Raw genomic sequence first — 57,671 nt, 5'->3', positions numbered from 1 at the left:
CAAAAAATAACTGATTGGAATTCAATTTTTCATCATGTGGCACACCCACACGGCCAATCATTGCGCCGGCGCGAGCAACCTTAACAGCTGTATCCATAGACAATTCACTACCAACACATTCTAAAACTGCGTCAGCACCTGCTCCATTTGTTAAAGCGCGGATTTGCTTAACACCTTCATCACCGCGAACAGCCACATTATCAGTTGCCCCAAATTCACGAGCCAAAGCTTCTCTATCTTTGTAGCGACTAGTCGCAATAATTTTCTTAGCACCTAAAAACTTAGCGCTTAAAATAGCACACAAGCCAACAGCTCCATCACCTAAAACTACAACTGTATCACCCTTTTTTACTCTAGCCATTTTAGCTGCATGAAAGCCCGTTGGCATTACATCAGCTAAAGTTTGAAAACTAGCAAGCTCTTCATCAGTATAATCTTCTGGCTTGCCTGGAATCTTCACGAGTCCCCAATTAGCATTGTTGTATTCAAAATATTCAGCTTGGAAATGATTATTAAATGGGACTGGGTTATTTTGACATTCACCTTCAAAACCTGCAAGGCAAGCTGGACAATGCCCACAACCATGAACAAAAGGCGCAATTACAAAATCTCCTGGCTTAACATTTTTTACTGCTGGGCCCACTTTTTCAACTATTCCAATTGCTTCATGGCCAGTAACTTTCCCCGGCTCTTCTTGATCAATTCCTCTAAAAAACCACAAGTCACTTCCGCAAACACTAGCTCTAACTGTTCTAATAATCGTGCTATTCTCAAAATTTAATTCAGGCATTGCCTTTTCGACAACTTCCATTTGTCCTTTTTCTTTAAAAATTGCTGCTTTCATCAATAAACCTCCTAATTTGCAAAATCTCAAAGTTCTTGTTATTATCGTAATACCTAAACCTAACTTTAGGTCAAGTAAAAATATTTTTGGAGGTTAATGAATGTATTCAATTGGACAAATAGCTAAAATGTTTGATCTGCCAATTTCCACTTTACGATACTATGACAAAGAGGGCCTCTTCCCTGATATGCAAAGAAAAGGCAATCAACGTATTTTTACTGATCGTGAACTTGAATGTTTACGGGTAATTGCTTGTTTAAAAAAATCGGGTCTTGAAATCAAAGATATTAAGCAATACTTCGTTTGGTGCCGTGAAGGAAGTTCAACTTATAAATTTCGACAAGACATGTTCAATAAGCAGCGCCAAGAAATTGAGAATGAAATTAAACAGCTTCAAGCAACTAAAGCCATGCTAGATTTTAAATGCTGGTATTATGATCAACTTCTTAACCAAAATGTCAAAGATGAAGCCGAATTGCAAAGTAAGATTGACCTAGGAGAAATGCCAACAACAGTTAAAAAAGCTTATGAATTAAGTCATTAATTAAAAATATTCTGTTATTATTTTAGACTTTTGTATAAAGCTAATACCATAATTTAGTAACTTTAGCAGCTGAACACCTCTCAGACTGCTATATAGTTAGGGCTCCACATAAGGAGCCTTTTTATATACAAAAAAGCCTTCAGCTTAAACTTAAGCTAAAGCCTTTACATAACCAAAATTATTTTAAGCGTAAGTAATCTGCTGGTACCCATTGACTTTGAGTTCCCAAGCGGTACATTAAGCGCCCCTTGATTACTTTTTTGGCAAAGATCTTCCAACTGCTGTTAGTTGGAATGTATTGACCTGTGTAATGACCATTGCCATCAAGTAAAGCTATCTTCCAGTTTGGGTTATTGTTAATAATTGGAGCATAGCCTACCGCTGTCATTAGAATTTCAATATCTACAATTGGATGTTCACCAACTAGAACATAGTCTGCTGGTACCCACTGCTTGTCGGTACCTAAACGGTAGTAAAGTTTGCCATTAATCATCTTTTTAGCGAAGACTTTCCAGTTACTATTGGTTGAAATGAATAAACCGCTGTAGTGACCATTGCCATCAAGTAAAGCTATCTTCCAGTTAGGATTGTGGTTGATGATTGGAACATATACTACACCTGAGTAACTTTGCTCAGAATTATCAATTGAACCACCTGCTGTTGAGCTGCTTTGATTTGGCTTCGTTGTTTCAACTGGCTTACTTGAACTTAGTGTACTACTTTCACCTGGCTTCATTGTTTCAGCTGGCTTACTTGGACTTGGCTTCGTTGGCTCAACTGGCTTACTTGCACTCGTTATGCTGCCTTCACTTGGCTTCGTTGGCTCAGCTGGCTTACTTGAACTTGTCGTACTGCCTTCACTTGGCTTCGTTGTTTCTTCTGGCTTACTTGGACTTGTCGTACTGCTTTGACTTGGCTTCGTTGGCTCAGCTGGCTTACTTGGACTTGTCGTACTACCTTCACTTGGTTTCGTTGTTTCAACCGGCTTATTACCAGCTACAACAGTATTTGAAGCAGCAATTGTCGTTTGCGTACCATCATTAAAAGTAACTGCAGCTTGACCGTCATCACCTACAACAACGCTCTTAATATCTTTATCAGGATTTGCAGCTAAAATTGCTTGGACTACCTTAGCTTTTTCACTATCAGTTAGTTTGGTTACATCCCCAACAGTAATCGGACTAATTTGATTTAGACTTTGGCTATTATCACTAGCCTTCTTAACCGTCACCACATCCCCAGCAGGCAAACTTGTTTGCGTACCATCTTCATAAGTAACAACAGTTTGCCCATTATCTGCAACTTCAATGCTTTTAATGTGACTATTTCCATTGGTTGCTAAAATGTTTGCCTTAACGCTAGCTTTTTCCGCATCAGTCAAGGCACTTACATTTACAACTGCTACCTTATCAAAGGCATTAAGACTAGTTTCATTCTCTTTTTTAGCATCAACAGTAGCTGTTCCTGTAAAAGTTAACGAACTAGTTTGATTGTCATCTTTAACGTATAAGTATGGATCGTTGATACTTGCTCCTGGTGTTTGCAAAGTTAAGAAGTAAATTCCATTTGGCAATTCACCTAAGTCAGTTTTAACACTTGTAAGTACAACAGACTTAACAAGTGTTGATCCATCCTTAACTAATAAGGTATTGCCCTTAACTTTGGCAAGCTCACTTTCATCAAGTTGTAAATATACATGTGACTTAAGGTTGGCCTTGGCAAGAGTAGCGTTAGTCACAGCCATTGCACGAGTAGCTAACAAGTTATCCCCTTGTCCCAACGTATCAAGAAGCTCCTTAAACTTAGCTTGATTTGTCAAAAATGAATCAGGCAATACTTGATAGAGCATGGCGATAGCTGGCAATTTTTCAGCATTAGCAACAGCATCACTATCTAATGGTAAGTTAACTAGGTTAAGATATGGCACAATATTTAAATGATATTGCCGAATGTAAAAGCGTAACCAATCATTACCCATTTGATCATGCTTAAGTCCCTGTTTTACTAAGTCATTATAAAAAGCATTAAACTTTTTAAAAGCATTTGATCCTTCAAGATTGTAAGCTAAGTTAAGCCACCAGTATAATCGTGTATGGTAGTACAGATCATTAAACTTGAGTTTTTTGTTAAATTCACTAATTACTTGATTAGTTTCTCTCCATTCGTTACCTGCATAAATCCAAGTCCCACCATTTTGTTTAAACATTTCTGGATAATAGGTCATTTGGAAAAGTGTAGCGTAGATGTTATTAAAACTTTCTGGGGTATACATATCGCTGGCATGTAAATCATAACCGTGTCCAATTTCATGATATACTAACCAATTTGGATTCAAAAATGCACTGACACTTTTACCATTTTGAGCAGTAACATTTTGAGCATTATAATATCCAACTCCCACACCATTAGCATCTGGCACAATCAAATACCGCGCCTTAGTATGGTCAGTCAAGCTCTTATTAGTATATGAATCAGCTAAGTTGTTGTAAAATGGGAAGATTTTATCATCATACATTGAAATAACAGTATCAAGATTTAGCTTGGCGACGCGATTAATATCTGTTTGTGGCAAAACAATTTGGAAGTTGTTGCCACTTACTAATGCAAAACTAGTCTTTTCATTATCCCAATTTTTAACAAATTCTGCTTGATTTTGCCCACGAGTATAAACTGGTAAATTCTTAGCACTACCACTGACAATTTGCCATTCAATCTCTGGCTGGATAGCTAAATCTGTTCCAGTTCGGGTCTTTTCAGTCCACAAAAATGGGATTTGATCACCCTTAGCAGTAATTTCCATCCAGTTGTTATTAATATACTTAACCTGATAATTCCAGTTGGTGTTACCGATCATCTTAATTGAACAAGGTAACTTATAATTTGGATTAACTTGTCTTACGCGAATAGTAGCACCATTACTTAAAATGCAACCTAGAGCTTGAACATCTTGATTAGTCCCCATTACACGACCAGTATCAACTGTATCTGTTTGCTTAGGTAAAATATAACCTGTATAAGTATGTGACTCATTAACAGCTAAGGTATCGCTATTAACAACATTCGTAAATTTAGCTTGAATTGCGCTAAGCTTACTTTGCAAGTTAGCCTTAATATCGCTAGCTAAACTAGTATCACCCTCAAGTCCATTTTTAACATTATCAATTTGTGCTTGTGTTAAACCAAAAGCCAAATTTCCCTGCTTATCAGTTAGATTTCGAATTTGATTTTCATAGTACAACTGATCCGTAATATTACTTACTTGACCATTATTGTAAGTAAAAGTAAAGGTCTTAGTTGAAACATTTGCCTTAGCTAGATTAGTTAATGCCAATCTAGTGGGTTCAGCATGATAAATAACAATTTGATCACCATTTTGTAAATTGAAGGTGGTATTTACCTTATAGTTTTTACTCCCAATAAATTCTTGATTAAATACATTTTGATTATTACGCTTAACTGTAACTTGAGCATAAAGCTTATTGTTAAAATATGAATGTGGCATACCTTGGGCTGAGATAGTTAATTGCCCGGAATTACTTATCTTTACATCCGCAAACTTAATATCGCCTAATCCCTTAAAAGTCCAATCATAAGCAACTTTTGTTTCAATCGCAGCATATGATGTAGTTTTGGGCATTTGATTAACTACACCCAAACTTAAAATAGTAGCTGCTGCTAATGAAGTATATAAATTTTTCTTTTTCATGATATTCCTCTAAAATAATTACCAAGCTGTCTCTTCGATTGTACCACTTAATACATATAGGTAATAGCTGATAAAAATTAAAAAACAACTAGTCGCTACTAGTTGTTTTTTGTAATTTTTTGACTTATTTTTTTAACCAATTTTTCAGCAATTGCCTCTTTACTCATCTTTGGCCAAGGCTCCACTTCTTGTCCTTTTTGTAAAAGATAAACTTGGTTATTGTCACTGCCAAAGACACCTTTACTTACATCATTAGCAATGATGATATCTGCATGCTTGCGCTCAAGTTTACTTGCTGCATTTTCAAGTAAATTCTCAGTTTCTGCTGCAAAACCAACAACAAGCTGATGCTGTTTCTTTAGTCCCATTGTTTGCAAAATATCTGGAGTTTCAGTAAAAGTAAGCGTCAAAGTGGTTTGATTGGGCTGTTTCTTAATTTTTTGGTCAAAACTTGATTGCAATTTAAAATCGGCTGGTGCTGCTGCCATAACTAAGCAATCACTCCCATCAAATAATTGGTCAACTTGCTTAAGCATATCTTCAGTTGAAATAACATGATGCAGATTGATTAGCTTATTTTCAGGTACTGCAGTAGTAATATTGCCTACAACTAAATCTACATTTGCCCCTGCTTTGGCAAAAGCTGTTGCAATTGCAATTCCCATCTTGCCACTAGAACTATTACCCAGATATCGCACAGGATCGACTGCTTCGCGAGTTCCACCAGCAGTGACAATTACGCGTTTGCCACTTAAAGTTTGTTTACCTTCTAGCTGCTCTAAGATAAAGTCGCTAATCTCAGCTGGTTCTGGCATTCTACCTTTACCGGCATAGCCTTCTGCCAGCATCCCTACAGCTGGTTCTAAAACTTTAACCCCATCTTTTCTTAACATGGTCAAATTTCTTTGCACTGCAGGATTTGACCACATATGATTATTCATTGCGGGTACAACTATTTTAGAACAAGCAGTTGCAAGTATTGCCGTACTTGCTGCATCATCTGCTATGCCTAGCGCCATTTTTGCCAAAAAGTTAGCCGTTGCTGGAACAACGACAGCTAAGTCGGTCCAATCTGCTAATTCAATATGCGCAACTTTTGCTTCATTTTCACTATTCCATAAGTCATCAAGTACTGGCGCCTTAGTCAAGACTGCCAAAGTCTGCTTCGTCACAAACTTTTCGGCATTCTTTGTCATGACCACTCGCACTTGATGGCCTGATCTTTGTAAATTTCTGACTACAGTGATTGCCTTATAACTTGCAATCCCGCCTGTAAGATAAACTGCTATTCTAGCCATTTATTTTCCCATTTAATTTCTAAATTCCAATTATCATGATTAACAATTAAAGAATCGATGTAGCCTTTTAATTTTGGCCGGACTTCAATTGATCGACGATATTCTTCTGAATTTATAATTTCAGCCTTAGTTTTACCGCCTTTACCAACAAAGTAATCCCAGTGCATATCACCTAAAAAACGGGCAATCTTATGCTTTTCCTCATCACTTAATTCCATATTATCTAAATAACGTAAGTGGTAGCGATTATTTTTCTCAAATAAGTCCCACAGGTATTGCCGATAATTATTCAAATGACCATGCTTTTCAGCTGGTGCAAGATAATCATCCATGTTAAAGCTATGACGATGGTATGTTAATTTATCATTACTTAAACTAATCTCACCATAACCCTGATCTGTTGAACTAAAACATGAAGTAACGACTTCATAGGCTGTACAATCAGCTTCTTTAACAATACTTTGAGCATGAATATGCCCTGAAAAAACAGCCTGAACATTATACTTATTAAATAAACGCTTAACTTGACTTGCATTATCCAAGACAAAATTGTGATAAATCACCGCATTATGACGATACAAATTATGGTGCATAAAAAAGAGCACATGCTGATGATTTGACTCAGCTTCAATAATTTCACCTTCAATAAAAGCCAATTCTTCATCATCAATTTGTCCATGAGTATTCGGATGAGTTAAAGAATATTCCATCGGATAAATATTAGAATCCGCTAAAATCAGACGATATTTGGGGCTTAAATTTACACTATATGCCAGTGAACTTCCATCTTCTCTAGCGGCATAACGATAACTGCTATCATAGAAAATCTCTTTAAAATCCTGCGGACTAACTTGATCAGTTCGGTATTGGACATCTTCTTTAAATTTTCTCGCCCAGCCATCGTAAATATCATGATTACCTGGTAAAACAAGCAACTTAATCCCTTGACGCTTCAATGGAGCAAAAATTTCCGCAAATCTTTGTAAGGATAATCTTTCACCATTAAAGGTAATATCACCAGTTACAACCACAACATCAGGATGTTTTTCCAAGACTTTTCTCGTAAAAGCAAGTAAAGCCTTTTGTTGATAGTGTAAGTCCTTACCAACACTAGTATCTTGCATCTTTTTAAATGCCCAGCCCTTGTCATGCAGTTCATTTGCAATTAAGTGGGTATCACTAAGCACCCAAATTTTAGGATTCTCTTTTTCGGTTAGAACATTCTTTAACATTTCCCGTCACTTTTTTCATTCAGAAATCATCGTTTGTTTGCCCAGAATTGGTAAAAATCAACTCTTAGGTTACCATTGAATAATTTACGCTTCTTGGTAGCCTTTTGTCCAAAGAATTTTTCAAATTCTGGATCACTTGTTAAATAATATTGACTAAAATCGTGATAACTTCCCAAAACTTCGCCCATTTCTTGATATAACTTATGAGCTCCTTCACGATCTTTTAATCTTTTACCATAAGGTGGGTTTGAAATAATAATACCGTTTTCAAGGTCAGTCTTAAAGTCCTTCACCGCAACTTGTTTAAATTTAATATCTTGTAAGACTCCCGCATTATGAGCATTTAGCTTAGCATATTCAAGCACACTTTGATCAATGTCACTAGCCCAGATATCACTTTCAAGGGGTTTGATTTGGGCCTGAGCATCTTCAACTCCTGCTTGATGCAAGTTTTTGTCAAACCAGTCAAAGCCATCAAAGCTGAATTCACGCTTTAAACCAGGTGCCACATTTTTTGCAATTAAAGCTGCTTCAATTGGTAAAGTCCCAGAACCGCACATTGGATCAATCAAAGGGTGCGTCCCATTAAATGGCGTTAATTCGAGCAGTCCCGCTGCAAAGGTTTCTTTTAAAGGTGCTCCCCCATGCTCTACTCTATAGCCACGTTTAAATAAGCTAGCTCCAGTAGTATCAAGTGATAAGCGGGCAACATCTTTATAAATATGAATATCTAATGGGAAGGTATTTCCACTTTCAGGTAAAAAGCCGCGACGATGATACTCGTTAACCATCTTATCAACGATTGCCTTTTTGACGATTGATTGGACATCAGGTTCAGAGTGTAACTTACTTCTAACTGCTCGTCCTTGAACTGGGAAACATGCATCAACTGGTAATAACATTGCCCAATCGAAAGCATAAACTTCATCATAAAGTTGTTCAAAGCTATATGCCTTAAACTCCTTTAATAAAATTTTGATTCGGTCGGCACTTCTAAGCCACAAGTTAGTTTTGACAATATCAGCTTGACTGCCTTCAAAAAATACTCGACCATTTTCATTTCTAGTTTTGTAGCCTAAGTTTTTTAATTCTTTGCTGACAACACTTTCAAAGCCAGCACCCATTGTTGCATAAAGAGTATATTTTTCTGTCATAGTTTTCTTTCTTTTAAATTAATTATTGCCATAAAAAAAGTTGAGCCCCTAAAGACTCAACTAGCTTTGCAAATTTCTATAAGCCACGTTCTGTTCCAGCAGCAGTTAGCCAAGCTACTGCCTTTAGCAATCATCTATCTTCAAAAAATGATCTCGCCTTTAGTTCAATTCCTTAGACGAAGACGCCCCTACCAAGTTTGGGTTGCCCGCTCGCAGGGTTTACCTCGTTCCACCAAATCGGTTTCCCGACTTGCTACGTCACTGTGGCACTTTCCAGGATATTAACACATAGCCAAAAGGCCTTAGTGCTTTTTCCGCCATAATAATGCTGATGCATTATCCTCCAGCTTATTGGGCTGAATACGATCACTACGAGCATCGCAGCTCGTGCGGGCGTGGACTTTCCTCAGCTAACAATAGTTAACCGCGATTGCTCAAAATTTGCATCGAATACAATTATAACAAAAGCTTATTGATTTTGCATACCATAAACGCGTTGTTCAAGGTTATAAACTTTTCTTTCCAGACTAGATACCCGTTGAATTAGTTCCATATTGGTACTAATTTCGTTAGTTTGAACTGGATTATTGAATGAATGAGTCGGATTATAAGTTTTTACATCATCGTCAAATTGGTTGAAATTATTAGCTGGAATTGTTGGAGCCGGCTCACTATTAGTGGCGGTAGCTCTTACACTATCAGTGCGTTGGCTTTCTAGCAATTCTCTTTGCAATTTACCAATTTTTCCATATAAATCTTCAATAATACTGTTATAAGTTTCGTAATCAGAGATTATTTGATCAAGAAAATGATCAACTTCATCGGTGTCATATCCTTTCATCTTATGAGCAAATTGCTTTTTTAAGATGTCTTGGGATGATAACTTAATATCTTTTAAATCTGCCATCTATGACAACTCCTTTGTCTTTTTTATTTTATCAAAAAATTCGCTCAGAGAAAAATTAATCTGCTAAAGCTTAGCTTCTTTTTAAGATTTCTATTCTAGTTTTGATAGCGACGATTTTCTTCATATTCATTAGCTGCATCTTGTAAGCTATAAAAATCAATCAAATCTAAATCATAATCTTTTTGTTCTTGATACTTTAAAATTAATTCATAATCATACTTTGGCTTTCCTGGCTTTTCTGGATCATAAATCATTAATGCACTATCGGTATGTTCAATCATAAAGTTTTGATAATTGCGCAATTGAACTGGGCTTTGATAAGGGCGATTTGAAGTTGCACCATAAAAGTCGACTTGCTCTTGCAAGTTATAAAGCCTTGCCTGGTTTTCTTCGTTCCAGCGCTTTGAAAATTCCTGATAAGGCGCCATCAGCGATGTATGGATGGGATAATCTTTTTGTAATTCTATTGCTTCTTCTAGTGCCCACTGCTCGACGCCTAAATTAGGACCGCTAATTACCCAATCCAATTCACCATCTTCAAGTAACTGTTTTAATTTACGATTTAAACAATACTTAATAACTGTAATTTTCGGATCTTTTGGACTGAAAACACCTAATTCATAGGAACGATAGCCAGTAATCCAAAGTCTTTTCATTGTTTTCTACCTCACTTAGCATTAACTATACTACTTTATGGTCCTTTTTTGCTATAATCATTAGCAGGGAGTGAAGAAAAGTTGGTAAAATATCCTTCTGGCTCCAAGGCTGCTATTTCTGGAGAAGTTTATATTCCTAAGAAAAAGAGCCACCGAGCAAAAAAAGCAGTCAATTTCTCTGATCGTGGAATGACTTTAGAAGAGCAAATCAATGAATCCAATGCTTACTATCTTGAGCAAGGTCTTTGTGTTGTTCACAAAAAGCCAACTCCAATTCAGATTGTTAAAGTTGATTACCCTAAACGTTCAAGAGCCGTAATTCGTGAAGCTTATTTTAGACAAGCTTCCACTACTGACTACAATGGCGTATATCAGGGTTATTATTTGGACTTTGAAGCTAAAGAGACAAAGAATAAGCGCTCTTTTCCTTTGAAGAACTTTCATGATCACCAGATTATCCATCTTTCTCGCTGTTTAAAACAGGATGGCATCTGCTTTACAATCATTCGTTTTTCTAGCTTGAACCGGTACTTTGTGACCCCAGCTAGCTTTGTAATTAAGTGTTATCAAAATCCAGATAAAAGTAGCATCACTTTAAAGGAAATTGAAGCAATTTCATATGAGATTAAATCTGGCTTTCGTCCTACCCTCCCTTATTTGGAAGCCATTGATAAATTTATTGCAGATAGGAGCAAAAGCTAAATGGCAGAATATAATTCTAGTTCAGCAAAAGATAATTCTACAAGGCCTACCCGCACTAGTATGAGACGCGGAAAAAAGCCGGCAAAGAAAAAGACTTGGGTTCAAGTCTTTAAATGGATATCGATTGCTGTGTTACTAATCTTGGTCTCTGGCGTCGGGCTTTTCGCTTATTATGCCAAAGATGCACCTAGCATCAGTCAAAGTCAACTTCAAAGCGGAGGAACAAGTAGTTTATATACTAATGACGGCAAATTCTTACTTTCATTAGGATCTGAAAAAAGAACTTATGTCAAAAGTAATGAAATTCCGCAACAATTAAAGGATGCTGTTATTTCAGTTGAAGATAAGCGCTTTTATTCTGAAAACTTGGGAATTGACCCAATCAGAATTGTCGGCTCAATCCTTTCAAACGCTAAAGCTAGTGGAATTGCAGCTGGTGGTTCAAGTATCACCCAACAATTAGTTAAGTTAACAGTCTTTTCAACTGCAGCTTCACAAAGAACCCTTAAGCGTAAAGCTCAAGAGGCTTGGCTAGCAATTAAGGTTGAACATGACTACACTAAGGAACAAATTTTAGAGTTCTATATTAATAAGGTATATATGAATTATGGTAACTATGGTATGGGGACTGCAGCTAGTTACTATTATGGTAAATCACTTAAAGATCTTGACTTAGCTCAAATCGCCTTAATTGCAGGGATGCCAAACGCCCCCGTTGCATATGATCCATATACCTACCCTAAGGCTGCTAAATACCGCCGAGATATTGTCCTCCAAGCAATGTATGCTAACGGTAAAATTACTAAAAGCCAAATGATTGCAGCCAAAAACGAATCTATCACCAACGGACTTAAGACTCACCAATCAAGTAGTGAATCTAACTTACGAAAGATTGATGACCCATATATTAAAGAAGCAATTAGTGAAGTTAAGCAAAAAGGCTATGATCCATATAATGATAATTTAAAAATCACTGTTAATATTGATCAAGATGCCCAAAACAAGCTTTACGAATTGGCTAATAACAGTAGTTCAATTCCATTTTCTTCAAGTAAAATGCAAGTTGGTGCAACTGTTGTTGATCCAACTAATGGTCACGTAGTTGCAATCATTGGTGGCCGTAATTTACCTTCAGTTCAATTAGGATTAGACCGTGCTGTTCAAACCGGTCGTTCTACTGGTTCTACAATTAAGCCGGTACTTGATTATGCGCCAGCAATTGAATATCTTAACTGGTCAACTGCTCACTACCTTGAAGATACCAAATATGTTTACCCAGGAACTAATATCCAACTTTATGACTGGGATAATAGTTATTTAGGTAAAATGACCATGCGCTATGCCTTAGAGCAATCGAGAAATGTTCCAGCTGTTAAGACTTTAGCTAAAGTTGGCCTTAAGAAAGCTGCCCTCTTTGCTAGAAAAGCCGGTATTAATGTTGACTCTAATTCCGGCCTTTCAGTTGCAATTGGTGCAAATGCTTCCTCACTGCAAATGGCTGGTGCATTTGGTGCATTTTCAACTGGTGGGATTTATCATAAGCCTCAATTTGTTTCAAAAATCGAAACTGCAGATGGTGTAATTCACTCATATGATTCTACTGGAACTCGCATTATGAAAAAATCAACAGCTTACATGATTACCGACATGTTAAAGGGAGTTTTAACTAGTGGTTCTGGTACCATGGCTAAGACAGGACTTCATGAAGCCGGTAAAACTGGGACTGTTAAATATTCAGACGAAGAATTAGTTAAGTATCCTAGTTATGCTTCAACACCAAAGGATTCATGGTTTGTGGGATATACTAAGAAGTATTCTATTGGTGTTTGGACTGGATATGACAACTTGAGTGATGGAACAATAAGTGGTCAAGGACAATATGCTGCTCAATTACTTTACAAGTATATGATGAAGTATTTGATGCAAGACAAGACAAATAGCAACTGGAAAAAGCCAAGTACTGTTGTTAAGCGAAGAATTGTTAAAAACAGTGATCCACTAGAAGTTGCTTCACCTGGTCAATCAAACTATACTACTGAATTATTTGTCAAAGGTCACGCCCCTTCTAGTCCATATTCTGATTCTGACTATGACAGTGATGATGAAAAAGTAACTAGTTCAAAAACTTATTCAGCATCTAGTTCAAGCGATGAAGAAGATGGTGATGGCTCAACTAACCAATCTAGCTCAAGTCAATCAAGCAGTAACAATAACGGTGGAAATGGTGATGATAGTAGTACTAGTCAAAACAATACTAATACTACCGATAACCAAAATAACAACAATACCGGCAACAATAATACAAATAACACTAATAATAACAATAACCATTAACTCTTAAGCAGATAGTTTTCATTAACTATCTGCTTTTTAGAAAGGGAAATTTGATGTTTATCAAAATAAGTAAAGATTTAAATTCCAAATTATATCAAGACTGTCTAAATCTAAGAAAAGAAGTCTTTATTAAAGAACAAGGTGTTCCACCTGAACTCGAAGTTGAAAGTCAAACTGATGAACAGGCCCTTTACTTTGGTGGCTATCTTGATAATCAACTAGTAAGTTGCGCCCGCGTCAAACTTGAAGACGACAAGACCTGGCATATTCAGCGTGTTGCCACTAAAAAGAATTTTAGAGGCCGTGGTTTAGCAAAAGAGTTATTTAATAAAATTGACGCTGAAGCTAAAAAGCGTTGCATTACTACCCTAACTTTAGATGCCCAAGATCAAGCTCAAGGCTTTTACTTAAAACTAGGCTATAAGGTAGTTGGTCAAGGTTTTATGGATGCTGGTATTCCCCACCACAGAATGTACAAAGAAATATAGCTTTACATAATTTTATTTATGGATATAAAAAAAGGAGCACAACGTCAAAAGTTGTACTCCTTTTATTTTACTTATCAAATTCACTTACTGGTGCAAAACTACGGCGATGAATTGGAGTTGCTCCGAATTCTTTAAGGGCTGCCAAATGCTTAGCAGTTCCATAACCAGCATTATGTTCAAAATCATATTGCGGATAAATCTTCGCATAATCATTCATCAATTCATCCCTAAAGACTTTGGCCACAATTGAAGCCGCTGCAATTGAATTAGACTTACTATCTCCCTTAATAAGTTCAATTTGCTTAATATCAATTGGCACTTTCATTGCGTCGACTAAAAGTAAATCTGGCTTTACCGCCAGATTTTTAACGGCTTGTGCCATTGCTACCCGGTCTGCTTCATAAATATTAATCTCATCAATTAAGGCGGGACTACCGACACCAATTCCGACTGCAACTGCCTGATCTAAAATTTTTGGATATAGTTCTAGACGTTTTTGTGGACTTAACTTCTTTGAGTCATTAACATCAATCAAATCAAAACTATCATCTAAAACAACTGCTGCTGTAACTACGGGCCCTGCAAGTGGTCCTCGACCAACTTCATCAACTCCAGCGACAATACTGCCGTTTGCCCAAGCTTTTTTTTCATAGCTAAAGCGAGCCATAAATTCAGCCTTTTTTTGCGCTAGCTTGGCTTGTTTACGCTGATAACTTGCCAGTAATGCCTGAACACCTTTACGTTCATCTTTTGCTAATTCTGCTAGCTGCTCAGCTGTCACACCAGCTGCTAGCATTTCCTTTATTTCTTTGATACTCATGCGTCAACTTTTTCTAAATTAATCTTACCTAATCTACCTTTACGTAATTGATTTAATAAAAACATACTCATGCGATCATAATCATCCCGCATCCCATATTTTTTAGTCATTTCAAGCAATAATTCAGGTAGTGGCAAGTTGACTACGTCAGCTTCTGGTAAACGACTAAACTCCACTAAGTTCTTGAGATAATTTTGCCGTAAATAATCCATCACAAACAAAGCTACATCATCAGCATGAAAAACACTTTCTTTAATAGCACCAAGAGCAGCTAAGCGATAGCCAACTTTCTGATCTTCAAACTTCGGCCAAAGAATTCCGGGAGTATCCAGAATTTGGACATTTTGGCTCGTCTTAAGCCAAGTCTGTCCCTTAGTAACACCAGGACGGTCCCCTACAATTGCAACATTACGACCAACTAGACGGTTAATAATCGTTGACTTACCACAATTTGGAATCCCCACCAGCGAAATTCTAATTGTCGGATTACTTGCACCTTTTGCTTCTAGTTTTTTCGTTTTTTCCCTAGCAGCCTCTTTAATTAAATTAAACAACTTATCCATATTAGTTTTATGTTGCGCATCTAAGCTAATCACAAACTTGCCTTCGCTAGCCAAATATTCGCTCCACTTTTTCACTTCTTGTGGATCAGCTAAATCACTTTTATTCAAGATAATAATATGTGGCTTACTACCAACCAAGTCACTAATCAAAGGGTTTCTGGAAGAAACTGGGATTCTAGCATCAACAACTTCAACAATCACATCAAGCAAGTTAAGTTTATCCTCTAATTGATTGCGGGCCTTATTCATGTGGCCAGGATACCATTGAATTGCCATATAAAAATCCTTTCTACTTCTGTATAATGCTTTATTAATTATAGCATGAATTCAATGTAAGCAAAAAAGGCACTCGAAAGCGCCTTTTTAATCTGCTTTTGTTCCTAAAAATAAAATTTCTGCTAATAGGGTCTCACGATAAACTTTCAAAAATGCTTCACGATACTCTTGCTCACTTTGGGCAATTTGACCTAAATAATTGCGCTCTAATCTAAAAGCATAGCGATAAACTTCATCACGAAATTCACGTTCATGTGGCTTTAAATCAGGCCTCCGCACAGTTTTACTTAATTCTTTTGAGTAGTCCTTAATTGAAACCTCATTTAACTGCGACTTCATATCGTAAAGTAATTGCCGTCTAAGTGGTTCTGGCAAGTATATCTTATCTAATTCCTGCATGGCATAATCAACCATATCTTTACGCATCTTCTGCATTTCCTTAACTTGAGCATCATCAGAGACTTCCTTGGTCAAAAGGAAGCGAAAAATGATTGTCGGTACAATCATACTAAGAATAATCAAAGTTGAACTTGCCAGCAAAGCAAAATGAATATCAGATGATTTAAGTGATTCTTCCGTTAAGGTATATGCTAAAGCAAACGTTACTGCCCCGTGAATTCCACCTAAACTAAAGGCCCAGGCCCGTTTTTGATCTTTTCTAAATTCAGTAATAAAGGTATAAAGATAACGAACTAAAACATTAATTACATACAAAAGACTACCGGTAAAAATTGCCAAAATGGTCTGTGAATTGAATATATCTTCTTTTAACAAGCGGACAATTACTAAACCAAGAATTACAAAAACAGCCCCGTTAAGTAATTCAGTAATGACAATACTAAATTGTGAACCAACAAAAACCACTTGAGGATTTGTAAGTTTATTTCGTTGATGTTCCGCATTATGAATCAGCCCTGCAGTTACCACTGTAATTACCCCTGAAATATGCATTTCTTCTGCTAAAAAATAAAGGATAAATGGGGTAAACAGATAAGTTAGTAAAACTGGTGTATTCAAGCTATAGCTACTAGTACTCAAGCTATATGACTTCATCACCTTTTGGCGCACAATACCTAATAAAAATGAACTTAATAAGCCAAAGGCAAGTCCCCCAACTACTGCCCAAATTAAATTACCAATCCCAGCAATAATTTGTAAATCGCGGTGAACATACCAAGTAGTCATGACTGATAACAAAATAATGCCTGAAGCATCATTAAATAAAGATTCATTACGCAAATAATAAGCAACTTTTCTTGGAACGTGAAGTGAATGCGTTACGCTTTCACTTGCTGTTGCATCGGTTGGAGTGGCAATAGCAGCTAAAATAAAGCAAAAAGCTAAATCCATTCCAGTTAAATAATTAAGTGTAAAACCCGAAACCAAAGTTATCAGCAAAATCATGAAGACTGTTAAACCAACTATCGATTTCCAAAAACGTTTAACATAGTATAGCTGAGTACTTTCACCTTCAAAGAATAAAAGTGGTGCAACAATCAATTCCATAAAAACTTCCGACTGAAAGTCTTCAACTAAGTGATTTAAAAATGGGATTACGCCTAAAACAATCCCTAAAATTAAAGCAATATAGTTAACAGAAACCTTCTGTAAATATAATTTTTGTACAACCATCGCTACAGCGGTCGTAAATAAGAGCACCAATGTTGAAATAAATATAGCCAATTAACATCACTTCCCTTTTTACAATTTACAAAAAAATGCCAAGTCTAACAAAACCTGGCATCTACTTACATATTATCTTTATATAATTCGTATGCTTTATCAAAGATAGTCATACTTGGTAAATAACTTGCGTTAAGTTCCAAATAGTCTGACAGCTTCTCATAATCTTGTTCTTGCTTAGGGAATTGCTGATCATGCTGTGCATTATTAGCAAATTCCGCAATTTCATCATGAGAATCTGGATTTCTTTGGGTCATCAAAAAACGATAAAAACTTTCTCGATATGCCATTATCTTACTCCGAATAAAACATTACTGCATATGCCCCGTGTCCAGCGTGGGTAATAATAATTGGACTAGTTTCTTGAATTAAAATCTCTAAGTTAGGATTTACTTCTTTAAATCGCTTGGCCAATGCTTCCATATCATCAGGAGTATCAACATAAGAAATACCAACCTTTTTGACATTTGGCATCTGGCTAAGCTGTTCAACTAAATCATCATCAAACTTCTTAGTGAAGCGCTTGCCACGCCCCTTACCCTTAATTGCTAAATCATCTGGCTTCATTTGTAGATGAATTCTAATATTAAGTAAAGTTGCTACTCGACCAGCTAATGGACCCAAGCGCCCACCCTTAATGATGTTATCTAAGTTTGGAACCATCATTTCAAGGTGCATTTTATTTTTGACTTCTTCTAGATGAGCTAAAATTTTTGATAATTCTAACCCTTTTTCACTATCTTCAGCAGCAGCTAATACTTCATAGCCCATAGCCCGATCAGTAAAACCAGAATCAATAATCGTAATTGGTAAATCTGGCAACATTTCTGCGGCCTGTCTTGCAGCATCAACAGTTCCACTTAAGGCTTTAGCCATGAAGATACCCAAGATTTCACTTCCGTCACTTGCAAGCTCTTTGAGTTTTTCAACAAACAAGCCAACTGGTGGTTGACTAGTCTTTGGTAACTCACTAGCTTCATCCATTTTTTGAATAAAATTCTTACGCGTAATGTCTTTACCATCAACATAAGTCTTATCATCAATCGTAATTGAAAGTGGAATTACAGTTATTTGATGACGCTCAATTTCTTCTGGACTTAGTTGGACAGATGAGTCAGTAATAATTTTAATCTTTGACAAAACTTATGCCTTCCATTCTTTTTTGCTTATTGTATTTTCTTAAAATTTACTATATCGTAAGAAATACAGACAAGCTTTTGTTTACAATTAAGTATATCAAAAAAACATTAAATAGTAATCAATGATAGAGGTCAAAATATGAAATTCAAGCAAATCTGGCAAAAACCTAAACACCCTGGTAAGGTTATCCCCTTGCTAGACAATATTTTTTCAGCTATAACCCATGGCGTTGGTTTCGGTCTAGCAGTAACAGCCTTAGTCTTATTAATTATTAAAGCTGCGCATTCTGGTAGTGCGCTAAAGGTCACTGCTTTTACCATTTATGGGGCAAGTTTAGTTTTACTCTATCTCTTTTCAACTTTGTACCATTCCCTTATCTACACTAAAGCAAGAAAGGTCTTCCAAATTTTTGATCATTCATCAATTTTCCTTTCGATTGCTGGCTCTTACACACCATATTCTTTAGTTGCAATTGGCGGAATTAAGGGTTGGCTCTTATTTGGATTTATTTGGTTAATTACTATTTTGGGAATCTTATACTATATCCTCGCTAAGAAAAAGAACAATATTTTTGAAGTCCTGCTTTACATCGGGATGGGATGGCTTGTAATCTTTACAGCACCACAGCTATACGCCACTCTTGGTAAAACTAGCTTTTGGCTTTTAGTCAGTGGAGGCATTAGTTATACCGTTGGGGCCTTCTTCTTCTCAATGCGTGGTGTACCTTTAATTCATACTGTTTGGCACCTCTTTGTTTTAGCGGGTTCAACTTTAATGTTCTTTTCCGTATATATAGGGATTTAAGATAAGAAAAATTCTTTGATACTTTCGACGTCGTTAGCAAGTTCACCGCTAACGACTTTTTCTTTAATAGTAGCTAAATTTTCACCCAATGCTGGACCAGGCTTTAAGCCCCACTTGATTAAGTCGCCACCATTAATTGCCAATTCACTATCCTTTTTAATTGGTAAAGCGGTATATTGGTCAACTAAAGCTTCTGAATTAACTGGTTGACCCAAAATTCGGCTAACATCACAAGCTGATACTACTACTTCAAGCCCTGCTTGGTAGAGTTCAAAACTTGTTGGTGTGTGATCACTTAAAAGATCGAAGAAATAAATAATTTCTTCAACTCGCTTAGCCATCGCATTAGAATTCTTCCAATCACGCATAAAACGCGCAATTTCTTCATTTGGTAATTTCAATAAAATAATAATCACTGCCCAAGCACTCGCCTCAGTTGAAGGGGCAAATGTTAAACTTGGAAAAACGGATAACTGTTCTTTTTTACCTCTAAAATCAGGCACTTCCTCACTTAACTCGGTATTAAGGAAGACTTGAAAAGCCTGACGCGCATTTTGTCCAAGACACATCTTAATAAATTCATCACGAATTCGTTCAACACTAATCTTGCTCAATAATTCATGATGATCTTTAATTGCAGCTTCAGTCTTGGCTTCAATTGTAAATTTCAATTGACTCATAAAACGTACAGCACGCATCATTCGAAGTGCATCTTCATGGAAACGCTGCTCAGGATCACCAACTGCCTTAATTAACTTCTGATTTAAATCAGTGAGTCCGTCAAATAAATCGCGAATTTCACCATCTTGGTCCATTGCTAGGGCATTAATCGTAAAGTCACGGCGTTTTAAATCTTCTGCTAAATTTTGAACAAATTCGACTTTATCAGGTCTGCGATAATCTTGATATCCTGATTCGGTTCTAAAAGTGGTAATCTCGTAGCTACTATCACCATATAAAACGGTAACGGTACCATGCTGAATACCAGTATCAATTGTATGAGTAAATAACTCTTTAACTTCTTCAGGATATGCACTGGTTGCAATGTCAACATCGTGAATATGTCGCTCTAAAAGCAGGTCACGAACACTACCGCCGACAAAATATGCTTCATAACCAGCAGTTGTCAAGGTCTTTAGTACTGGTAAAGCCTGGATAAAAATCTCCGGTAAGTTGTTTATTCTCATTGTTTACGTCATCATTTCTTTTTCTTTATAAATCTAATATTCTTTTGTTAAAATGAGGTTATGTCAATAAAGGAGTTGCCTTCAATGAAAAAAATCTCATCTCATTTCTTAATAGAATTAATAATGATTGCTATCGGTTGTGCAATCTATGGTTTAAGCATCGACATGATTAGCATCCCTAATCAGTTAACCGATGGTGGATTAAGCGGAATTACCCTGCTTATCTATCATTGGTGGAAAATAAATCCAGGTTTAAGTACCTTGATTCTTAATATTCCACTAATCCTAATTGGCTTTCGTTATTTAGGTAGACGCCTAATGATTGAAACTATTTGGGGAACGATTTGTTTATCATTCTTCTTAAGTTTTTGGCGCCTCATACCTATTATAAATCAATTTAGCTTAGAACACGACCTCTTATTATCGGCAATCTTAGCTGGACTACTTTCCGGATTAGGATTAGGGCTTGTTTTTCGTTTTAACGGTACGACTGGAGGTTCTGATATTATTGCCAGAATTGGTCAGCAAGAACTTGGCATCAGCTCAGGTCGAATCTTCTTTGCTCTAGATTTTATTGTATTGACAATTTCCTTATCCTATATTGATATCCGTCACATGCTTTATACATTAATTGCCTGCTACATCCTATCAATTGTCATGGATAAGGTTCAACAAGGTGGTACACGTGCCAAGTCACTCTTTATTATTTCAGATAAATATGAAGAAATTGCTAAGTTAATTGATATTAATATTGACCGTGGCTTCACTTATATTAACGCTGAAGGTGGCTATAATCGCTCCAAAAAGCATATTCTTTATTGCATTGCTTCAGCTAATGAAGTGCCAGCAATAAAGCGGCTCGTTTTAAATGAAGACCCTCAAGCATTTATGCAAATCTATGATGTTAATGAAGCTTTAGGTGATGGTATTAGCTTCAATCGTAAAAAACGTAATTGGTTAAAGAGTTTAAGGTAAAAAGAAAATGCACTAGTTAAGCTAGTGCATTTTTTATATACCAACCCCATTTGCATAAACAATTCACAATCGTTGTTATAACAATGTGGAACTGTATTTTTACATATCAGACAAAATATAAGTCGTTTTGTATTCGCTATCATTTGCTATTTATTAGCAAATATAATTGTTTATTCAAAACTTATGTTTTATAATCCGTGGAACTACTGGTGTTACTCTACTTAAAGCTATTTCCACAATGGTCATTAGCATACAAAAAAGGATTGAATCCAAATAGATTCAATCCTCTTTTTGCTTTGTTAAAGAAGTTAGTCTCTTCTAGTTTTTACAAGTTACTTTCTTTTCTTCTTACGGCTTGCTGCACCAAGTGCAGTACCCATACCGATTGCGGTTAAACCGAGTAATGCAGCAGCTTCATTATCTGAACCAGTTTGAGGAAGCTTTCTAGCATTCTTACCAGCTAAGTTTGAAGCTCTAAGAGTTGCTCTCTTAGAAGCCTTAATACCACGAACTGAAGTTACTTTACCTCTAGATTTGCCAGAAGTCTTCTGAGTTTCATTGGTATTTTGACTTGGCTTATTATTTGGTTTGCCGTTTTCAGGTGTAGTCTTACCGCCTTCATGAGTCTTAGGTGTGTTATCACCCTCGTGACCATGATTGCCACCTGGGGTCTTGCCACCATGATCATTACCACCTTCATCAGGAACATAATTCCACTTGTAGGTTACAGTAAGTTCGACATCTGAAGTCTTATCATCAACTGCTTGCTTGTCAATTTCTGCCTTAGCAAGTTGCTTGTGGTTATTTGGATCAGTTGTGTCAGTTACCGTTGCAGTGTAGCCTGGCTTGTTGATGTCATATGCATCCCAAGCCTTGACGTTAGGATCCTTATATTGCCAATCACCATAATGATCAACTTGGTTAGTTACCTTGTTAATGAAGACATCACGAACAAATTCAACTTTTTGTTCTACCTTCTTGATAACTTTACCCTTTTCATCCTTGAAGATAATTGTCCGAGTCTTGGTCATTTCTCTAACGATTTGACCATCCTTGTTATTAGGATCCTTGGCACCATCTGGAAGCTTGTCAGTTGGCTTGTAGTCATCAATTTCAGCATGGAAGCCGATTACGATGTTTTGGTCCTTAGATGAATCATTATCGAAGAGTGTTGGTACTTCAGTATGACCATCATAAATCCAGCCAAGCTTAGTCAAACGACCAATAATAGCTTCAATGTAAGATTGAGCTTGAGCCTTGTCAACCATGCCATTAGATACACCGTAGATGATAGTTTGAAGAGCTTGTCCATCAACAGGAATTACAATTGGTGCACCAGTCTTATCATCAACAGCGATAACTCTAATTTGTTGTTGACCAGCCTTGTAAGTAATCTTAACAGTTACATCAGATTGAGGCTTTTCAACTTGAGCTACTACTTGACTATCAGTGCCATCAACTACACTTGCGTAACCCTTAACTTGAGGAACATCAACCTTTGACCAAGTATCAGTACCATCAGCAGTCCAGTCGCTGAAGCTTTGAACAGTCTTAGTTACAGGGTCGTAAGTTACGGTCCGCTTGTAAGTTACTGTTTGATCACTTGGAGCGTCAATCTTAGCACCGTCTGGAGCATCAACAACAAAGTGTCTAGTTACAGTCTTAGTCAAGTCATCCTTGGTTAAGTCGCTACCGTCTTGTTTCTTGATGCCTTCAGGTACTTTATCAGTAGTTACCTTCTTGTGCTTGAGCAAGACATTGACGCTTACAACTGAACCATCGTCACTAAACTTGATAGTTACTTGCTTTTGACTTGGGTCAACGTATTCATAACCATCAGGTAACTTAGTATCAACAGTCTTTTGTTCATCACTATGTCCAGATACTTCTTGAGCAGTACCAATTTCCTTATTACCGTCATCAGTATCGATGTAGTGGATTTGAGCCTTAGCAATATCTGCTTGGTAAGTTACAACTACCTTTTGACCATCAGCTGGGTTACCGTCTTTATCCTTAGCACTAGCTTCAGGAACCATGTTGTCAGATGCAGGTTCGTTGTTGATCAAAGTCTTATAACCTTGAAGTTTTACATTTTGTGATTCGAACTTGTCACCATCATCAAATGTCCAAGCACTGTAAGTTACTGCGTCAGCATCACCTTTAGCGAGCTTAGCACGGTCAACAGTTACAGATCTATGAGCATGAACAGTTTGGGTGATAGTTACCGGATCAGTTTGACCTGGAAGGTGAACTTCAATCTCACGGTGAACATCTGCAGTAAGTGGTTGCTTAATTGCTGAAGCAAGGTCACTTGGAATATCAGGACAAGTATCACCAGTGAAGTGATCGATATGGTGCTTGAAGTTGATAGTGTAGTGGTTGCCATCTTGAGTTACATCTACGTAGTCATAACCCTTCTTTTCGAAGTAAGCCGTGATTGCAGTAACATCACTAAGTGCACCCTTTTCACCTTGTTCCTTGCCAGTTACACCTGGGAAGGTCAAAGTGGTTTGCAATTCAGCTGGGATATCCAAATCCTTATTAGCATCATTGTCATGAGCTGAAATAGTAATGGTTGTGCCGTTTTCTACGTAGTAGATGTCAAGGTCGCTTACTCGGCTATCAGCAGTTACTTTATCAACTTCTTGTGCAGAAGTCATTGGAGTGTAGCCTGCTAATTGACCAGCTTCAACAGCCTTGAAGTCAACACTCTTACCATCTTCGTTTTCAGTAACGTTGCCACTAGTATCAGCAATGGTCCAATCACTAAATGTAATCTTCCCAGTTGCGTAATCCTTAGTTGCAGTTCTGTCATAAGTTACTGATTGAACTACTTCGAAGGTTTGACCAGGTTGTAAGAATGAACCTAAGACTGATGGATCTTCAAGATGTGCTGGAATGTGAATACGTACGTGACGTTCGACAGTTCTTTCGAAGTCGCTCTTATCTAAGTCACCAGTGTTGTCCTTATCAAGGTTATCAACTCTGTGCGTTAAGTGAATGATAATTGGGCTTTGAATGTCGTACTTAGTACCATCTAATTCGTAATTGCCTTCGCCATCAATTGAAATGGTTGATTCAGTCTTATCAGGATCAACTAATACATAACCATTTGGAATCTTGTAACTGTAGACAATGTTAGCACCATCTTGCTTACCAATGATTGTGTCAAAGGCAACATCCTTATTGTCCTTGTCGTCGTGGTAAATAACCTTCACTGTAGCAGGTTGAGCAACGTAGTTGATAGTAATTTCATCGCCGTTGTCATCTGGTCCTGGAGTTACTTCAGTTACTTGATCAGTAGTTGGAGTGTATCCAGCAACCTTAATAGCATCAGCACTAATTGGCTTCCAAGTTGGACCATATTGAGTTGTGGTCTTGCCGTCTTGGCTTTCAGTTGGAGTTTGAGTGTTCAAAGTCCAATCAGTGTAGCCGACTACTTGATGAGTTACCTTATCAACAATTGCGTCACGGCTCCAAACAACGTGTTGGATTACAACTTCAGTGCCAGCAGGCTTATTAAGAGTAATCTTTCTTACGATGTCATGCTTCAAATCAGCTTCAGTTAACTTAGAACCATCTGACTTAGTAGTGCCATCTGGAATCTTAGTGCTTGGTACATTTTCAGTATCGTGAACAACTAAGACTTTGACGTGACGACCATCAGCGTAAACAGTTGCTGAACTTGGAATAGTTGAACCTTCAGCTAACTTCCAGCCATCAGGAACAGTTACACCTGAGATAGTTACATCATGACCAACTTGACCTTCAAATGACTTAGATGAACCAACGACATTGCCGTCTTTATCAACGAAGTCAATTTGAGTTGAGCCATCTTGACCAACGTAGTCAACAACTACATCACTAGCGTTTTGAGGTTCGTCATTTACATAAGCAACTGGAGCACTTGGAACACTAGTTACTGTAGTATCACCAATCTTAGCAGTGTAGCCGCTGTAGCTTGGAACATCTTGACTTGCAAAGTCTGGAGTAGTCCAGTCACCTAATGTAGCAACATGAGTTACTTCATCAACAGTAGCAGTTCTATGAGCAGTTACATGTTGAGTAAATTCAACATCGCCATTTGGTGTGTGAAGGATAATCTTGCGAGTTACGTCCTTAGTTAAGTCGGACTTAGTTAAGGCAGTATTGTCACCCTTCTTAACGTTGTCAGGAATAGTGTCAGTGCCTTCGAAGTTCTTCTTAGCATGACGGAAGTTCAAGATAACTTGTTGATCAACACTCTTATCCTTGTCGAAGTCACTTGGATAAATTGCACTGTCAAATTCGTAACCGCGAGCTTCCATCAACTTCTTGATTTGGTCAACGTAAGCCTTAACCTTGTCGGTTGGAATTTCAGTACCAGATTTGCCAGTGATTACTGGACCTTCAAGATCATTAGTAATGTCAAGGTCAGTGATTTCCTTGTTATCAGTAATATCAACAACCTTAAATCTTACCTTTTGATCTTGTGGCAAGTAGTGAACATCGATAGTTGAATCAGCAGTTTCAGCAGTAATCTTATCTTCTTCTAGTACCTGTTCACTTGGAGTAGTGCCGTTGACACTAGCATCGTAACCTCTGAAGTTATCAACATTAATTGCATCAAACTTAGTGTCACCTTGTGGTGTCCAGTCACCGTATTGAACAGTTCCGTCACCGTAAACAGTTACTGGTCTTGCAAAGTGAACTTCTTGAACAATTGTAGTCTTAACTTCTTGACCCTTTTCGTTAGGTACATAGATGTTAACTGTTCTAGTTACAGTCTTAAACATCTTGTCTCTAACTTCAGCGCTAACTTCCTTATCAAGGTCCTTATCGCCTGGATTGTAAGTGTGCTGAGTTGGTTCAACAGTGATTGTGATGTTAGTTAAGTCAGAACCATCACCTGGGAAGGTAATAGTTGTTGGAACTTGCTTACCATCCTTAGGAACTTGGTAACCAGATGGAAGTACTGGAGTTACATTTTCAGTAGAACCAGTGTGACCATTAATAGTTTGACTACCAAGTTGCTTACCAGTCTTGTCAACATAAACAATTTGTACACTCTTAGCATTTGCAGTGTAAGTGATGTTAACGGTTTGGTTACCAGTGTAAGCAGTAACTGTTTGGCTAGCAACATCCTTTCCTTGTCTGCCATCTACGTAAGTAGTGTAGCCAGCCACATCGTCGGCAGTGTAAGCATCCCAACTATCAGTACCATCAACTGTCCAAGCGCTGTAAGTAGTTGCACCAGTAGCAGCGTTGACACTTGCAGTTCTAGTGAAGTGAACAGTTTGCTTAATAGATTGTGGAGCTTCATTTGGCTTATTAACGATGATAGTTCTAGTTACATCCTTAGTAAGTTCAAGGTTATCTGGGTTGTTCTTTGAGTCGTAGTTATCAACATGTTGTTTTACAAAGACATCAATACCAATATCAGTTGCTGGGATAGTAATTTCTTCTGAAGTCTTTTGACCTGGAATTAAGTCATATCCCTTTGGAGCTGTGAAGTTAACTTCTTGAGTTGAACCAACAGTAGCTCTAATTACTTGTGGGTTATCAACTTGAACTTCTTTACCAGTATCAGCATCAATGTAGTGAACAGTTTGTTGACCTTGCTTACCAGTGTAAACAACTGTGACAGTTACGTTTTGTGGATCCTTCTTATCAACATTTACGCTTGGTACAACACCATCAGTACTATCGTGTCCGTCAATGGTCATTGTGTAGCCATCAAGAACAGGAGCGTTGTATTTGTCGAAGCTACCAGTCCAGTCGCCGTACTTAGTTTCTCCAGTTACCTTGTCCTTAGTAGCAGTTCTAGTAGCAGTAATTGTTTGAACTACTGGACTTTGCTTGCCAGCACCGATAAATTGGATAGTTCTAGTTACGGTCTTCTTAGCTGCTGGATCAGTTGCTGAAGTATCTTCAGTTCCGTGACCAAAGTGAAGTGTGATGGTCTTGTTACCTTGTTCATCAGTAGTAATTGTTGGAGCTGCCTTTGATACATAACCTTTTTCAGTTAAGTAATCATTGATGTCCTTAATTACGCTGTCTACCTGGTCTTGAGTGATTGGGGTATCACTATCACCCTTAAGAGTAGTAGTAAATGAACCTGGTAATGAGATTGGTTCACCATTTTGATCATCGTCAACAGCCTTGAAGGTATCAGTTTGTTTATTAGCAACATAACTGATGTTAACTGTAGTATCTGGATCAGTTGCCTTAACGCCATCTACTTCAGGAGCTTGACCGACAATTGTGTAGCCGTCAACTGGTTGAGCAGTAACTGCGTCAAACTTGTCGTCACCATCAGCAGTCCAATCAGTGTAGTGAGTTTCGCCAGTTGCCAAGTTAATTTCTTGGTTTCTAGTGAAGTGAACACTTTGAACTTGCTTAGTTTGCTCACCCCTAGTATCAGTGATGATAACTGTTCTAGTTACGGTCTTGTTCAAAGCATCATTATGAGTATCATCGCTACCCTTAATGGTCTTAGTTACTTGGTGAACATGAACAGTAGCAACATTCTTACTATCATCAGCGTCAAGGGTTGCAGTAGTTGGAATAGTTTGACCATCGTCTAAGTTCCAGCCAAATGGAGCTGAACTCTTAATTTGAACGGCGTCACCAGTCTTACCTGTTACGGTATCAGTCTTAATTACGTTACCATTTTGATCAACATAGTTAACCTTGTAGTTACGTACTTCAGCCTTGTAGGTAACAGTAAGATCTTCATCAACATCCCTGTCAGTAACAGTTACGGCATCAAAGCCACTCACTGTTGGAATGTAGCCAGCAATAGATGGAGTAGTTACGCTAGCCCAAGTGTTGCTTTCGCCATCCTTAGGAGTCCATGCACCGTAAGTTACCTTACCAGTAGTTGGGTCGTATGTTGCGCTTCTAGTGAAGTGAACTTCTTGAGTTACATCTTCTGGAGCAGCAACACCGCCACCTTCAACTGTGTAGTGAATAGTTCTCTTGATAGTCTTTTCAACTACACCGTGATCAGCCTTAATTTGTTCTTCAGTCGCAGGCTTAGTATCAGCAGTTACAAGAACCTTGATTGGCTTGTTAGTTGCACCAAGAGTTGTAGTTGAGAAGCTTTGGTTATCAACTAACTTGTAGCCCTTTGGCATGTTATGGGTAATTGGAGTGTTGATATCAACGCTGTCACCAGTATTACCAGATACTGAAGTATTGCCAACTGTCTTACCATTAGCTACATCAACGTATTCAATTGGTTGGCTTGTTCTTTGCGCTACGTAGTCAACGTTAACAGTGACATCCGTAATTGGTTGACCATCACTTAAAGCAGCAAGAGTGTCTGCCTTAGTTTGAGCCTTGCCATCAACTTGAGATTCATAACCAGCAACTTGATCAAAGTCATATTCATCAAATGAACTGTCAGCTGGAGTCCATGCACCAAAGCTGATTGCCTTAGTCTTAGCATCATCATTAGTTGCACTTCTAAAGGCAACAGTATCAACAGTAACTGTACGAGTTAAGTGAATTCTTTGAACAAGAGTCTTATCACCACTTGGCAAGTGTTCAATGATAGTTCTAGTTACATCACGGTTAAGATCCTTATCACTTACATATTGTCTGAATTCGTCTGGAATGTTACCAGTTGAGTAAGTACCAGGAACTTGCTTGAAGTGAAGTGTTACCGTTGAGCCACTTGCTGAGTACTTAGTAGGAATACCTTCAACGCTGACGTAAGTGTAACCTTGCTTAGTTAAAGCAGTAGTAATGCCAGAGATGACATCGCTAACCTTGTCAGCTGGAACAACTGCATCAGTCTTACCAGTGATTGACTTAATGACATCAGCTGGAATTGCAATTTCTTCGCCATTCTTGGTGTCGTTAACAGCCTTAAAGCTTACAGGTTGTGCATCTTCAGGTGTGTAAACAACATCAACATGAGCATCAGGAGTTTCAGCAGTTACATTTGGAACCTCATCAACAGTGTTGTGAGTGTAACCTGCAACATCTGGAATCAAGCTCTTGTCAGTAATTGCTGCCCAAGTACCGTTTTCTGGTGTCCAAGCATGATAAGTTACATGACCAGTCAAAACATCATAGCTAAATGTTCTGTGGAATGAAACTGTTTGAGCTGGAAGATCCTTAGCATCCTTACCTGGTTCGTGAACAGTAATTGTACGAGTTACTGTCTTGGTAAGGTTAGCTTCAATTTCCTTCTTGGTCTTGTCGCCAATCTTAGGACTGTTAATGTCATCGGTAGTGTCGTGAACTAAGTGAACAGTTACGTCATTAGCGCCATCAGCTGTGAAGTGAATCGTTGCTGGTAAACCATCAACTAACTTGTAGCCACGTGGTACTTGGTTAGGAACAGTTATATCTTGATCAGTTTGGCCGTGAACGGTGTAACTCATAACAGTTACATCTTGATCAGTTTGATCGATGTAAGTTACTGTTGCTGTATGGTCATTAGCCTTTTCATAGATGTCAATTACAACATCGTGGCTGGCACTAGTTACACTTGCTGAAGCGATGTGAGTATCTTTTTGAGCAGTGTAACCAGCATCAATGTAGCTTGAAGCGTCAAAGCTGTTCCAGTAACTATCGCCACTTACTGCCCAATCACTGTAAGTGATTGAACCGTTATGAGCATCAACAGTAGCAGTTCTAGTGAACTTAACTGTTTGTACTTCAGTGTGCTTAATAGTCTTGCCGTCTTTACCGTAAACATTGATTGTTCTGGTAATTTCACGGCTAAGAGCAGCAACGCCAGTTGGGATGTTCTTGTCACCATCATGATAAGTATCCTTGTGGGTCTTGACTAAGATTCTTACTGGAGTATTTTCACCAGCAGTTAACTTGTGACTGCCTGGGAATTCACTTTCATCTACAAAGTCGTAATTGTCTGGCTTGTTAGCCTTGATTTGATCATCGAAGTCAACTGAAGCATCAGTTACATAGCTGTCACCCTTTGCAGTGAAGCTTGAAACTTCCTTACCAGTTGCAGCGTCAACGTAGATTACCTTTTGACTTGCAGCTTGAGCGGTGTAGCGAATTTCAACAGTAGTACCATTTTGTGGCGTCTTGTCATCATCACTAGCCTGAACAACTGCTGCACTAGCAACACTAGCTGGACTTGGAGTGTAACCAGCAATTGTTGGTGCGTTGTAAGTACCAAATTGTGAGTCAACTACCCATGGAGTCCACTTGTAAGTTCCGTTTGCCTTATCAACAACTAATTGTCTGTGAGCAGTAGCAGTTTGATCAACTACTTCTGAATTAGTTTGACCAGGCTTGTAAACATTAATCAATCTGTGAACTGTTGTAGTAAAGTCATTTTGACTTACGCCTTCAGGTAAGTTGCCACCTTCAGAGATAGTGTCTTTAGCGTGGTGGAACTTCAAGATGTAAGTTGTGACATTACCGTCAACACTAGTATCAACAGTATCAAAGTTATACTTATCAGCTAAGTATTGCTTAATGTCAGCTTCACGACTTGCAACTTGGCTATCAACATCCTTAGTAGTTACATCAACATTGATTGGGTTAGTTAAGCTGCCAAGTAAGTCAATGTCCTTGTTGTTGTCATCTTCGTCAACAGCCTTGAAGTGAATCTCAGTCTTGTTTGCATTGTAGTAAACGTCAACAACTGAGTCAGCTGTATCTGGAGTTACAGCAAGTTGATCAACTTGAGTGTGGTCAGCCTTGTAACCGTCAACTTGAGGGATGTCACTAATTGCGTCAAAGCTTGCATTAGTGCCTTCGCCCTTAGTTGCGCCAGATACATCAGCAATGGTCCAAGCATTGTAAGTGATGTTTCCACTTACTAAGTCAACTCTAGCAGTTCTAGTGTAGCGAACTGTTTGAACAACTTGTTCATTGCCTGCTGGCTTGTGGAAGTTGATAGTTCTGGTTACGGTCTTGTCAAGTCCTTCAGGTGCATTTTCATCGCCTGACTTGTAAGTCTTAGTGTCATGAACAATCTTAACTGTTTGAGTTTGACTATGTCCTGGAGTAAAGCTTACAACGATTGTCTTAGGTGAAGTTGGATCAAGCTTCCAGCCTTCTGGGATGTTATCACCAGTATTAACTGTCTTTTCTTTATCACCAGTTTGACCACTTACAGGAACGCTCTTGATTACCTTGCCACTATTATCAACATATTGAATGTTAGTTGATTGAGTCTGCTTAGTGTAGGTAACTGTGATGTTTTCGTCATCGCTATTACCGGCAACACTGTGACCCTTGACGATTGTGCTTGAAGCATCATAACCGGCAATTGTTGGGGCTGTCACATCAGTGAAGCTCTTATCACTAGTCCAGTTGCTGTAAGTTACGGTGTGAGTAATTGGATCAACGTAAGCAGTTCTAGTTAAAGTGATAGTTTGAACATCAGGCTCGTGAGCTTCAGTACCGTCTTCATACTTGTAGCTAATCGTTCTAGTTACTTTCTTAGTCAAGTCAGACTTAGTTACATCCGTGCTTCCTTCAGGGATAGTAGTTGGAGTAACTGTTTGGACATCATGATCTAAGTAAATATTGATTGGCTTACTGTTATCAGTGAAGTAGAAGGTAGTGCTTGTGCCTTGACCCTTAGCTAGTTTGTAGCCAGCTGGAACTTTGTAAGTGTAAGTTTGTTCACCATCACCAACGTGTCCGTCAGATACTGTATCAGTATTAACTACATTACCAGTTGCAGTATCAACGTAGTGGAATACTTGGCTTACTTGCTTACCCTTGTAGTAAACATCAACTTGGACATTATCAGTTGCAGGAGTTGCTTTAAGTGAGTGAGTTTCATTGCCATTTACAAATGGAGTGTAACCAGCCTTGTCTGGGATATTGTATTCTGGGTAATCAGCTGTACTCCAAGCGCCATATGTGACAGCAGACTTATCAGTTGGATCAGCGTTAAATTTAGCTAAGTCAACATGAGCAGTTCTAGTAAGAGTTACTTGTTGAGTTACATGCTCGACAACATCTTGGCCATTGACATTGTGGTGTAAGTTGATAGTTCTGGTGTAAGGCTTAGTTACATCACTATCAGTGATAATGCCCTTGTACTTGTCTGGAATAGTTGTACCACCAGGTACTTCGTCACTAGCATGAGTGAAGTCTAAGACAATGGTGTGCTTAGAATTATCAAACTTAACTGGGATTTCACCTTCAACACCTTGGTAGTTGTAACCCTTAGCAACAAGTGCCTTTCTAATTGCTTCAATTGCATCAGATAAGTCCTTGCCAGTTACTGGGCTATCAACGTTACCTTTCAAAGTACGAGTTTGACCAAGGTCAACCGGCTTAGAACTATCTGTTACGTCATGTGCTACAACAGTGATATCTTGAGCAGCTTGTGAAGTGTAAGTTACTTCAACAGTTTGATCAGTTAACTTATCAAGTTGATCACTTGTCATACCGGCAAATGATTTAGCATCTAAGGTGCCGCCAGTTACAACTTGTTCATATCCTTCAACACCTTGTACTGGATATGCAGCCCACTTGTCAGCTCCATCAACTTTCCAGTCATGGTAAGTTACCTTACCAGTTACGCGGTCAATTGAAGCAGTTCTAGTGAAGTGAACTGTTTGAGTAGTAAGAAGCTTTCTGTTTTCACCAGGCTTAGTTTCGTAAATAGTTCTAGTTACGTCCTTAGCCATGCCTTGCTTAATAGCAGTAATATCAGTACCACTTGGCAAGTCACCCTTGTGAGTATCAACATCAGTTGGGGTATTAGCATCAACTGTACCGTGCTTCAAGCTAATTACGATATCCTTAGCACCATCTTTAGTAAAGCTAATTGAACTTGGAATTGATTGACCATCAGCAAGTTCGTAGCCAGTTGGAACGCTAGTTACGATTACCTTAGGATCTTGGTTGTTAGTGTCTTTACTAATTGCGTAAGTTTGATCAGTTTGGCCGTAAACATTTTGACTGTAAATAGTCTTATTGTTGTTGTCAGCATCTTGGTAGATGATGTGGGCCATGTGAGTAACAGCAGTGTAAACAACCGTGATTTCCTTGTCGTTTGTAGCTGCGTCAACACTTTGATCTTGAACACTAGCTTGACTTGGAGTGTAACCAGCAAGAGTTGGAACACTTGCAATTGCTGACCAGTGGTCGCTATCACCTGCTGGTTGTGGATCTGACCTAGTCCAGTTGTCGTAGTCAACAATCTTACCAGTGATTGCATCCACCTTGACTATTCTAGTGAAGTGAACTGTTTGAACAGTGTCATCAAATACCTTAGTGCCATCAACCTTTTGGTAATGGATAGTTCTGACAACATCCTTGTTACCAGCCTTGATAATGGCAGCCTTGTCGCCGCCTTCAGGAATGTTAGTAGGCTTGTTAGGATCAACAGGTACTACATGGTGCTTTACAAGAACCGTGATGTCTTGAACTTCGCTGCCATCCTCAGGGAAGGTTATAGTAGTTGGCTTAGTTTGACCGTCAGCTAAATCGTAACCAATTGGAACAACAGCTTGTTTACTTACATCAACAGTAGAATGAGTCTTACCAGTTACGGTGATTGGATTACCAACAACCTTGTAGCCATCGTCAACGTCACGGTAAATGATATGCATGGTGTGATCATTTGCTTGGTAAGATACGTTGACGTCTTTACCATTTTGAGGAGTCTTATCTTCACCAAGTGTTACAGCTGCATCGCTTACATAAGTGCTTGCGTGACCATCAACTAATGAAGTGTAACCCTTGATTGGTTCAACTCCGCTACCGTCAAATGATGGAAGATTCCATTCGCCATAAGTTACTTGCTTAGTAGCTTCATCAATAGTTGCAGTTCTAGTTGCAGTAACTGTTTGAGTAACTGTGTTATGACTGCCATCAGGTTTAGTAGTAATAATCTGACGAGTTACATCCTTTGATAAAGCTTCTTTAATGTAGGCCTTATCACCATCTGGAATATCGTCACCACTATGGTAAGTCTTTTCTTGGTGCTTGAAGTTCAAAGTTACACCGTCATCAGTACCATCTTCACCAACAAAGGCATATCCCTTATTAGCCAAAGCAACCTTGATTTGAGCAACGATACCAGCCTTGTTATGTTCAAATTGAACTTCATCACTACCATCTGATTTGTGAGTGATTACTGGGTTAATACCAGCAGGAATATCCAGAGCGATAACCTTGTTAGGATCAGTTATATCATGAGCGTGGATAGTAAAGTTAGTACCATTTGCAGTGTAAGTAATATTGTAAGTAGTATCTGGACTATCAGCAGTTACAGTTTCAGCTGCAATTTCACTAGTTGAAGGAGTGTAGTTAGCAACTGTTGGAGCAGTGAACTCTTTAAAGTCAGCGTTGCCGCTAGCTAAAGTCCATTTACCATAAGTTACTTGACCAGTTACCTTGTCGCGAGTAGCAGTTCTAATGAAGCTTGCGCTATCAGTGTACTTGTTTTCAGCACCTGCTGGCTTCTTACCTTCTGGGTAAGTGATATTGATAGTTCTAGTTACAGTTCTAGTAGTATCTTCAGTTGCCCAAGCAGGCTTGTCACCAGTCTTGCCATCGTATTTATCTTCACCATGCTTCAAGTTAACAACGATATCGGCATGACCATCAGCGGCGAAGGTGATGTTTTCAGGTAATTTTTGACCGTCAACTAATTCATAGTTTTCAGGCATACCGTCATTAATGTTAGTAGCAACTGTATCACCAGTCTTACCAGTCAATTCCTTAATGTTAATAGTTAAGTCGCCGTACTTGTAGATGACGTGAGTCGTGTGATCAAGTGCAGTGTAGTTAATATTAACAGTTTGGTCTTTCGTTGATGGTAAAACATTGTAGCTATCAACGTGGACTGGGTCGTGACTATAGCCAGCTACCTCTGGAATGCCGCTATCATTAATAGCATCCCAAGTTTGACTGCCATCTACCTTCCAGTCGCTGTAGTCCCACTTCTTATCTGCATCATTCCAAGTTGCAGTTCTAGTGAACTTAACTTGTTGAGTTGCAATTGGTTGAGCAGCTTTACCTGGAACATGAGCAATGACAGTTCTAGTAATGGTATTAGCTAATTCTTTAAGAGTACTCTTGTCGCTACCCTTAGGAGTAGTTGTACCCTTATTATTATCATCAACAACCGTCTTTCTTACGTAAACCTTGATGGTTTGGTTAGTTTGACCAAGTTCGTGCTTACCTGGAAGAGTTTGGCCAGGAAGTAATTCGTAACCGTTAGGGATGTTAGTCTTAATAGCATCATCGAAGTTGACCTTGTCGCCTACTCTTGCACTATCACTTGTCCCCTTGAATGTTTGACCAACTTGACTGCCAGTATCAGCATCAACGTATTCGTAACTTTGAGTAGTGAGAAGACCAGTATAAGTAATTGTTACATCAGCAGTTTGACCTGCTTTAATTTCATCAGTGGTTACAGTGTGTGCTTCAACACTAGCAACGCTTGGAGTGTAGCCAGCATATTGAGGAGCAGTTACGCTAGTCAATTCTGGAGTAGTCCAATTAGTGTAGCCAGTTACCTTACCAGTTACAGCATCTACCTCAGCTTGTCTAGTTGCAGTAACTGTTTGAGTGATGTAGTAGTCTTGTCCATCTGGAGCAATTACATGGATTCTTCTAGTTACATTCTGTGATACTACTTCAGAACCACTTGGCAAGTCAGTAGTCTTGTAATCAGTTCTATGAGTGAAGTAAACGTTGAAGCTAGTGTCGCCGTTAAAGGCAGTTGGGAATTTGTCATGGCTGTCGTAGTGGTAGCCTTCTTTTTCAAGAGCCTTAGTAATAGCGTCTACATAAGTTTGAACGTTCTTAGGATCAACAGTTGCGGCAGTTTGACCTTCAAGCGTAGTTGAAACTGAATCTGGAATAGTAATAGTTTCATTGTTGTTACTCTTGTCTTTAGCAACGATAGTGATGTGAGACTTAGCTGCTGCATAAGTTACTTCAACATCGATGTCGTTGTCGTTAGCAGTGACAGTTTCTTGACCATAAGTATGAGTAGAAACAATTGAGTAACCTGCTGGAGCTGCTGGAATCTTGCTTGATACATCGCTAAAGGTAGCGTCTGAACTGGTCCAAGATGGATCGTAAGTTACTTCACCAGTTGCAAGGTCGATCTTAAAGCCGCGCTTGAAGTGAGCGATTTGTTGATCAACTTGGTGACGCTCGCCGCCAACTGGAGTTACATAAACAGTTCTAGTTACGGTCTTGGTCATACCTTGCTTAATCTTACCAAGGTCAACGCCCTTAGGCATGTCACCACTGTGGCTATCAATATCGTCACCAGGGTTGAAGTGTTCAGTTGCGTGATCAACGTTAACAGTTACTTCGTTAGGTTCACCAGGCTTAAAGGTTAAGCTTGGTAAAGTTTGTGGATCAACTAAAGTGTAGCCCTTAGGAAGTACAACGTTCTCTTTAGTAACTTGATATACTTCATCAGTTACGTAGTATTTATCATTCTTATCTTTAATTAAGTTTTGAATACCAACAACAGAAACGTTGCCTTTCTTGTCAGTGTACTTGTAAATTACACGGCCGACCAAGTTATCTGGAGCATAAGTGATTGTGACATCATTATAATTTCCATCAACCTTAACGCCAGTTACCAAAGCAGCGCTTGAAGTTGGGTGGTAACCGTGGATGTCTGGAGCGTTAAATACATCGAATTGGTCGCTGCCTTGAACTGTCCAGTCACCATAAGTTACAGCACCAGTAGCTTCATTCTTAGTTGCAGTTCTAGTGAAGTGAACTCTTTGAGTGTAACTATCTTGAGCACCTGCAGGCTTCTTGCCATCTGGGTAAGTTACCTTGATAGTTCTAGTTACATCCTTAGTAGTAGCTTCCTTTACCCAATCAGGCTTGTCGCCAGTGTTATCGTAAGTATCATTCTTGGCTTGAACAGTTACAACAATAGACTTTTGGCTACCATCAGTTGGGTAAGTTACAGTTACGGCAGTTTGGTTAGGATCAGTTAATTTATAACCAGTTGGAACAGTCGTCTTGTAAGTATCAGTTTCTCCAGCCTTGCCACTGATTGGTTGGCTACCTACTTCTTTACCGTCGCTAGTTTGGAAACTAATCTTACCACTTGCACCGTTAAGCTGGTAAGTTACGATTACTGGTTCGCCATCAACTGGTTTAGCATCTGAGCCTTGGCCAGTAATAATTACATCGCTAGCCTTAACATCGCCGTCAACTCTAGTAGCTTCAGCACTATCGCCGTACTTAACTTCGGTAGTATAACCTTCGACATCACTTACTGGGTAAGCCTTAAATTGACCACTAGTCCAGTTGCCATAAGTTACAGTGCCAGTTTCTTCATCAACAGTAGCAGTTCTTGAAAGGTGAACTGTTTGAACGATGGTTTGCTTAGTGCCATCAGGACTAACAATGGTGATTGGACGAGTTACATCAGCTTCAAGAGCACCCTTAACTACGCCTGGCTTAGTAGAATCTGAGCCGTAAGTAGTAGTTGAATGCTTGAAGTGAAGCGTAATGACATTGCCATCAGTAGTTTGACCGTCGAACTTGTACTTATTACCAAGTGCACCCTTGATAGCAGCTTCAACACTAGCCTTGTTCTTGTTAATGGTATCAGCATCAATGCCCTTAGCAGTATTAACAGTTAAGTTAATACCACTTGGAGTAATGTCCTTACCACTTGCGTCATCATCAACAGCCTGGTATCTAATTGAACTTGCCTTTGGACTGTAAGTAATGTAGGCAGTTTGTTCACCGTAGTTTTCATCAACTGTGATTGCGCTGACTGGGTTTTGAGTGTAGCCATCGATATCATCGCTAGATACAGCTTCAAAGTTCTTATCTGAACTGGTCCAAGGAGTGTAAGTACGTGCACCAGTTGCCCGGTTTACCTTGACATCACGAGTAAATGTAGCAGTTTGATCCTTGACAAACTTAGTTTGACCATCTGGAGTCTTGACATAAACGTGACGAGTTACTGTCCGCTTCAAGTCGTATGTCTTGTCGCTAGTTTCATCGCTTCCGCCCTTGATTGGGTCAGAGTGTTGAGTCAAGTGAATGATAGTGTCGCTTGGAGCTGTACCATCAGTTGGAACCGTGATAGTGACAGTAGTAGCTTGACCCTTAGCTAAGTCGTAGCCAGCCGGAGCAATTGCAGTGTATTCATGAGTATCGCCTGCGCCAAGACCAGTTACGCTATCAACCTTAACTGGAGTCTCATTATTGTCATCATCAACGTAAATGATGTGAGCAGTTAAGTTCTTGACAGCTGTGTAGTGAATATCAACATGGCTGTCTTTGGTGTCAGGAGTTACTTCAACTTCTGGTGCATTCGTATCTGGAGTGTAGCCAGTAATAGTTGGAGCATTGAATTCACTGAACTTGTTACCACTTACAGGAACCCAAGCTGAGTATGAATCAACTTCAACTGACTTAGTTGCTTCATTGTACTTAGCAGTTCTGGTGAAGACTACTTTTTGTGTAGTAGGTACAGGAGTGGTTTGACCAGGCTTGTAAACATTGATTACACGAGTTACAACCTTGGTTAACTCACTGTCCTTAACAGTATCAGGCTTATTGTCTAAAGTAATGACATCAATCTTAGGTTGAACCTTGATAATGATTGGATCACTAGGTTTAGCTGGAATAGTTACAGTAGTTGGGTTATTAGTCCCTGGAACTACTTCGTAGCCTGAAGGAATCTTAGTTTGATCAACCTTAACAACATCACCAGTCTTACCAGTTAAGGTTTGACTACCCTTGTCATTGCCGCCTTCATCTTGGTACTTAATTTCTTGTGAGCCATCTTTTGCGTTGTAGTAAACATCGACTTGATTACCGTTAACTGGGTTACCTTGACTGTCAACTGCACTAGCCTTCTTAACGCTAGTAGCGTCAGTAGCTTTTTCATCCCCACTGTATTTAACACTAGTAGTGTAGCCTTCGAGTTGAGGGATGTCGTATTGGTCAAATTCGCCATCAGTTGGCGTCCACTTGCCATAAGTTACCGCACCAGTTATCTTATCAACACTAGCAGTTCTGCCAAAGGTGGTAGTTTGCGTAATGGTTGAAGTGTTGTTATCTGGAGTGTGAACAATAATCTTACGAGTTACGCTCTTAGTTAAATCAGAATCAGTTACACCAGTTGGTAAGTCCTTGTCACCATGGTTGTATGTATCACTTGCGTGAGTGAAGTGAATTACTAAGTATTGACTTGGCTTAGCAGCAGTATCAGCAACATCATCAAACTTAGTTACTACATCAGTATCAACAAACTTGTAACCTAACTTCTCAAGTTGCTCTTTAGCAGAGGCAACAGCATCCTTAATCTTAGTAGCATCAACCGCTTGATCAGTCTTACCAGTAATATTAGCAATTGCTTGACTAATCTTTGAAGTAATGTCGCTGTTATCAGTATCATCAACTGCCTTGACACCTAATTGGGCATCATCTGCCAAGTAGTGAACAGTCAAGTTGACATTGTCGCTATCACCAGTAACAGTTGCAGCATCGATTCCTTGGTCAGTGTGGTAACCATTAATCTTGGTTAAATCAACTTTAGCCCATGAACCTTGCGATTCATCGCTACCCTTGACATGCCAGTTACCTAAAACGTAGCGGTCAGCACCAGACTTAGTAAGGTCAACTTTGACAGTACGTTCGAAGGTTACGCTTTGGTCAATTGGAGTAGCTACCTTTTCACCAGTGTAGCCATCTGGGTAAACAATTTCGATGTGACGAGTTACGGTCTTGGTCATAAGTGCAGCTACAGCTGCTGGTGCTTTAGATGGATCAGTGTAAGTTTGAGTATCTGGAGTTACGGTAACAGTTAAGTCGCTGTTAGTTGGACCAAACTTGTAATTCTTGTCTGGCAAGTCGGTCTTAATCTTGTAACCCTTAGGTGCAGTAGTTGTGATAGTTGTCGTATCACCTACACGGCCAGTGTATGGAACAGTTGCGATGGTTTGGCCAGAATCGTCAACGTATTTAACGTTAACTGAAGCTGGGTTACCAACGTAAGTTACATGAACAGTGACATCTGGATTATCAAGATCCATGTTTGGAGCTTGTTCAGATACAGTATCAGTGGCAACACCATCTACATAAGTAGTGTAGCCAGGATAGTTTGTAACTGAAGTGCTGGTCCATGGAGTACCAGTCCAAGCAGAGTAACTAGTTACCTTGCCAGTTACTGCATCAACAGTATCAGTTCGAGTGTAAGTGGTCTTTTGCGTTGAAGTTGCTTTTGAACCATCTGGATCAACGTAAGCGATTGTTCTAGTAGCAGTCTTAGTTTCAGTAACTTGCTTTTGCTTATGCTTTACATAAATTACTAACTGACTAGGAGTGTTATCTGAACCTAGAACAAAGTCAGCATCATATTCATCACCAGTCACATATTCGTACTTATCGCCTAATTGACGTTCAAGATAATCATCATCAAAGGCCTTACTTACTCTTTGACCCATTGTTGCTGAAATGGTGTCTTGAGAAGCTGGAGTTACCTGCTCATTGTAATTATCAACATCTTCAAAGACGATTGGAATAGTCTTGGAGTTAGTGGTGTAGTCAACTTCAATGTTGAAGGCACGGTATCTTGGATCACTAGGATTGTTCTTGATTGAATCATAATTATCAATCAAGTCATCAGTCAATCTAGTTGCAGGAATAAATGAACTTGAATTAGATTGATATTCCTTCATTTGTTCAAAGACATAACCAGAAGGTTGGGCTGGAATTGGACTACTTGACATGGTCAAGTTAGCTGATTTTCTACCGTTCTTAATAACTGTCCAATCAGTGTAAGTTACCGTCTTAGTAGCTAAGTCAATTTCGGCAGTTCTACTCAAGACATAAGTTTCAGTATTGGTGTAGTTCATTGGATTACTTTGATCTTGATATACAAAGTTAATCTTTCTTTCAATGACCTTAGTTAAGTCTTGAAGAGTATAGCCTTTAGGAGCATGATCCTTGTCATTGACATAAACTATATTGTGATTGAAGTGAAGGACATAGTTATTTGGATTAGTAGTATCAACAGATTGGTAGCTGTAACCTGCAGCAGTTAACTTAGCAATAATTGCTTGTTCAGCTGTATCAACTTGAGTTTGATCAGGAGTTTGACCAGATTCATGTGTAATTGTCGTAGTAACGCCTAAGCCATCAAGTGAAATGTCACTATTATCGTTGTCATCAACGGCAGTGAACTTCAAATTGCTTGAGTCAGCTGCGTAGTCAACGTGAACGGTGTATGACTTAGTATCACTAGTTACAGCTTCTTGAGCAATTGCGCTGTCGCCTTGTTCAGTTGTCAAAGTACTATCTGAAGTAATGTGACGACTATAGCTTGTGCCTTGGTAAGTAGTAGTTGCAGGAGCATCAGTAATTGCATCAAAGTTTGAATCACCTTCTGCAGTCCAAGCACCAGTTGACTTGATTTGACCAGTTACGGCATCAAAGGTAATCGTTCTAGTGAAGTGAACCCTTTGAACCTCAGTCTTAGCAGATTGACCTGGAAGTGTAATGATTACAGTTCTTGTTACATCCATTTGGGTAGCCTTCTTGTAGTCATCATCACTACCTGGCCAGTCAGTTTGATCTGAACTAATCTTGTGCTTCAAGTAAACAATGGTGTCAGCAGTTGGAGTGCCGTCCTTGCTGAATGCTACTGAAGTTGGCAAGCTAGCAGTTCTAGCAGTATCAAGTTCATAACCCTTAGGAATAGTTACTGTTACTGGAGTTGTACCACCAGTTACGCCAGATACATTTTGAACGCTAATTACTGAATCACTGTTGTCTGAATCCTTAACGATTACTCGAGCAGTTTGTGCATTTGGAGTGTAGACAATAGTTTCAGTATCATCTTTAGTTTCTGGAGTTACTGTTACTTGATCAAGGTGATCAGCAGTGCCAGTGTAGCCAGCAACTTGTGGTGCATTGTAGAAGGCCCACTTGTTGCCGTCTTCAGCAGTCCAGGCACTTAAGTCATACTTGTTTTCACTAGCATTCCAAGTTGCAGTCCGGTTAAAGGTTACTGTTTGAACAACAGGATCATGTGTAATACCACTGAACTTAATAGTTCTAGTAATAGTTTCTGACAGAGGATCAGTCAAGTCACTTGGCTTGTTAGCATTAGTGTAAGTGGTTTGTCTTACATAAACCTTAACTGGAGTGTTATCACTAGAAATAGTTACTGAAGTTGGGATTGATGAATCATTTGCTAATTCGTAGCCCTTAGGTAATGAACCAGTGTATGAAACGCTTTGACCAACACTGCCAGTTACATTGTCAGCCTTAACTACTTTACCAGTTGCAATATCTACATATTGAATGGCTTGAGTAGTATCTTCATTGCCCTTGTATGATACGTAAACATCTGCACCATTTTGAGGAAGCTTGGTTGAAGCATCAACAGTAACAGCTGCACTTGCTACCTTGTCTGCTTGACTTTGGTCAGTTTGACTTGGACCTGCGTATGACTTGTAACCAGTTACTTGTGGAATATCAAATTCATCAAACTTACCAGCTGACCATTCAGAGTAAGTTACTGTGCCAGTCACAAGGTCCTTAGTAGCAGTTCTTGATACGGTTGCGTGTTGTACGTAATCGTGAGTGGCATTAGTAGTGTCAGTTAAGTGAATTGTTCTAGTTACTTCCTTGACAAAGTCAGATTCATTACCAGAACCAGTGTGGTCTTTATCAAGAGTTTCAGTCTTGTGCTTGAAGTGAAGAACTAAGGTTTGGTTGGTGTTGCCATCTTCGTCATATTGAGTAAGTGGATCATGACCAACAAATTCGTACTTGTCACCTAAAGCAGTCTTAGCAGCTGCAATTGCGCTACTAATCTTGCCAGCATCAATTGCGTCATCACTCTTACCAGTAATATTAGCAATTGCTGGAGTGATTAATGAAGTAATATCGGCTGCTTTATTATCATCATCAACAGCCTTAATTACTACAGTTTGATCAGTTGGAGCGTAAGTAATGTTTACGACACTGTCTGTTGAGTCAGGGGTAATAGTTAATTGATCTAACTTGCCGTCAACTACTGGAGTGTAGCCTGTGTGACTTGGAGCAGTAATAGCATTGAAGCTTACGCCGTCATTATTCTTAACCACATCACCAGTGGTGTTACCTGCTACCCAATCAGTGTAAGTTACCCTACCAGTTGCTGCGTTAACAGTAGCAGTTCTGGTGTAAGTTACGCTTTGAGTTTGAGTAGTGATCTTACGAGTATGAGGATCAACGATGTTAACAGTTCTAGTAATGGTCTTAGTTAAGTCAACATTAGCTGGAATGTTAGGATCATCTGGCTTGTAGGTGTGAGAACCAGTAATTACCTTAACAGTAATTGTTTGGTTGCCATCACCAGTTACCTTGTAAGTAGATGGAGCTGGACTAGTTGGGTCAAGTTCGTAGCCTTGAGGTAAGCCAGATTGTGCATCAACCGGAATAGTATCGCCAGTCTTACCAGTAAGAGTCTTAGTACCAACATTCTTGCCATTAGCATCTTGGTAGTTAACCGTGATGTTGTGACTATTAGCAGTGTAAGTAATGACATCAGTTTCGTCACTATCAGCACTAGTTACAGTCTTGCCAGTTACAGTAGCAGGAGTTGCAGTGTAGCCAGTAATTGTTGGTGCAGTGTAGTCTGCCCAAGTAGTGTCACCACTAGCTTTCCAGTCGCTGTAAGTTACGCTGCCATCAACATTATCAACAGTAGCAGTTCTAGTAAAGGTTACTGTATCAGTCTTAAGAGTAGTTACAGCACCAGTTACTGGGTCTACTGACTTGATCGTTCTGGTAATGGTCTTAGTTAATTTGTATGAACCTGGATTATTTGAATCGTAGCCAGTAGTCTTGTGGTCTACCATTACATAAAGGTCAGCAGTATCAGAAGCTAATTTAACTGAGCTTGGAATGTTTTGACCCTTAACAAGTTCGTAGTTACCTAAAGTCCACTTAGTTTGATCAATTGTTACATCGCTACCAATTTTGCCTGAGTAAGGAACTACACTAAGTACTTCCTTGCCAGTCTTAACATCGATGAAGTGAACGTTAAAGCTCTTATTACCAACAATGTAAGTTACGTTGACATCAGCAACTTTACCAGCCGTGATGTCATTCTTAGTTACGGTGTAAGTTGGTACTTCAGTAGCGTTCTTGCCATCAACTTGTGAAATGAAACCATCGTATTGGCTTAAACCATATTGAGCAAAGGTTGGAGTAGTCCAGTCGCCAAAGATTACGGTCTTAGTAGCTTCATTGTATTGGGCTGTCCGAGTAACTTTTACAGTTTGATCAAAGTCAGTATCCTTAGTTCCCTTGTAGCTAGTTGGATATACAAAGTGAATGTGACGAGTAATGGTCTTTTCTAAGTCATCCTTAGTTAATGGAGTACCATCACTCTTCTTAGCACCTTCAGGAATCTTCTCTGGGTCAACATTATCAACCTTTTGGCTAACTTTGATAATGACATCTGCTGGATCAGTTGTACCAAAGTCTATGCTTTCTGGAACGCTCTTAACGTCTGAATCAGCAGCAATTTCGTAGCCTTCAGGAACTGAAGCATTAGTTGCAACGCCTTTTTGATCAGCCTTAGCATCAACAATCTTGTCTGAAACTATAGCACCAGTCTTATCGTCAACGAACTTGATGTGACCAATTAAGCGGTCAGGCTTGTAAGTTACGGTAATTTCTACAGACTTAGCAGTTTCTGGAGTCAAGGCTACAGCTGGAATTGTGCTAATAGTTGCCTTGTAGCCAGCCTTTTCAGGACTAGTTACATCATCCCAACTACCTGATTGAGTCCAGTCGCTGTAACTAATTACCTTACCATTCTTGTCTAAGGTTGCAGTTCTTGAGAAGGTTACTGTTTCTACACTATCATCAGATACCTTATTGCCTTTTTCATCAACAAAGTGAATCGTTCTAGTTACTGATTTTTCTAAGTCATCCTTAGTTAAGCTAGATCCATCACCCTTAGTTGCTCCAGTTGGAATCTGAGTTGGGGTAGCTTCTTGAGTGTTGCCAATGTAAGTAATGTGAACATCAGGAGCCTTGCCACTGTTAATTTCAGCTTCAGTTACTGCACGGCCAACAACATTACCATTGGCATCCCCATCAACATCAATCTTAACAGTGTAGTTCTTGAATTTAGGAGCAGTGTATTCATCAAAGTTTGCACTTGACCAGTCAGAAAGCTTAGTAACTTTCTTAGTGTTCATGTCAATTGTTGCAGTTCTAGTTACAACAACTGTTTGAGTGAAGTGAGTAGTGTTACCTTCTGGATTAGTCGTGTAGATGGTTCTAGTTATAGACTTAGTTAAATCATCCTTAGTTAAGTCAGTACCGTCATCTTTCTTAATGCCTGAAGGAATTGGATCGTTAGGACCAACTGTGTCACTAATCCGCTTGAAGTTCATGTCAAGGTATTGCATTACGCTACTATCAGTATCGTAATCAATTGGCATGTTTTCACCAACGTATTGGTAACCTTGCTCAGCTAATTTACTCTTAATTGCACTAATAGCAGTCCGTAAATCAGTTGAATCAATTGGTGCACCACTCTTGCCGTGGAATACACTAGTTACACCTGCTGGAATTGCAATATCAACAGACTTAGAAGAATCAGTTACATCGTGCAAACGAATAGTTAAGTCTTGATCACCTGCTGTGTAGTTAACTACTACGAAGCTGTCTCTGTCTTCAGCTGTGACATCTTTAGCAGCAACACTTGCATCGCTAGCTGCTACAGTTGAAGTGTAACCAGCTACAGTTGGAATACTAATTGCATCAAAGTGACTGTCTTCTGAAGTCCAAGCAGTGTAAGTGATGGCACCAGTTGCCTTATTCAAAACAGCTTGACGGCTGAAGTGGGCAACTTGAGTGTAAGTCTTACTATCCTTACCTGGTTCATTGATAATGACAGTTCTAGTTACGGTTCTATGTAAGTCACTATCAAAAACACCATGCTTTTTAGCATCTTCATCAGTCAAAGGCTGAGTTTCTTGGTGAACGTAAACAATAGTAGGATCAGTTGCTTGATCACCTGCTGCAATATCAACTTCGGTAGGAACCTTTTGACCGACATCTAAGACGTAGCCAGTAGGTACTGAAGTAGAAATGTTAGTTACCTTTTGACCAGGTGCACCAGTCACAACATCAGTCTTAACAACAGTGTTGTTGTGGGCCTTATCAACGTAGCGAATTTCGGCAGACTTTTGGCTAGCCTTATAAGTTACGTTAACAGTTTCCTTAACTGGGCTAGTTGGAGTTTCACTAGCAACAGTGTCTTTTGGAGCACCGTCAACTAAAGTGGTGTAGCCAGCAACCTTATCTGGAGCATATTCAGCAAATGAAGCATTTTGTGCATCATCAGCAACCCAAGGAGTTAAGGTAGCGGTCTTAGTAGCATCATCGATGATTGCAGTTCTATGCATTGCAACATTTTGAGTTTCAGAAGTATCAGAAGTAGACGAACCATCAAGCTTATGAACAATGATTGTTCTAGTTGCAGTACCAGTTAAGTCAGCACTAGTTAAGTCAGTGCCGTCTTCTTTCTTAGTGCCTGCTGGAATAGTGTCCTTTGGACCAATCGTATCAGTGTGATGCTTTACGTAAACAGGAACAATGATAGTCTTGCCATCTGTTGAGAAGGTAATGTTCTTCTTAGCGTCACTTGAGTCAACAAAGTCATAGCCACTTGGTGCGGTTAAGTCAAATTCCTTAGTTTCACCGGATGGGCCAGTTACTTCTTTAGCATCGCCAACATTTTTACCAGTAGTTACATCCTTGAATTGGATTTGCGCCTTAGCGTCGTTTTCATCCTTTTCGTAGTGAACGTAAACTGTAGCATCGCTATTTACATTAGTTACTTCTTCAACGAAGGTCTTTTGACTGCCATCACTGTAGTCAGAGTTAGTGCCAACGTATGAAGTGTAGCCCTTAACTTGACTAATTCCGAATTGGTCATAAGTGTCGTTATTGTCATATACCCAAGGAGTAAATCCAGTTACTTTACCACTAGTCTTGTCAATAATTGCTTGACGGTGACCAGTAACAGTTTGCTTGTAAGTAGTTACGTTGCCATCAACGCCTTTGACATTAATTGTTCTAGTGAAGCTTTGAGTCAAGTCTTTATCAGTAACTTCTTTACCAGTGGTATCAGTAGTTCCTGAAGGAATGGTTGACTTAGACTCAGTATCCTTAGTAAAGACTAACTTAGTCCCTTCAATAGTTTCGTACTTGTAACCTTGAGCTAAGAATTTACCCTTGATTGCGCTAATTACGCTATCAGTATCCTTCTTAATGTCAGCTTCGCTTCTGCCCTTGCTGTTATCAACAGTGACATCTAAGTCAGATACATCAAGTGGACTGTCAGTACCATTTTCACGGTCAACTGCTGAGTAAGTAATATTAGCAGTGTTTGGAGTGTAGTTAATTACTACATCGTAGTTCTTAGATGGATCATCTGGAGTTACAGCAGCAACACTAGTTTGAGAAGCAGTGTAACCCTCAACTGTTGGAACATTTGAGTATGCGTCAAATTGACCATTTGCTGACCAGTTACCAAATGTTACTTCACCAGTAGCACGGTTGATAGAAACAGTTCTAGTCATGTGAACTGGACCTTGCTTGATAACTTGTGCATTTTGGCCTGGAACATTAATGGTGATAGTTCTGGTTACATCAGCAGCTAAATCACTATTGGTAATTGGAGTACCATCACTCTTCTTAGTGCCTGCTGGAACGTTACCTTCAGAATAAGTGTCAACATGCTGTACTACAGGGATATCAATTGGCTGACTGATTGGACTAGTTTTGCCCTTATCATCAGTCTTAGTTGAACCATCTGTAGTAGTAATAGTCTTGGGTACTTCACTTTCATGATTAGGATCTACATCATAACCGGTTGGAGGTTCTGGCGTAATAGTTGTTTCTTTGCCAGTCGTAACTGAAGTGTGATCAGTGTCAACAACAGTCTTTTCTTCAGTCTTAGGATTAGTGTAGGTGTAAGTAATTTCAACTTGCTTAGTTTCAGGAGCATAGTGAATATCAATCGTTTGATTTTGTGAATCTGGACCTGGCTTATAAGCATCAATCTGACTACCGGCATCTGAAGTGTAACCTGCTGGAGCAGTGATAGTGTATGCATCCCATTGACTCTTAGAACCATTTACAAGTTCCCAATCACTGTAGCCAATTACTTTACCGTTAGCATCAAGAGTTGCTGTACGCTTGTAAGTTACTTCTTGAGTAGTGGTTGTTGGAGCTTTAGCATCACCATCTTTGTAGTCATTGATTGTTCTAGTGATAGTTTGGAATAAGTCCTGCTTAGTTAAGTCAGATGTACCGTCACCTTTCTTAGCGCCGGTAGGAATCGTTACATCACCTGTATCAGTTGGTGTGACAGGTTTGGTGTTGCCAGTGTATTTAATAGTTACAGCATCCCCATCAATTGGGTTACCGTTGCTATCCTTAGCGCTAGCAGAAGCAACAGTAGTTGCGGCAGTACCGTTAACAGTTGAAGTGTAACCAGTAAGTTGTGGAACATCATATGATGCAAATTGTCCATCATTTGAGTAATTCCAACTACTGAAGGTGACATTCTTAGTAGTTTGATCAACTGTAGCGGTTCTAGTTGCAACAACAGTTTGCGTGAAGCTTGAAGATTTGCCATCTGGAGTTTCAGTGGTAATAGTTCTAGTTACTGTCTTGTACAAGTCAGCGTGAGTTAAGTCACGTGGGCTAGTTTCACCAGGGATGTTTACCTTCTTTGGTAAATCACTATCTGGAGTGTTTGAATCGTAATTCTTTTCACCCTTAGTGAAGTAAAGCTTTACAGTTTGATCAGTATTGCTGTCAGTGTCGTAAGTATCAACATCTTGGTGATCAAAGCTGTAACCTTCACCCTTGAAGTAAGTAATAACGTCATTAATTGCCTTACCAGCAATACCTGAACCTGATTTACCAGAAATTTCAGTAGTGTAGCTAGATGGAATAGTTAATTGGGTTCCATCAGTAGTGTAAGCTTCAATCTTAGCCTTTTGAGTTGAGTCAAGGTAGAAGACATCAATATGTTGATCTTCCATATCACCAGTTACAGTTACTTGACCAAGCTTATCCTTGTTAACAGTAGTATAACCAGCAACATCAGGAACTTGACTAGTTTCATCAGCCCAAGTACCGTTTTCTGGAGTCCAAGCTGTGAAGCCCTTAAAGGCACCAGTTGCCTTGTCAACAATTGCCTTACGAGTAAAGCTTACAGTTTGGGCATCTAAGTCTTTAGTTGTGCCATCAGTCTTATGAATAGTAGCTGTTCTAGTAACAGTCTTCTTTAAGTCGTCTACTGTTACACCACTAGGTAACTTGGTAGGTTGATCTGGACCGATTTCATCAGTACCAGCTGATTGAACATAGATAGTTACAGTTTCATCACTTGTACCGAAGTTGTGGTTACCAGTCTTCAAAGCATCATATGCAGCTTGAGACTTTGCTTCAACACTGTAGCCAGTTGGAACTGTAGTTGTACCGTCAGCTAAAGCAACACCTTTTTGGTTAGCCTTACCCTTAATAGTGTAACTCTTGAGAATTACGCCACTATCAGTTTGGTATTGAACAGTGAAGCTTAATCCTTCTTTTGCCTTAAAGTGAACATCAACTTCTTGGTTTTGAGGGTTGTTAACATCAACTGTGCCTGATGGAACATAAGTAGTTACGTGACCATCAATCGTAGCATCCATACCTGCTGGGGTCTTATCAGTTAAATCTTCTGAATTCCATGAACCTGAAATAATTCTCCAGTTAGTGTAACCAAGGAACTTCTTGTTGATTGGGTCGTATAAGACATCTGCACCAAGGTTAATGTTTTGAGTAACTTTCTTAGCAGTATCTTCTGTGCCATCAGCATTGAAGAAGTTAATAGTTCTAGTTACGGTCTTATTTCTACCGTTCCATTGATCATCAGTTAGACCTTCTGGTTTAGTACCATCATGTGAAATAGTGTTACCAGTTACCTTGACGTAAACGTTGATTGGATTGTCATCAGTTGTAAACTTGTTATTTTCATAACTAGTAAAGTTTTGACCTGGAACTAATTCATAGCCAGTTGGAATATGACCATTAATTGCAGTAACAACGTCTTCACCAAGTACATTGCCAACATTACCAGACATTGAAGTTGTACCAACTTTAGTACCATCTTCAGTTACGTAGTTAATGGTTTGAGTAGCTTCACCTGCTTTATAAGTTACAGTACTTTCAAGCGTAGCTGGTGTGTTGTTATCAATAGTTACGCTAGCAACTTCCTTAGCATCCTTACCATCAACTTGTGAAGTGTAGCCAGTGTATTGGTTAACGCTGAATACAGGAATTGAGCCAGTCCAATCAGTGTAACCAGTAACCTTCTTAGCTATCTTGTCGTAAATTGCCTTACGAGTTGCAGTAGCAGTTTGAGTTTCATCATGACTGCCCTTAGTTGGTTCACCTTGAACGTGGATAGTTCTAGTGATGGTCTTAGTTAAATCTTCATGAGTGGTACCAGCTGGAAGTTGACTTTGGTCATCATTTTCAGTTTGGTGAGTGAAGTGAATAGTAATCCATTGATCAGTCTTTGAATCATCATCATAATTATCAATGGTGTTCTTTCCAACAAACTTGTAGCCTTCACTTTCAATTGCCTTAACAATCTTGTCAATTGCACCTTGAAGCTTATCTTGGTCAACTGGTGTGCTGCTTGTACCCTTAATTTCAGTAGTTAAACCACTTGGAATAGTAATTTCAGAACCACTATTAGCATCGTCCACTGCCTTTAACTTAAGGTTTTGGGTGTTGTCGGTGTAGTTAATGGTAATGTCGCTATTTGCAGTATCTGCAGTAACAGTTTGACTAGCAACTGTAGCAGTGGTTGGAACATAACCAGCAATTGTTGGTGCATCATATTCTTCCCAAGTACCACTAGCCTTATTATCATCAGTTAACCATGCACTTGCAGTATCAGGAATAACTTGACCAGTAACTTTATCAAACTTAATCGTTCTGTGGAAGATAACAGTTTGCTTAATTACTTGTGGAGTCTTATCGCCAGGACGGTTAACCGTAATCGTTCTAGTAACTTCCTTAACTACTTGATCACGTAAGTTTTCTGGTACATTGTCCTTAGTGTAAGTATCTTGACTAGCCTTAACATAGATTGTACCGGTGGCATTACCAAATTGTGAAGTTACAGTACCTTTAGTAGTATCAAGAGTTACGTTAACTGCTGGCTTAGAGGAATCAAGTTCATAACCTGAAGGGATTTCTAAGTTTTCAGTTACGTTACCACCATCAGTTACACCAGTAATAGTTTGAGTACGTACTACCTTGTTGCCATTATCCTTATCAACATAGCTAATTACTTGCTTTTGAGCCTGGTTGTTGTATGAAATGTATACTTCAATTAAGTGTGGAGTCTTTGCATCAACAACTTTAGCATCAACTTGAGCAACTGAAGGAGTGTACCCAGCATGAGCAGTTGGAGTGTAAGCTTCAAGAGTCTTGTTGTTTTCATCAGCTGGGACCCAGTCAGTGAAGCCAATTACAGTTTTAGTAATTGGATCAACCATAGCAGTACGTTTAACGTTAACTGTTTGAGTCTGAACCAAAGTTGGCGTGGTTTGACCTGGAGCAGTTTCATAAATCTTACGTACAACAGTGTCGTTTAAGTCACTATTTTCTAAGTTGCCACTGCCATCCGGCTTCTTAATATTTGTGCCTTCTTCAACTTTATCGATAGTTTCAACTGCAGTGTAATCAACTTCAACAGGACTTGCATCTTGTGGAGTCTTGTCAGCATCAGTGCCAAATGTTACTGGGGCACTTGGAACAACCGTAGTTTCTTTGCCATCAATTGAAGTTACATAACCATCAACTTGATCAATTGCTTTATCGCCAAAGTAAGGATCTGAACCATCCTTAAGTCTCCAGTCAGAGTAAGTCCGCTTTTCAGGGATTTCAGCACCACTAGCATCATGAGTAGCTGGTGAAATAGTTACATCTCTGACATAAGTTACATCTTGGGTAATACTTGAACCACCCTTTGGCTTGTTAAAGGTAATTTGACGATGAACAGTCTTTGACAAGTTGTACTTAGTATCAGTATCAGTGTCTTGACCACCGGTAATCTTAGTAGCAATTCTTTGAACTGGGATAACAATATCAGGATTAGTGTCCTTTAAGGTTGTGTTATCAGGAATAATTGTACCTGGAATAATTTGGTAACCAGATGGAACACTACTACTAATAGTTTCACCAATTTGTTGAGTTTCGCCAACTTTGCCCTTAAGTGGAATAGTACCGATTACAGTAGAGCCGTCTTTGTAAACAATATTTTGGCTAGCATCTTGACCAACATATTTAACAGTAATGTTTTGATCTTGTGGATCAGTCTTAGTGTTAACAACATATGCAGGAACCACATTAGCATTGCCATCACCGTTGATGTTGTCAGTGTAACTTGCAGTGTAACCTTTAATTTCTGGAACAGTGAAGGTTGTACTTGTACCTTTCCATTCGTTCCAACTAGTTACCTTGTGGCTAACTGGATCATAATTACCAGTTCTAGTTACAGTGAAATCTTGAGAAATGGTCTTAGTGCCTGAAATTGGGTCATTAAGAGTAATAGTTCTCTTAACAGTCTTTTGGAATTGGTCTGGAGTTACGCCAGTTGCATCCTTAGGGATGTTATCACCATCAATTGGTGTAGTTGCATGCTTGAAGTAAACAGCAACAGTTTGGGTAAATGAAGAATCAGTATCAAAGTTCTTTGGTTCAGTACCAATATCACTAAACTTATAACCATTCTTTTCAAGGTAATCCTTAATACCATCAATTACGCCTTGAAGTTGAGAACTGTCAACTGTTGTTCCACTCTTACCAGTTAAAGTCTTAATAACTGAGGCTGGGATAGCAATTGTAGTTGGTTGACCACTCTTATCGAGATTGTCACGGTCAAAGGCTTGAACCTCAATTACTTGATCATCAGCAGCATAGTTGACGTATACGTCGAAGCTTGAGTCACTTGAAGTTACAGTCTTAGCACCTAAACCGTCACCTGGGGTTACGCTTCTGGTGTATCCATCTTTATGTTCTGGATATGCACTTGCCTTGTCAGCAAAGGTTAAGCTTGGTTCAGCAACTGTTTCATTCTTGTGTTCTTGAGTAACCTTATCAAGGTCATATGAAACATGGAAGGTTACCTTGTCAGTATCAACGTGAGTTGAGCCATTAGGTTCAGTTACGTGAATATTTCTGACAACATCCTTAACAGTATCAACGTGTTGAGTTTGATGAACTAGGTAAACTTGAGTAATGTTGTCGCTACCAGTCTTAATTGTTACTGAATCAGGGACAGTGCTGCCTGACTTTAAGGCATAGTTTTCAGGGATAGCCTTTTCACCATCTGTTAAGTTGTAAGTATCACCTTCTAGAGCGTGAACATAAACAGTCTTAACGACTTCATTGTTCTTGTCAGCATCGTAGAAGACAACCTTGCCGTCACCTTTAACAGCATTGTAGTCAATGTTGATGGTACCAAAGTCCTTGTTAACTGTATCGTCATTAATCGTTTGACTAGTTACAGTTTCAGGATTTGGATCATAACCTTGGATATATGGTAATAAGTCGTCAGTCTTGTAAGTAAGACCAGCCAAAGCACCGGTACCTTGTACAGTCCAGTGTTGGTCATAAGTAATATCGCCAGTTACTAAGTCCTTAGTGGCATTTCTAGTTGATTGTACAGTTTGAGTCCAAACAAGTGACTTACCGTTAACAGTAACACCTGCACGGCCTGCAAACTTAGCTGCATCAGTAGCATTTGGATAGTTAATAACAATCTTACGAGTTGCAGTAGCAGTTAAGACAACTGGCTTATGAGTTGCTGGATCAGTTGGTAAATCAGGATCATTTGGATGGTAATCCTTAGTGTTGTGATCGAAGTTTAAGTCAACAACTTGACCAGCTGAAGTAAAGCTAGTTGGAATGCTTGAGTTATTTACAAACTTGTAACCCTTAGCAATTAAAGCATTCTTAATTGTTTCAATATCAGAATTCAAACTTGCTGGAACTGCATCATTTTGCTTACCAGAAACAGTAGTAGTTAAACCAGTTAAGTTAATAGCAGTCTTACCACCATTGTGGACATCCCAAGCTTGAATTTGAATAGTTGCATTCTTGACGTAGTTAACAGTGTAGTTTTCGTTCTTAGTATTGTAAGTTGGAGTTTCAGCATTAATAGTTGAACCGGTATCACCAGTAATATTAGTGTAATAGCCATCAATACTTGGGATGATATCACTGTTGCCTTCGCTTGCTGCTGGCCAGTTAACAGCACCAGTAGCTGAAGAATAAGTTTCGTTCTTAGTTACTAAGTCAGTATCCTTAGTAAAGTGAGTAGTGTAAGTACGGATTACAGTATTACCGTTAGTAGTGGTAGTAACGCCATCAGTATCAGCAGTAAGGTTAGTTGGAACTTTACCATCTGGGTAATTTACTGTGATTGTTCTAGTTACAGCTACATCCTTAGTTGAGTGTTTGTGCTTCAAGTGAATTACTTGGTCACCAGTTGAAGCCTTGAAACTAGTTGGAATTGGGCTGTTGCTTCCGTCGGCAAGTTTATAGAATGATGAGTTTGGTGTGTTTTCAGGTGTTACTGTTACATCTGAACCTGGTGCTTGTGTGAAGTCTTGTTCAGTTACAACATTACCATTGTTGTCATCATCAACATACTTGATGGCACCAGTAACATTCATCTTCTTTAAGACGTAGACAACCTTGTACTCATTGTAAGTATTTCGAACAGATGTAACTGGCCAGTCAACTTGAACATATGGATCACTTGAATAACGTTTTGCAAATAAAAGCTTCTTAGCAACGGCATAATTTTCTGACTTGATAGTTTCATGAGTTGCTGGGTTAACTGCATCTAAGGCCCATTCATCTGGGAAATCAGAGTTAGAGAAACCTGCTCCTGCATATTCATCGAATTCCTTAGTTTGGCTCAAATCAAAGTCTGGATAATCTTTATTCTGACCATCTGTTTCTGGGAATTGAACGCCAGTCTTAACAGTTACCGGGAATTTTTCTGCAATTGAAGCAGAAACAGTAGCTGTACCTACAGACTCCGTATTAACTACTAATGGCTTCAACCCATCGGCAACAATACTGCTTCCCAGAATGTCTTGGCCACCATAGAAATTATAGTTTGAATTTTGACCATTAATAATAAATTTACCGGAGCCTTGTCCTTGTCCTACCTCTGGAATTTCAATATAAATTGAACGAACTTTAGACCAATCAGTTGGATTTTCAGTAAAGTTACTTAAGTTAATATTATTTATTGCATCCTGGTTCTTTAAATCAAATTCATCATTTGAATATAGAACCTTTACTCCAGATAAGCCAGAAGGGACAGTAATTGGACCAGTTAAATCAAAGTCGAATTTATCGTCTAGACTATCACCTTCCTTAGGAACGTTAATAACAGCACGAACATTCTTAAGTGAACTTTGCTTATAGTTAGTTGCCTCAAATGAGAACTTCATTGGAATTGGCTTGTTTTGATCGACTAAAGCTTTAACTCTAGAATCAGTCTTAGAAACGTTCGTTTTAATCTGGAATGGATCGTCAAAGATTGCACTACCACTACTTTGAGTTAAGGCATCCCCCATTGCAATAGCAAAATTTTGTGTACCTACATAATAAAGAGGCTGTCCGCTGATTCCTAACTTAGTTGCCATATCATCTGCCTTAGGATCAAGGACTGTGTCGATGTCAGAATTTGTACTAATGTATATAGGAATCTTATATGTGCCGTTTTTAATCCCTAATGAAGGTGTAAACCAAGCTTGCAATCGCTTACCTTCTGGTTGTTCGAAGTTATAATCAGCTCCAGTTCCCTTGTAATCAACCTTAAGGACCATCTTACCATCAGAACTAGTGAAAGTTGAAATCTTTGGATATACAGTAGTTTTTTCACCTGCTGCATTGGTAATTTCTACTCCAGTATTCTGAACCGTACCACCAGACATCGAAACTGATTGATAACTAACATCATCTGGCAAAACATAGTAAATAGTTGGTTCATGAAGAATACCAGAATTTGCTTTTGTGGATCCAGTATTATTAAATCCTAATTCAGCTGAAACAGTGATTTTACCAGGTGTCCCAACCCATGTAGGTGAAACAACCTGAACTCCTCCAATAGTTCCTACGGCAGTTTGAGTAACAGCTGAAGAAAATGACTTGAAGTTATCACCATTTCCAGTACCATCAAAACTAATATTGGAAGTTAAAGTGTCACCGGTATGAGTTGGTGTATAACCATCATCATTAGCACCAACAACCTTACCATAGTATTCAAATGAACGACCCTTAGAAGTATCTACACTATCACCAAAGTAATCTGGGGTCACCTTAATTGAAGTAATACCTGATTTAGATTGGTTAACAATATCTTCTCCGGCCTTAACTGTACCAGTTTGCTTAGTACCATCAGCACGGGTGATTTCATAGCTATAAGTTGATGCACCAGTTGAATTGTAAGCTGGACTTTCTGGCGTGGTGATACGGTAAACATTTTCATTTGGGGTAAAGGTCATAGTAATATGAGCTGTACTATCACCAAATGGAGTACCCACATTGGTTTTAACATCAAATTTACCTAAGTAATCATCGGTTTCCTTACCTGGATATACTTGGTCATTTGCACGCTTTGCTTCACCAGAAGTAGTAACAGTACCTAATGTTTGATCAACAGTAGATTGATCTTGTTGGTCAGGAGTTTTTCCGTCTTTAATTGCTTGATCGATACGCTTTTGTGCTTCGTCAGCTGCAGCCTTTTCCTTTTTACCTAAGATTTTGTCACTAAAGTACCAAATATATTGACCATCATTATCATTACTACTGATAGTTGTGCCTTTATCATCAATTATCTTGGTATAAGTTGGCTTTTGTTTTGCCCAAACCACAGTATTGGTCTCAGGAGCATCACTATCTGAATACTTAAATTGACCGACAAAGCCATAAGATTCTTTGTCAGAAGAAGTACTATTAATTCCCGCTCCCTTTGGAATGGTAATAACGATATCGCCACCCATTCCACCTTCTTGGGTGATAGTTTCACCATTAGTAAAGTGGTTCAAGTTCATTGAAGCTGCTTGATTTAAGACAAAGTGATCTGGAGTTGGAATTCTAATGGTAGCACCATAGTTAGTTCCAGCATAAACCTTGTTATATGAACTAGAGCCATCATTGGTCATAATCCCAACTTGATCACGTGCAATGATGTGGAAAATTGCATCATGGTTAGGTGCAAGTGGAATACGTTGATCTGCTGCTTCAAGATCTTCACCACGATATGGTGAAAGTTGCGTACCAATTGTTTCATTAATCTTTACTTGAT

20 protein-coding genes and 1 other RNA gene (2 of these 21 only partly in view) are annotated in these 57,671 nt (G+C 38.9%); 6 read left to right on the top strand and 15 right to left on the bottom strand.

Annotated elements, in window-relative coordinates; all coding sequences use genetic code 11:
• A protein-coding gene (locus tag H628_RS0105590) for a zinc-binding dehydrogenase (protein ID WP_027825568.1) crosses the window boundary here: on the bottom strand, positions 1-844 show its 5' portion. It extends 191 nt beyond the left edge of the window; only the first 844 of its 1,035 coding nucleotides appear in the window; the start codon lies at positions 842-844; its stop codon lies beyond the left edge, outside the window.
• A gap of 100 nt (positions 845-944) precedes the next feature.
• Here H628_RS0105590 and H628_RS0105585 point away from each other — a divergent pair, with 100 nt between their 5' ends.
• Positions 945-1,388 (top strand): MerR family transcriptional regulator, encoded by a 444-nt coding sequence (locus H628_RS0105585; protein WP_027825567.1) that lies wholly within the window; start codon positions 945-947, stop codon positions 1,386-1,388.
• Positions 1,389-1,566: 178 nt separating this feature from the next.
• On the opposite strand, the gene H628_RS07480 is transcribed toward H628_RS0105585, so the two are convergent.
• The 7 genes from H628_RS07480 to H628_RS0105555 all read right to left on the bottom strand — a co-directional run bounded on the left by H628_RS07480 (position 1,567) and on the right by H628_RS0105555 (position 10,341).
• On the bottom strand, positions 1,567-5,094 hold the full coding sequence (locus tag H628_RS07480; RefSeq protein WP_051237973.1) for a putative mucin/carbohydrate-binding domain-containing protein: 3,528 nt from the start codon (positions 5,092-5,094) through the stop codon (positions 1,567-1,569).
• Positions 5,095-5,192: 98 nt separating this feature from the next.
• The gene (coaBC, locus tag H628_RS0105575; protein ID WP_027825566.1) at positions 5,193-6,392 is read right to left on the bottom strand and encodes a bifunctional phosphopantothenoylcysteine decarboxylase/phosphopantothenate--cysteine ligase CoaBC; all 1,200 of its coding nucleotides are present in this window, start codon (positions 6,390-6,392) and stop codon (positions 5,193-5,195) included.
• The gene (locus H628_RS0105570; RefSeq protein WP_027825565.1) at positions 6,380-7,624 is read right to left on the bottom strand and encodes a metallophosphoesterase; all 1,245 of its coding nucleotides are present in this window, start codon (positions 7,622-7,624) and stop codon (positions 6,380-6,382) included. Before H628_RS0105570 ends, coaBC begins: the two co-directional genes overlap by 13 nt.
• 26 nt (positions 7,625-7,650) lie before the next feature.
• On the bottom strand, positions 7,651-8,778 hold the full coding sequence (locus tag H628_RS0105565) for a THUMP domain-containing class I SAM-dependent RNA methyltransferase (RefSeq protein ID WP_027825564.1): 1,128 nt from the start codon (positions 8,776-8,778) through the stop codon (positions 7,651-7,653).
• A 74-nt stretch (positions 8,779-8,852) separates the two neighbouring features.
• Positions 8,853-9,220, bottom strand: an RNA gene (gene rnpB, locus H628_RS07570) — RNase P RNA component class B.
• Between the two features lie 27 nt (positions 9,221-9,247).
• Positions 9,248-9,685, bottom strand: coding sequence for a cell division regulator GpsB (locus H628_RS0105560; protein WP_027825563.1), 438 nt, complete (start codon positions 9,683-9,685; stop codon positions 9,248-9,250).
• Between the two features lie 95 nt (positions 9,686-9,780).
• Positions 9,781-10,341: an SLOG family protein gene (locus H628_RS0105555; RefSeq protein ID WP_027825562.1), complete on the bottom strand. Its 561-nt coding sequence runs from the start codon at positions 10,339-10,341 to the stop codon at positions 9,781-9,783.
• An 81-nt stretch (positions 10,342-10,422) separates the two neighbouring features.
• Between H628_RS0105555 and recU the strand changes: the two genes are divergently transcribed.
• Genes recU through H628_RS0105540 form a run of 3 tightly spaced genes read left to right on the top strand, consistent with a single transcriptional unit; the run spans position 10,423 to position 13,865 of the window.
• The gene (gene recU / locus H628_RS0105550) at positions 10,423-11,043 is read left to right on the top strand and encodes a Holliday junction resolvase RecU (protein ID WP_027825561.1); all 621 of its coding nucleotides are present in this window, start codon (positions 10,423-10,425) and stop codon (positions 11,041-11,043) included.
• A 60-nt stretch (positions 11,044-11,103) separates the two neighbouring features.
• Entirely contained in the window at positions 11,104-13,377 is a 2,274-nt protein-coding gene (locus H628_RS0105545) for a transglycosylase domain-containing protein (RefSeq protein WP_420835720.1), read from the top strand.
• 53 nt (positions 13,378-13,430) lie between these two features.
• Entirely contained in the window at positions 13,431-13,865 is a 435-nt protein-coding gene (locus tag H628_RS0105540) for a GNAT family N-acetyltransferase (protein WP_027825559.1), read from the top strand.
• Positions 13,866-13,932: 67 nt separating this feature from the next.
• Here the strand turns inward: H628_RS0105540 and H628_RS0105535 are convergent, their stop codons facing one another.
• The 5 genes from H628_RS0105535 to H628_RS0105515 all read right to left on the bottom strand — a co-directional run bounded on the left by H628_RS0105535 (position 13,933) and on the right by H628_RS0105515 (position 18,347).
• On the bottom strand, positions 13,933-14,685 hold the full coding sequence (locus tag H628_RS0105535; RefSeq protein WP_027825558.1) for a ribonuclease HII: 753 nt from the start codon (positions 14,683-14,685) through the stop codon (positions 13,933-13,935).
• Positions 14,682-15,524 (bottom strand): ribosome biogenesis GTPase YlqF, encoded by an 843-nt coding sequence (gene ylqF / locus H628_RS0105530; protein WP_027825557.1) that lies wholly within the window; start codon positions 15,522-15,524, stop codon positions 14,682-14,684. Before ylqF ends, H628_RS0105535 begins: the two co-directional genes overlap by 4 nt.
• Before the next feature lie 87 nt (positions 15,525-15,611).
• Positions 15,612-17,207: a cation:proton antiporter gene (locus H628_RS0105525; RefSeq protein WP_027825556.1), complete on the bottom strand. Its 1,596-nt coding sequence runs from the start codon at positions 17,205-17,207 to the stop codon at positions 15,612-15,614.
• A 65-nt stretch (positions 17,208-17,272) separates the two neighbouring features.
• Complete coding sequence (locus H628_RS0105520) at positions 17,273-17,497, bottom strand: YozE family protein (protein WP_027825555.1); 225 nt, start codon at positions 17,495-17,497, stop codon at positions 17,273-17,275.
• Between the two features lie 4 nt (positions 17,498-17,501).
• Positions 17,502-18,347 (bottom strand): DegV family protein, encoded by an 846-nt coding sequence (locus H628_RS0105515; protein ID WP_027825554.1) that lies wholly within the window; start codon positions 18,345-18,347, stop codon positions 17,502-17,504.
• Between the two features lie 138 nt (positions 18,348-18,485).
• On the opposite strand from H628_RS0105515, the gene trhA reads away from it, so the two are divergent.
• Entirely contained in the window at positions 18,486-19,151 is a 666-nt protein-coding gene (trhA, locus tag H628_RS0105510) for a PAQR family membrane homeostasis protein TrhA (RefSeq protein WP_027825553.1), read from the top strand.
• On the opposite strand, the gene H628_RS0105505 is transcribed toward trhA, so the two are convergent.
• Positions 19,148-20,338 carry a CCA tRNA nucleotidyltransferase gene (locus tag H628_RS0105505; RefSeq protein ID WP_027825552.1) on the bottom strand — a complete coding sequence of 397 codons (1,191 nt, stop codon included), beginning with the start codon at positions 20,336-20,338 and terminating at the stop codon, positions 19,148-19,150. The genes trhA and H628_RS0105505 overlap by 4 nt on opposite strands.
• A gap of 84 nt (positions 20,339-20,422) precedes the next feature.
• Here H628_RS0105505 and H628_RS0105500 point away from each other — a divergent pair, with 84 nt between their 5' ends.
• Positions 20,423-21,313 (top strand): YitT family protein, encoded by an 891-nt coding sequence (locus tag H628_RS0105500; RefSeq protein ID WP_027825551.1) that lies wholly within the window; start codon positions 20,423-20,425, stop codon positions 21,311-21,313.
• A 332-nt stretch (positions 21,314-21,645) separates the two neighbouring features.
• Here H628_RS0105500 and H628_RS07995 read toward each other — a convergent pair whose 3' ends face one another.
• A protein-coding gene (locus H628_RS07995) for a mucin-binding protein (RefSeq protein ID WP_034538340.1) crosses the window boundary here: on the bottom strand, positions 21,646-57,671 show its 3' portion. Its footprint extends 1,288 nt past the window's final position; only the last 36,026 of its 37,314 coding nucleotides appear in the window; the start codon falls outside the window, past its right edge; the stop codon is at positions 21,646-21,648.

It is taken from the genome of Lactobacillus psittaci DSM 15354 (assembly GCF_000425905.1).
In the GTDB taxonomy this organism is placed as follows: domain Bacteria; phylum Bacillota; class Bacilli; order Lactobacillales; family Lactobacillaceae; genus Lactobacillus; species Lactobacillus psittaci.
Note: the sequence above shows the minus strand (reverse complement) of the source record. Positions and strands in the feature narration are given on the sequence as shown.

What these genes read in the sequence shown, in the direction of transcription:
- H628_RS0105585 (WP_027825567.1), top strand. Translation starts at nt 945, where the DNA reads ATGTATTCAATTGGACAAATAGCTAAAATGTTTGATCTGCCAATTTCC.
- H628_RS07480 (WP_051237973.1), bottom strand. Translation starts at nt 5,094, where the DNA reads ATGAAAAAGAAAAATTTATATACTTCATTAGCAGCAGCTACTATTTTA.
- coaBC (WP_027825566.1), bottom strand. Translation starts at nt 6,392, where the DNA reads ATGGCTAGAATAGCAGTTTATCTTACAGGCGGGATTGCAAGTTATAAG.
- H628_RS0105570 (WP_027825565.1), bottom strand. Translation starts at nt 7,624, where the DNA reads ATGTTAAAGAATGTTCTAACCGAAAAAGAGAATCCTAAAATTTGGGTG.
- H628_RS0105565 (WP_027825564.1), bottom strand. Translation starts at nt 8,778, where the DNA reads ATGACAGAAAAATATACTCTTTATGCAACAATGGGTGCTGGCTTTGAA.
- H628_RS0105560 (WP_027825563.1), bottom strand. Translation starts at nt 9,685, where the DNA reads ATGGCAGATTTAAAAGATATTAAGTTATCATCCCAAGACATCTTAAAA.
- H628_RS0105555 (WP_027825562.1), bottom strand. Translation starts at nt 10,341, where the DNA reads ATGAAAAGACTTTGGATTACTGGCTATCGTTCCTATGAATTAGGTGTT.
- H628_RS0105545 (WP_420835720.1), top strand. Translation starts at nt 11,104, where the DNA reads ATGAGACGCGGAAAAAAGCCGGCAAAGAAAAAGACTTGGGTTCAAGTC.
- H628_RS0105540 (WP_027825559.1), top strand. Translation starts at nt 13,431, where the DNA reads ATGTTTATCAAAATAAGTAAAGATTTAAATTCCAAATTATATCAAGAC.
- H628_RS0105535 (WP_027825558.1), bottom strand. Translation starts at nt 14,685, where the DNA reads ATGAGTATCAAAGAAATAAAGGAAATGCTAGCAGCTGGTGTGACAGCT.
- ylqF (WP_027825557.1), bottom strand. Translation starts at nt 15,524, where the DNA reads ATGGCAATTCAATGGTATCCTGGCCACATGAATAAGGCCCGCAATCAA.
- H628_RS0105520 (WP_027825555.1), bottom strand. Translation starts at nt 17,497, where the DNA reads ATGGCATATCGAGAAAGTTTTTATCGTTTTTTGATGACCCAAAGAAAT.
- trhA (WP_027825553.1), top strand. Translation starts at nt 18,486, where the DNA reads ATGAAATTCAAGCAAATCTGGCAAAAACCTAAACACCCTGGTAAGGTT.
- H628_RS0105505 (WP_027825552.1), bottom strand. Translation starts at nt 20,338, where the DNA reads ATGAGAATAAACAACTTACCGGAGATTTTTATCCAGGCTTTACCAGTA.
- H628_RS0105500 (WP_027825551.1), top strand. Translation starts at nt 20,423, where the DNA reads ATGAAAAAAATCTCATCTCATTTCTTAATAGAATTAATAATGATTGCT.